Consider the following 56,255-nt stretch of genomic DNA (forward strand, 5'->3'; position numbering starts at 1 on the left):
GGGTCGGACAGCGCGTCGGCATGGCGCTTGAGGCCGGATTCAATGGCGATGACCTTGCGCTTCAGCCCGGCATCGTCGACGCCGGTGCCGCGCCCGGTCCATTTTTCAGCGCCGCCGCCGAACAGGGCGGTCGAGATGGCGGCCGCCGGCGTGGTGTTGCCGATGCCCATCTCGCCGAAACAGACGAGGTCCAGGTCTTTCGTCACCGCGTCATAGCCAGCCGAGACGGCGGCGAGGAAGTTTTTTTCGTCCATTGCCGGCACGTCAGTGAAGTCGCCGGTCGGATGATCGAGATCGAGCGGGATGACGTCGAGTTCCGCGCCGGCGATGCGGGCAAGCTGGTTGATGGCGGCGCCGCCGCCGGCGAAATTCGCCACCATCTGCACCGTCACTTCCGAGGGAAAGGCTGAAACGCCTTGCGCCGTCACACCGTGGTTGCCGGCGAACACGAAGACTTTGACGCGGTCGAGTTTCGGCATGTCGCGACCCTGCCAGCGCCCCAGCCAGGCGGCGAGAGTTTCCAGCCGGCCCAGGCTGCCTTGAGGCTTGGTCAGCGTGTCCTGGCGGCGGGCGACGGCGTTGGCGGCGGTATCGCTGCCGGCAGGCAGATCGAGACAGGCGGCGCGCAGTTCGTCGAATGATTTGAATGGCATGGGGAAGGAATCTCCGGGGAAGAATCAGGACAGGGAAACGGAAGCGACGAGCAGGACAGTGATCTCGCCCAGCTGCTGCAGGGCGCCGATCGTGTCACCGGTGTGGCCGCCAATCTGGTTGAGGCAGAGCGCGCGCAAGGCGCTGAACACGAGAGCGAGCAGGATCAGTGCGGCAAAGGCGCCGCCGAGCCCCAGAGTCAGAAGCGGGATGGCCCCGAGCACGGCGCCGAGAACAGCTGTCTGGGTCGAGACGGTCCCGGCGCCGGCAGACAGGCCGTCACTGCGCGCCGCCGGCGCCAGATGCATGAACGCGCCGAGCAGGCCTCGCGAGGCGGCATGGGCGGCGATCAGCGCGAAGAGAACGCTTGTCGGATCGGCCAGTTGCGACAGCGCGCTCCAGCGAATGAGCATCGACAGGCCAAGCGCCGAAGCGCCATAGGCGCCGATACGGCTGTCGCGCATGATCTCGAGTTTTTTATCGCGCGTCTTGCCGCCGCCAAAGCCATCTGCGACATCCGACAGCCCATCCTCATGCAGGCAGCCGGTGGCGAGCAGGGTTGCTGCAAGCGCAAGTGCGGCCGCCGGCCCAGCGGCGAGACCGAGCTTTACCCCGATGGCGTAGACGACGGCGCCGACCAAAGCGACCGCGAGGCCGGCGGCAGGCGCCGCCCAGATCGCATCGGCCAGGCTGCGGCCACGAAAGTCGAAGACCGGCAGCGGCAGCCGGGTGAAGAAGACGAGGCAAAGCGCGACGTCGTCGAGCGCTTGCCGGGGTGAGGGCACGGCGGTCATGCACTCCTCGCAATGGCGTGGAAGAAGGTGCCGCTGACAAGGCCGCGGCGATAGCCGGAGGCGCCGAGCGGATTGCCCTGGCCATCGGCTAGGTCGGCCAGCGGCTCGTCATTGCCGGTGGCGATCATCTGCGCATAGTGGAATTCATGGCCACGGATCAGCGCGCCTTGCGGCCCCAGCGGACAGGCGGCGCGCAGGCGTGCCTCGCGGTAGCCGAGGTTCATCTTGCGCTTGGCAAAGCTGGTGGAATGGCCGAGCAGGCCAAGCATGGCGTGCGTCTCGCCGGCCGCGTCCTCCAGCGCTTCGCCCAGCACCATGAAGCCGCCGCACTCGCCATGGATGGGTTTGGTCTCGGCAAACCTTGCCATGCCAGCTCGGAAATTGGTCGCCGCCGCGAGGCGGCCGGCGTGAAGCTCGGGATAGCCGCCGGGCAGCCAGCAGACATCGCAATCCTGCGCCGGTGCTTCGTCGGCGAGCGGCGAGAACGGCACGATCTCGGCGCCGGCCTGACGCCAGTGGGCGGCAACGTGCGGATAGAGGAAGGTGAAAGCGGCATCTTCGGCGAGTGCGATGCGCTGGCCGGGCGGCTGCAAGGCATTTTCGAAACTGCCCGGTGACGGCGAAAACGGCGCGGCCAGCGCCATGATGGCGTCAAGGTCGAGGGATTTCTCGACCATGTCGGCGAGGCGGTCGAGATGCGTCATCAGGTCGGCATATTCGCCGGCTTGGACGAGGCCGAGATGGCGCTCCGGCAAATTGAGCGTGGGATCGCGCAGGATGGCGCCGACGACCGGCAGGCCGAGCGCTTCGATCGCCTCGCTGCACAGCTTGCGGTGGCGCTCGCTGCCGAGGCGGTTGAGCACGATTCCGGCCATGCGCACATCGGGATCATAGGTGGCAAAGCCCTTGGCGACGGCGGCCGCCGTCGTCGACTGTCCCGAGACGTCGAGCACCAAAAGCACCGGCAGGTGGTAGAGCCGCGCCAGATCGGCGGCCGAGCCGGTGCGGCCTTGTCCGGCCGGGATGCCGTCGAACAGGCCCATGGCGCTTTCGAGGAAGATAAAATCGGCGTCCTCGGTGGCATTGCCGGCCAACGCGTTGAGCAGGTCAGGCGACATCGCCCAGCTGTCCAGGTTGACGCCGGACAGGCCGGTGGCGGCGGTATGAAAACCCGGATCGATATAGTCGGGGCCGGACTTGGCGCCGCGCACCTTGATGCCGCGCCGGGCGAGTGCGCGCAAAATGCCGATGGTGACGCTGGTCTTGCCGGAGCCGGAACGCGGCGCGCCGATGATGATGGCGCGGGTCATGCGTTACCCGCCAGTGCCGCGCGCATGGCGACGATGCCGCCGACGACAATGAGGGCCGGCGAGGCCAATTCCGCCGCGGCGGCCGCTTCGGAAATGGTGGCGAGTGTCGCGACGACGGTCCGCTCCTGCGGTGTCGTCGCCGAAACGACGACAGCCGCCGGCGTCGACGGCGCCAGCCCGCCTTCGAGCAGCGACGCGGCGATAACAGGCAGATTGGCCATGCCCATATAGATGACCACCGGCTGGCCGGTGCGGGCGATCGCGCCCCAGTCGAGATCGTCATCTGTGCCGGCGGCATGACCTGTCGCCAGGATGATCGCCTTGTTGATGCCGCGCATGGTTGCGGGAATGCCGGTGGCGGCCAGCGCGCTCAGCCCCGATGTCAGGCCGGGCATGACGCGGAAAGGGATTTTTTCGCGCGCCAGCGCCAGCGCCTCTTCGCCGCCGCGGCCGAAAATATAGGGATCGCCGCCCTTCAGCCGGACGACGCGGCGGCCCTCGCGTGCCAGCCGCACCAGCAAAGCGGTGATATCGTCCTGCCTCATGGACGGTTTGCCGCCGCGTTTTCCTGCAAAGAACAGCTGGGCATTGTCCGCAACGGCGACAACGTCAGAGGAGACCAGCGCGTCATAGACCACAGCGTCGGCCTCGGCCAATGCCGCCAGCACTTCCAGCGTCAGGCAGCCGGGATCGCCGGGGCCGGCGCCGGCCAGCCAGACATGGCCCGGCTCAAGCCGGCGCGGCTTGAAGTTCAGCCGGGCAAGGGCCTGTTCGAGCGTGGTGTTTTCGCTTTTGGTCTTGCCGCTCACAATCCGTCCCGTCCCCGGAAACGCCGCTGGTAGTGGGCGTCGTACAATGAACTCTCGCCAAAACCTTCCGCTGCCAGCGAGCGGCCGACGAAGATGATCGCCGTGCGCTCCATCGGGTCGGCGGCGAGCAGTGCCTCGATCGTGGCGAGCGTGCCGGTCAGCACGTGCTCGTCCGGCCATGAAGCGCGAAAGACGATCGCCACCGGGCAATCGCCGCCATAATGCGGCGACAATTCGGCGACGACTCGGTCGATGGCGTGGATGGCGAGATGAATGGCCAGTGTGGCGCCGGTGCGGCCGAAGCCGGCCAGCGTTTCGCCCGGCGGCATTTTCGAGGCGCGGCCGGAGACGCGGGTCAGCACCAGGCTTTGCGCCACCTCGGGAATGGTCAGTTCGCGGCGAAGGGCTGCGGCTGCGGCGGCGAAAGAGGGAACGCCCGGCGTCAGCGTGTAAGGAATGCCGTGTTTTTCCAGCCGGCGGATCTGCTCGGCCACGGCGCTCCACACCGAGAGGTCGCCGGAATGCAGGCGGGCGACATCGTGGCCGGCCTGGTGGGCTGTCACATATTCGACCTCGATTTCGTCGAGTGACATCGGCGCCGTATCGATCAGTTTGGTCCCCGGTGCGCAGTGTTGCAGCAATTCCGGCGCGACGATCGAGCCGGCATGCAGACAGACCGGGCAGCTTGCCAGCAGCTTGGCGCCGCGCAGTGTGATGAGGTCGGCGGCGCCGGGACCGGCGCCGATGAAATGCACGGTCATGGCGCGTCTCCGCTGATGGCGATGGCGCAGGTGACCGGGCCGAGCACGGTGCGTGGACCAAGCAGCTTTGCACCGGGGCCGGCAACGGTAAGGGCGGAGGCTTCTGAGACGGAGGGTGTGCCGGCGAGATCCTGCGAGAGATCGGATTTGCTGAGTGCCTCCGACGAGACGGCCTGAAGTGCTGCGTCATCAACGATGATGACGGGAAGGTTGAGCGTGCGGCCAGCGGCAGAGATCGCTTCTTCGTCTTTCTTGAGCGCGGCGGTCGCCAAGGCCGACAGCGCCGTTATCGCCAGCCCGTGCGCTTCGAGGGCGGTTTCGATCGCCGCGAGCACGTCTTCGACGCTCACGCCCTTCCGGCTGCCGATGCCCGCCACCATCATGGCTTCACCCAGCTCCACTGGGTGACCGGCATGGCCGGGCGCCAGGCCTGCATCGAACCGACAGGAGAAGCGCGGGAAATGGTGATGCGGGTAAGGTCGCCGCCGCGCTTGATGTGCTCCGCGAGAAGCAGCGCCTCCATCTCCAGCGTCACCGCATTGGCAACGAGACGGCCACGGGATGGCAGCGCCTTGATGGCGGCGTTCAGTACGCCGGCGTCGCTGCCACCTCCGCCGATGAAGATCGCATCCGGCGTGTCCAGCCCGGCCAGTGCCTTGGGCGCCGACCCTTCCACCACGACAAGACCGGGCACGCCGCAATGCGCGGCGTTGCGGACGATGCGGGCGGCGCGGTCGCTGTTGGCCTCGATGGCGATGGCGCGCATCGAGGGGTGAGCGAGCATCCATTCGATGCCGATGGAGCCGGAACCGGCGCCGATGTCCCACAGCAATTCGCCACGCCTCGGCGCCAGCGCCGCAAGCGTGATGGCGCGGATGTCGTGCTTGGTGATCTGGCCGTCGTGCTCGAACAGATGGTCGGCGCGGCCAACGGTCAGCGGCAGGATGCGGGCCTCTTGTGTCGATTCAAGCTCAAGCGCCAGCACGTTGAGCGGATTGATGTCTCTGAGATCGAAAGCGTCGGCACGTGCCGAGCGAAGCTTCTCGTTCGGTCCGCCCAGCGCTTCCAGAACGGTCAGCCGCGAACCGCCGAAGTCGAGCTCTACAAGCAGGCGCGCTATTGTCGCTGGTGCGTCGCCGTCCGATGTCAGCGCCAGGATGCGCGCCCTGGGATGCAGCAGCGGCCGGATCAGGTCGAGCGGCCTTCCATGCAGCGAGATCGTCTCGATGTCCTGCAACGCCCAGCCGAGCCGGGCGGCAGCCAGCGAAATCGCCGATGGCGCGGGGATGACATGCATCTCTTCAGGCTTGACCTTGCGGGCAAGGGTGGCGCCGACCCCGTGGAAGAATGGATCACCGGAGGCGAGCACGCAGACGCGCCGGCCGGCCAGCGCCAGCACGTCTGCCATGCCGGCATCGAATGGCACCGGCCATGGGCGCTGCTCACCCTTGATGAGCGAAGCCACCAGCGCCAGATGCCGCTTGCCGCCGAAGACGGTCTCGGCGTCAGCGATCTGCCGCTTGGCCTCGTCGCCGAGACTCGCTAAACCGTCCTCGCCGATGCCGACGATTGTAAGCCATTTTGGCGTGGGCTGTTTTTTTGACATGTCGCGGCGCCCCTCATCCGCCTGCCGGCACCTTCTCCCCGTGTAGTGACGGGGAGAAGGGAGACGCTCCGGCGCTGACGCCTCCCTCTCCCCGTTCTTCAGGGGGAGAGGGTAGGGGTGAGGGGCAGCGCAGACGCTGTTCAACATGGTGCTCATGAAGAAGATTCTGATCCTTGGCGGCACGACAGAAGCGCGCCAATTGGCCGGAAAACTGGTGGAAGATTTCCTCGTCACTCTGTCGCTGGCCGGCCGTACCGAAAGCCCGGTCGCGCAAGGCGTGCCGGTGCGCAGCGGCGGCTTTGGCGGCGCCGACGGGCTGGCGGCCTATCTCAAGGAGACGCGAACCGATCTGCTGATCGACGCGACGCATCCCTATGCCGCGCGAATTTCCGCCAATGCGGCGCAAGCCGCGCGCACTTCGGTTGTGCCGATCCTTGCTTTGCGCCGCCCTGGCTGGGAGCCAATAGATGGCGACCGCTGGACGCAGATCGATACGACAGGCGATGCGGTGCACGCGCTTGGGTCGCCGCCGCGCCGTGCCTTCCTGGCGCTCGGCCGGCAGGAGGTCGCGGCTTTCGAGGCGGCGCCGCAGCATCATTACCTTGTCCGCAGCGTCGATCCGGTCGAGCCGAAACTGGCGGTGCCTGATGCGACCTACCTGCTGGCGCGTGGGCCGTTTCGCGAGGCGGATGAACGCGCGCTGCTCGAGGAGCACCGCATCGATGTCGTCGTATCCAAGAACAGCGGCGGCGAGGCCACCTACGGCAAGATCGCGGCGGCGCGGGCGCTCGGTATCGAGGTGGTGATGGTGCGCAGGCCCATCCTGCCGGAGGTGCCGTCGGCCGAAACTGTCGAAGCATTGGCCGCGATGATCGATCATGGTCTCGACCCCGTCGCGGAACGCGGTGTGTAGACCAGCGCCGGTTTGTCACCGCGCTTGATGATCCTTGTCTCCGGCGAGCCGATGATGATGCAGGTCGCCATGTCGGCCCTTTCCGCCTCGACATCGGCCAACAGAAAAACCTCGATGCGCTCGTCCGGGCGGCCGGCGGCGCGGCCGAAGATGACCGGCGTGGTGCCGGGCAGGATGGCGCGCAGGCATTCGAAGGCACGGCCGAGCTGCCAAGGGCGCGCCTTGCTGATCGGATTGTAGAGCGCGATGACGAAGCCGGCGCCGGCGGCAGCGAGCAGGCGCAGTTCGATCAGCTCCCACGGTTTGAGATTGTCGGATAGCGAGATGGCGCAGAAATCATGGCCGAGCGGGGCGCCGATGCGGGCGGCGACAGCCAGCATCGCAGTGATGCCCGGCACGACGGCGACATCGACCGCGCGCCACTCGGCCGGACCGGCCTCGATCGCCTCACAGACCGCGGCGGCCATGGCAAAGACGCCGGGATCGCCGCCGGAAACGACGGCGACGTCATGGCCCTCGGCGGCCTTGACCAGCGCGTCCTTGGAGCGGGCGAGTTCCTCGCGATTATCCGAGGCGACGCGGGTCTGGTCCGGGCGCAGCTCCAGCCGGTCGAGATAAGGCTTGTAGCCATAGAAGAACTTTGCCTCGGCGACGGCGCGGCTGGCTTGCGGCGTCACCTGATCGGCATTGCCGGGCCCAAGGCCGATGACGGTGAGGCGGCCGCTCATGGCTTGGCTCCCATAACGCCAGGCCGGCCGGACCAGCCGGCGACCAGCACGATGGCGAAATAGGGGGCCTTGTCGTCCGGCTTGTCGGCAAGCTTCATCGAGATGCTGCCGGCCATGGTGCCGCGCTCGACATAAACGGCGCGGGCGAGCTTGCCGGTGGCCTCCAGCGCCCGCCTGATCTTGGGCAGATTGCGGCCGACCTTCATGATGACGGCGGCATCCGTGTCGGCGAGACGGCGCGTCAGCTCGAACTCGCTCATCGTGCCGGGCAAAACCGTCAGGACATCGTCGCCCTGGACGATCGGCACGCCGGTCTGCGACCAGCAGCCGGACATGGCGGTGACGCCGGGGATGACCTCGGTCTGGAAGCGATGGGCGAGGCGGACATGCAGGTGCATGTAGGAGCCGTAGAACAGCGGGTCGCCTTCGGAGAGCACGGCGACCATGCGGCCGGCTTCGAGGTGTTCTGCGACCTTCTCGGCCGACTCCTCGTAGAAATCGGTGATCTGCGAACGGTAGTCGTCGTGATCCTTGTCGATCTCGGTGGTGACGGGGTAGAGCAGGGGCAGTTCCAGCATATCCGGCCGGAAACGCGCCTCGACGATGGCGCGCGCATTGCTGTTGTTGCCGCGCTTGGCGAAATAGGCGACGACATCGGCCTCGGCCAGAACGCGCGCGGCCTTCAGCGTCAGCAGCTCGGGGTCGCCAGGCCCCGTGCCGACGCCGACAAGACGGCCTTTTGCCAGATCTTCTTTGACGGCTGCGTTCACAGGCCGGGCCTCGCCAGCGAATTGAGGGCGGCTGCAGTCATGGCGCTGCCGCCAAGCCTGCCGCGCACGATGGCGTAGGGTACGCCATAGGAATTCTCGGCCAGCGCATCCTTGGATTCGGCGGCACCGACGAAGCCGACCGGCATGCCGATGATGGCTGCCGGCTTCGGCGCGCCGTCGCGCAGCTTTTCCAGGAGATAGAACAGTGCCGTCGGCGCATTGCCTATGGCGACCACCGAACCGGCCATGCGCTCGCCCCAGAGGTCGATCGCGGCGGCCGAGCGGGTGTTGCCGATCTCCTTGGCGATGTCGTGCGTGCGCGGGTCGCGCAAGGTGCAGATCACCTCATTGCCGGCCGGCAGCCTGGCGCGGGTGACGCCATGCGAGACCATTTCGGCATCGCAGAAGATCGGCGCGCCGGCCGCCAAGGCGCTGCGGGCGGCGGCGACGAAATCGCTGGAGAAAACAAAATGACTTGATGCTTCGACCTGGCCGCAGGCATGGATCATGCGGATGGCGACATCGGCCTCGGCTTCCGAAAAGCGCGACAGATCGGCCTCGGCGCGGATGATGGCGAAGGAGCGCTCATAGATGGCGTTGCCGTCATGGATGTAGTCGTAGGCGGCCATGCTTATTCCTGTCGGTAGCTTTCGGCGATTGCCGCCGGCCCGAGCCTTGTCAGGCAAGCGGCGGCGGTTTCGCCCTGAAATCGTGCGCTGCGGACCATCGCCGCGACGCGACTGACGCCGCGTGCGGCGTCATAGCCCGGCCTGTAGCCCGCAGGAAGGGCCTTTGCCGTCGCGTTCACGACAAGTCCGGCTCCGTTTTCGCCGCCGACCAATGTCAGCGCCGCCGGACCGGGGTGCGCGCAGCCCTTGGCGCAGCCGGAAATGTGCAGTGTGAAGTCGAGACTATCGGTCATTTCGGCGGCGATTGTCTCGGCGATGTCGCGCGTGGCGATGCGGCCGGAGGCACACGCAGGGGTGCCGGGGCAGGCGGCGATGCGGGTGCGCGGGTCGGCGGCGGTGGTGACGAAGCCGAGCGCGGTGGCGGTGGCTTGCAGGAGGTGGTTTGCGGACGATGGTTGGCCGAGGAAAAGCAAGGCGCGGCCGGGGGCGAGGCGGATTTCGGCGGTGCCGAGGTTCGACGCTCGGCTGGCAAGGTCGATAAGGTTTTGCGCTGGCATGCTGCCGAAGGGCAGGCCGATGCCGAGGGTGTGGCCGGTGTTCAAGTCGAAGATGCCAATCGGCGAGCGAGAGCGCTCTACGGCGCCCCCCTCTGTCCTGCCGGACATCTCCCCCTCAAGGGGGGAGATCAGCAGGGTCGCCGCCGGCTCTCCACCGTCGACGCTGAAAATCGGCGAAATCGCCCGTGACGGCGCAATCTCCCCCCTTGAGGGGGAGATGTCCGGCAGGACAGAGGGGGGCGCGAAGGAATGCCAGCTTGCGAGAGAGGCCAATTGCCTCTCCGACAAATCCCGAGAATGTGCGTCACGCCCCTTCTCGGCAACCATCCTCAGCACAGCAACCGCAATATCGCGCGCTGCATCCTCATCGGCCGTCGCAAGCGGCCTCGCGCTTTGACCGTCGCCGGCAACAGACAAAGCCCACATAACGTTACCGCCCACCCGCACCGCCTTCAGCCTGACATCGGCCGTCACCGCATCCATCGTCAACTGCCCGCCGCCGTCGACAACCACCGAAACCTTCGGTCCCAGCCTTGCCGTCAGCCCAGCCTCCTCAACCGCCATCCTGATCCGCTCAGCCAAAGCTCGCGGATCGGCAATCTCCCGCGGATCGATGCCGGCCAGCGGCCCGGTCTCGACCGGCACGCCGGTACGCACTGCAATCCCCAGTGCATCGACCTCCGCCGCCAACAGCACCGCACTTTCCGCTGTCAGCCCGCGTATCTGCAGGCTGCCTCGTGCGGTCACTTCCATGATGCCGTTGCCGTGCTTCAAGGCGGATTCGCAGAGTCCGATCAGCGACCTGGGGGAAAGCCCTCCCGCAACCGGGTTGAGCCGCACCAGCAGGCCATCGCCGGTCTGCATCGGCGCCGAGAGAGCCGGACAGGCGCCGCGGCGCGAGAAGGCGTTCATGCCGCGACCCCGAGCCACTCGGCCTCGGCGATGAGGGCCGCGAGATCATCGTCTATCGAGTTGCGCAGGGGATGCCAGAGACCGCGCCGCCGTGCCGACAGGAAGCGTTCTGCGATGACTTTGGCTGCGGCCGGGTTTTCGCGCAGGATGAAAGCGCGAACGTTGGCGTCGCCGACATAGGCGTCATGTACAGCCTCGATCAGCGCGCCTGAAATGGCGTGGGTGGTTTCGGCGAAACCGATGAGACGGTCGACGGTCTCGGCGAATTCCGAGGCGCCGCGCGGGCCGTGCCGCATCTGGCCGGCGATGAAACGCGCATTGACGGCTCGCGCCCGCACAACCCGCGACACAGCCTCGCCGACCGAGCGCGGCTTCGGCTTTTGCGGGTCGGTGGTGTCGAGCACGATCACGTCGGCATTGCGGCCCAGTGCCGCCAGCGCCGCCGAAAAGCCGCCGATGAAGGCGACGTCGGCGGAGCCCTCGAGAATGTCGCGGCCGGGATCGTCGCCGGTGTGGACGAGCAGATCGGCCTCGGCGATGCGGGTCTCGAAAGCGCCGGGGGAGGCAATGCCTTCGCCCTCGGCGCCGCCATAGGCATGCGATGTCGCATCGAGATAGGCGCGGCCGATTTCTTCGCGCGCGGCCCAGTCGCCACTCGACAACAGGTCCTCGACGCCGGCTCCATAGGTGCCGGGCGAGGTGCCGAAGATGCGCGGGCCGATCTTGCCATCGGCACGGGTTCTGGCGGCGAGCGGGTTTTCCGAATCGTCCTCGTCGCGCGCGGCAACGGCGTTGGCAGCGGCGTCGATCAGCGCGATCTGGGTCGGGAACATGTCGCGGAACAGACCCGAAATCCGCCAGGTGACATCGACGCGCGGGCGACCGAGCGTGGCCGGCGGCAGCACTTCGATGCCGGTGATGCGGCCGGTGGCCGAATCCCATTGCGGCCGGCAGCCCATCAGCGCCAGGCCTTGCGCGATCTCCTCGCCGCCGGTGCGCAGCGAGGCCGAGCCCCAGAGGTCGATGACCAGCGAGCGCGGCCAGTCGCCATGCGACTGCATATAGCCGCGCACGACTTCTTCTGCCGCCGCCTTTCCCAGATCGTAGGCGGTCGGCGTCGGCATGGTGCGCGGGTCGGAGGTGAACAGGTTGCGGCCGGTAGGCAGCACGTCGGAGCGGCCACGCGCCGGTGCGCCCGCCGGACCCGCCTTGATGTGACGGCCGTCGAGCGCGGCAAGAAGTGCTGCTTTCTCGGCCTCCGCGCTTTGCACGCGCATGGCGTCGGGCTCGTCGTCGGGAGCGCGGCCATAGATGTGCAGGCCGTCCTTGATGGCGAAATCCTTGAGGTCGCAGAGCCAGGCGTCGATGCGGCGCAGCGCCTCGTCGGGCGCATCGGTTCCGGCGACGCCGGCTTCGGAGGCGAAGCCGGTCTTTTGCGCCGTGTCGACGATCAGTTTTGCCAGGCGGTCGCGGCGACGGCGGTCGAGGCCGTCGGCCTGGGCATATTCGTCGACGAGGCGTTCGAGCTTGTGCTGCCCTTCGTCGAGGCCGGCACCGGTCAGCGGCGGCGGCAGATGGCCAAGCGTGACGGCGGCGATACGCCGCTTCGCCTGCGCCGCTTCGCCGGGATTGGAGACGATGAAGGGGTAGATGACGGGCAACGAGCCGGTGACGATCTCGGGGAAGCAGTTTTGTGAGAGCGCTACCGTCTTGCCGGGCAGCCATTCCAGCGTGCCATGAGCGCCGACATGGATGAGAGCATGGATGCGGAGCGCTTTGCGCAGCCACAGGCCGAAGGCCAGCAGATCGTGGCGCGGCGGCAGCGTCGGGTCGTGGTAATCGGCGCGCCGGTCGGCCGAGCGGCCACGGTCGGGGGCGAGAGCGACAGTGATGTTGCCGAAGGTGGCGGCGCGGAAGGGGAAGCCGCTCTTACCCTCCCCCTTGTGGGGAGGGTGGCCCGCAGGGCCGGGTGGGGGTGGTGCACCGCTACCCCCACCCCGTTTCGCGCCATCCGCTTCGCGAATGTCGCGAACCGACCCTCCCCACAAGCGGGAGGGTGAAGGGGCGCCCCATGCCGCCTCGACTGCAGCCAGTGCGTCAGCCGGCAAATCCTTTGAGAAGTCCAGATACTCCTCCAACCCCAGCCCATCGCCTCTCCGCTCCAACGCGTCCAGCAACTCACGCGGCGTTTGCGGAATCCCTTCAACCCGATAGCCCTGCTCCTTCAGGTCATGCAGCATGGCCAGCACGCTGGACGGCACATCCAGGCCCACTGCATAGCCAGTGCGGCCGGGCGCGCTCGGATAGTCCGGAATGAGGATCGCCAACTTACGCGTCGCGCGGGGCGTCTGCTGCAACCGTGTGAACGCCGCTAGCCTGTCCGCCACTTGCGCCACGCGATCCGGTTCCGGGCGGTTGGCGAAGGCGCGGTGGCCGAGCGCCGGGTCGGTCTCGCTCTCGCCCTTGAAGGAAATCGCGCCGGCAAGGATACGGCCGTCGAGTTCGGGCAGCACGACATGCATGGCGAGGTCGGCGGGCGCCAGGCCGCGCTGGTTGTTGTCCCAGACGTCGCGGCGGGTGGTGGCGACGATGACCTGGAAGACCGGCACGCCGGCGCGGTCGAACAGGGTTTGGACGCCGGGTTCGGCGCCGGATGCGAAGGCGGTTGCGGTGATGATGGCGGCGGGGTTGAGCGAGGCGAGCGCGGTCTCGACGAAGGCCAGCGACGTCGGGTCCTTCAGGCTGGAGACGAAGATCGGGACCGGTCTCATGCCGCGCTGGCGGAGTGCATCAAAAAGCGCGTCGATGGGGGCGACGTCGGCAGCCAGCAGCATCGAGCGGTAGAAGAGGATGGGGACGATGGGGTTATCAGCGTGGAGTTCTGTCACACCCCCCTCTGTCCTGCCGGACATCTCCCCCTCAAGGGGGGAGATTGAGCTGTCGTCGACGGTTTCGCCAATCTTAGATGACCCAGACAGCTTCCTGTTCAACGGGGCCGAAGAGGAGCCGGCTTTGGTGACGGCTGATCTCCCCCCTTGAGGGGGAGATGTCCGGTAGGACAGAGGGGGGTGTGACGGAACGCCGACATCGGCAAATTCGACCACGCCGCAGCAAGGCTCATAAAACCCGGCTTTCGGCACGCTGACCGGCTCAGCCGCCGCCACATCGGACCCAGCCAACCCCGCTAGCCGCTGCATCAGCGCTGTCATATTCTCCGGCCCGCCCTCGCGGAAATAACCAAGCAGGACGTCCAGATCCTCGCGCGGCAGCGTCGAGGCTTCGATCAGCCTGAGATCCTCGTCGTGGCTTTCACCAGGCAGCAGCGCCAGCTTGATGCCGTTCGCACGGGCAGTCGCGGCAAGCTGGTCGCAGCCATAGCGCCACCAGTCGTAGCCGCCGAGGATGCGCACCAAAATCACCTTGGCGTAGCGAGCGACGCTGTCGATCCAGAGGTCCACGGACATGGGATGGCGCAGGTCGCGCAGCGCCGCTAGCCGCATTGACGGCAGGCGGGCAGCATCGGCCTTCCAGCCCGCCGCGAGGCCGGCGAGGTCGCTGTCGGTGAAGGACAGCGCCACGATATCCGCCGGCGTCTGCCGGAGATCAACTGGCTCGGCGAGATCGTCGAGCGACGCGGATGTGGTGGTGAGTATGTGCATCGCGGCTTAGCGCGTTTCACCGTTTCACGGAAACGGCGAGCCGCTCTATCTCCTTGTTTTTACGCAATTCCTCTGGGAAAACCGTTTCACACTTTTCCTGGAATTGCTCCTGAGATCAGCCGGCGAGTATACGCTCGATCGCCGGGCGGTTCAGCCCCTTCAGGCCAATGACGACGAGACGCGAGCGGCGATCGTCTTCGGCCGTCCAGGCGCGGTCATAATAATGGTTGACGCGTGGGCCGACGGCCTGCAGCAAAAGCCGCATCGGCTTGCCGCCGACATCGACGAAGCCTTTCACACGCAGCACATTCTCTTCCTCGGCCACCATGGCGACGCGCCTGGCCAGTTCGTCCGGATTGGCGATCGAGGGGATGTCGACGATGAAGGTGTCGAAATCGTCATGCTCGTGGTCGAAAGCGCCGTCATGGTGGGAATTGCGGTTCTCGATGTCGTCCTCGACGGCGAGACCGAGGCCAAGCAGCACCGAGGGATCGACCTTGCCATGCGCGGTCGGCACGATTTTTACCGCGCGAGCGGAATGCTCATTGATGATGGCGTTGGCGCGGGCCGAACCGGGGGCGTCCATCAAATCGCTCTTCGACAGGATGATCAGGTCGGCGCAGGCAATCTGGTCCTCGAAGACTTCTTCGACCGGATCGTCATGGTCGAGCGTTTCGTCCTGAGCGCGCTGAGCCTGCAGGGCGTCCATATCGTTGGCAACGCGTCCCTCCGCCAGCGCCGGGCCGTCGACCACGGCGATGACGCCGTCGACGGTTACCCGGCTTTTCACACTCGGCCACTGGAATGCCTGGACCAGCGGCTTGGGCAGAGCCAGGCCCGAGGTCTCGATCAGGATGTGGTCGACCTTCGGCGTCAGTGCGAGGATCTTGTCGAGCGCGGGCACGAAATCGTCGGCGACTGTACAGCAGATGCAGCCATTGGCCAGTTCGACGATGTTTTCCTCGGGGCAAGTGTCGATGCCGCAGCCTTTCAGGATTTCCCCGTCGATGCCGATGTCGCCGAACTCGTTGACGATGATGGCGATGCGCTTGCCGCCGGCATTTTCCAGGAGATGGCGGACCAGCGTCGTCTTGCCGGCGCCGAGGAAGCCTGTAACGACAGTGCAGGGAACACGGGAGAGGTTGGCGGCCGGGTTTGAAGCGTTCATCGTCAGTCCTTCAGCATGTCGAGGGGTGGGATGCGGGCAACGAGGCCGCGCTTGAGGCTATCGGGCCGGCCGCGCCACGGGATGAGGCCGTCGGCCGAAGTCGCGAAGAGCTTTGCGCCGGTAACGAGGTCGGCGCCGCTGGTTGCGGTCAGATCGCCGAAGACATAGCTCCAGCAGCCATCGCGCAGGATCGCGGCGCTGAGGCGGCGCTTGCAATTGCCGAGACATTCGGCGGTGCGGACCCGGATATCGCCAGCAGCGGCGCGGCGTGTGTCCTCAGCCAGCAATTCGCCGGCGCGCGGATGGGCGTCGGAACCGGTCTCATCGCGGCAGGAGGCGCAGACGATGACGGTCACGCCGGTCAGGGCGTCGTTGTCCCTGGACGCAATGTCCGCTGTGCCAGCCGAAAAACTGCTGTTCTGGTCCAAAAACCGTGCTCCTTGCCCGGAAACCCGCCAGGCGATCGGATACTTTGTCTCAGACGGCAGGTCTCCTGGCTCGCGGGTCATCGCCTTGGTTAGCCGCCTTCCCGGTGTTACCCAGTGGCTTTCGGCCTTGGCTCTTCGCTTACAGTTGCGGGGACAGCCGCGGATTTGGGATTTTCGTCCCGCACCGCATTCCCTCTTGGCCCTTGCCGTTGCGGGCAGGGGACCGTCTGGAGCGGATTTAGGCTGTTGCGGGGAGTTGTGTCAACGCGCTGCTACGACATGGCGATGTCGGCCAGGGGTTTCCCCAGATTGCCGGTCGGCGCCACTTCGATGCGCTCAAGGCCAAGCCAGCCCTGCATCTGCTTTAATTCCTCGAACAGCTCTGCGGCAGTTTCCGGCGGCGCGCCGGGTTCGGCGTAGGCGGCGTGGACGCGCAGCACGCTGGCCGGGCGGTCGGCCTTGAGATCGACGCGGGCGACGATCCGGTCGCCGAGCAGGAAGGGCAGCACGTAGTAGCCATATTGGCGCTTGTCAGCCGGGGTGTAGATCTCGATGCGGTAGTGGAAATCGAACAGGCGCTCGGTGCGCGAGCGCTCGAAGACCACCGGATCGAAGGGCGCCAGTAGCGCGCGGGCCTCGATCTTTCGCGGCAGACGGGCGTCCTTATAGAGGTAAGCCGGCTTGTCCCAGCCTTCGACGTTTACCGGCAGCAACTCGCCCATCTCAACCAGTTCCTCCAACCGGCCCTTCATGTCGGCCGGCGACAAGCGGAAATAATCGCGCAGGTCACCCGACGTCGCGATGCCGTGGGCGCGGGCGGAAATGCGCAGCAATTCGCGGTGCGCGTCCTCGGCCGCCGGCACCGGCAGATCGAGGATCGCCTGCGGCAGCACGCGCTCGGGCAGGTCGTAGAAACGCTCGAAGCCACGGCGGTGCGCCGTGGTGATGCGTCCGGCCCAGAACAGCCATTCGAAGGCGTGCTTGGCGTGGCTCCAGCCCCACCAGCCGCCCGAACCTTTCTGGCCTTCCAGTGCCGAAGCGGCAATCGGGCCGCGCTCGGCGACCGCGCGGTAGATCTCTTCGATATAGGCGGCGTGCTCGCGGCCCCATTTGGCGAGGCCGAGATACATTTCGTCGCCCTGCTCGGCGCGCTGCATGCGCCAGCGCATCAACGGGTAGGTCTCGACCGGCAGGAACGAGGCCTCATGCGCCCAGTACTCGAACACGGTGCGCTTGCGGGTGATTGCGGCATTGTCGAGCAGGGTGAGCGGGTAGGGGCCAAGGCGCGAATAGAGCGGCATATAGTGGGCGCGCACCACCGCGCTGACGGAATCGATCTGCAGCAAGCCGGTGCGCGACAGCACGCGGGCGAGGTGGCGGCGATCGGGCGTGCCGCCCGGGCGCGGATCGAGAAATCCTTGCGCGGCGAGCGCGATGCGCCTGGCCGTCGGGAGTGAGATTTTGTCCTTCGTCAAAGTGTCTTGCCTCGAACCATTTTCCCGACTTTAGCCGGCGATTCCGGTGATGCTAGCAGGCAAATGGCGGGAGATGTGTCAGGAGACAAAAGTGGAGTGAAAGATGAAGGAAATCAAACAGGAGGAGATCGGACCAGTTTTTCCCGGCCTGCCGTCCAGCACTGTCTTTTGAACAAGGTTTGACTTGCTTCGCTGAAAGCCGTGCGCTAACCCTCGCCGCGTTGCAGCAAAGGCACCTAAAACGGTTCAGCGGTTAAACTGTCGCGCTTCCGCATTAGGGTTGGTTGCTGTAATCAAAGTGGATTGGCCGCCAACGGAAAGCCGAGCATGAACGTACTCCTCAGTTCATACCTGCCCATCGTCCTCTTCATCGCCGTGGCCGCAGTTGTAGGCCTGGCGCTTATCATCGCGCCGTTTCTGGTGGCTTATCGCAATCCCGATCCGGAGAAGCTTTCCGCCTACGAGTGCGGGTTCAACTCGTTCGACGATGCCCGGATGAAATTCGACATCCGCTTCTACCTGGTGTCGATCCTGTTCATCATCTTCGATCTGGAAGTGGCCTTCCTGTTTCCGTGGGCGGTGTCGTTCTCGAAGATCGGCATGCTCGGTTTCTGGTCGATGATGGTGTTTTTGGCGGTGCTGACCATCGGCTTTGCCTATGAGTGGAAAAAAGGAGCGCTGGAATGGGATTGAACGACAGTTCCGGAACGCTCGTCGCGCCGAAGCCCAAAGGCCTGATCGACCCCAATACCGGACGTCCGGTCGGTTCCGACGATCCGTTCTTCCTCGAGATCAACAATGAACTGGCCGACAAGGGTTTTCTGGTCACCTCGACCGAGGCGCTGATCACCTGGGCACGCAGCGGCTCGCTGATGTTCATGACCTTCGGTCTCGCCTGCTGTGCCGTCGAGATGATCCACACCTCGATGCCGCGCTATGATTCGGAGCGGTTTGGCGTGGCTCCTCGCGCGTCGCCGCGCCAGTCCGACATCATGATCGTGGCGGGAACGCTGACCAACAAGATGGCCCCGGCTTTGCGCAAGGTCTACGACCAGATGCCGGAGCCGCGCTACGTCATCTCGATGGGCTCCTGCGCCAATGGCGGCGGCTATTATCACTATTCCTATTCGGTGGTGCGCGGCTGCGACCGCATCGTGCCGGTCGACATCTATGTGCCCGGCTGCCCGCCAAGCGCCGAAGCGCTGCTCTACGGCATTCTTCTCCTGCAGAAGAAGATCCGCCGCACCGGCACGATCGAACGGTAGACCCATGGCCGCATCCCTGAGCGAACTGTCGACCTATCTCGGCGAAAAGCTGCCGGGCCGCGTCACCGATGCAGTGCTTGCCTATGGCGAACTGACGATCTCGGTTGCTACAGACAATCTGATCGAGGTGACAAGCTTCCTGCGTGACGATTCGGGCTGCCAGTTCATTTCGATCATCGATATCTGCGGCGCCGACTACCCGTCGCGCGTCAAGCGTTTCGATGTCGTCTATCATCTGCTGTCGCCGAAGCAGAATTTGCGCATCCGCATCAAGTTGCAGGCCGACGAAGAGACGCTGGTGCCGTCGCTCACCGCTGTCTATCCCGGCGCCGACTGGTATGAGCGCGAAGCCTACGATCTCTATGGCGTGCTGTTCTCCGGCCATCCGGACCTGCGCCGCATCCTCACGGATTACGGTTTCGAGGGCCATCCCCTGCGCAAGGACTTCCCGCTGACAGGTTTCGTCGAGGTGCGCTACGACGACGAAGCCAAGCGCGTGATCTACGAGCCGGTGGAATTGAAGCAGGAATTCAGGAACTTCGATTTTCTCTCGCCATGGGAAGGGACGGACTACGTCCTGCCGGGCGATGAGAAGGCGAAACAGTAGGGGCGGCGGCGTGGCGATGATCCGCGTAGCGCTACTAAGCCTGTTTTGCTGTGCCGGCTTGCAGAATGCTTTTGCGAACGACTGCAAAGTAGCTGGAGTGGATTGCTATTCGGCGGCGCGAGCTGTCGTGGCGAACGACACGGTGAAGAACTGCCCGACGATATTTCGTATCAAGCCTGCGATGCAGATTGAATTGGACCAGATTTTGAACGCCTTGCGCGATGCTGGAGAGCTGGCCGATCTCCAGCCTTCCAACGAGACCATTGAGCAATGCGAGCAGAGAGCAAAAGAATATGTGGCCGGGCCGCAGACGGTCCGCTTCATGGAACTGACGCCGTCAGCCAAGGAAAGGCTTGGAATCTAGCATGACCGAGCACTCCGTCCGCAACTTTAACATCAACTTCGGACCGCAGCACCCTGCGGCACACGGTGTTTTGCGTCTTGTGCTGGAGCTTGACGGCGAGGTGGTCGACCGCGTCGATCCGCATATCGGCTTGCTGCATCGCGGCACCGAAAAGCTGATCGAGCACAAGACCTATCTGCAGGCAGTGCCCTATCTCGACCGGCTCGACTATTGCGCACCGATGAACCAGGAGCATGCCTTCGCGCTCGCCACCGAGCGGTTGCTCGGCATCGAAGTGCCGAAGCGCGGCCAGTTGATCCGCGTGCTCTATTCCGAGCTCAGCCGCATCATGTCGCACATCCTCAATGTGACGACGCAGGCGCTGGATATCGGCGCGCTGACGCCGCCGCTGTGGGGTTTTGTCGAACGCGAAAAGCTGATGGTGTTTTATGAGCGCGCTTCCGGTTCGCGCATGCACGCGGCCTATTTCCGTCCGGGCGGTGTGCACCAGGATCTGCCGGCGAAGCTGGTCGAGGACATCGGCAAGTGGATCGACCCGTTCCTGAAGTCCCTTGACGACCTCGACAAGCTGCTTACCGGCAACCGCATCTTCAAGCAACGCAATGTCGATATCGGTATCGTGTCGCTTGCCGACGCCTGGGCCTGGGGTTTTTCCGGCGTCATGGTGCGCGGCTCGGGTGCTGCCTGGGATTTGCGCAAGTCGCAGCCCTATGAATGCTATTCCGAGATGGATTTCGACATCCCGATCGGCAAGAACGGCGACTGCTACGACCGTTATCTCGTGCGCATGGAAGAAATGCGCCAGTCGGCCAAGATCATGCGTCAGTGCGTCGACCTTCTGCTAGGCAAGGAGAGCACCGGGCCGGTGTCGAACCTCGACGGCAAGGTGGTGCCGCCCAAGCGCCAGGCGATGAAGCGCTCGATGGAAGCGCTGATCCATCATTTCAAGCTCTATACTGAGGGTTACCGCGTGCCGGCCGGCGAGGTCTATGCCGCGGTCGAGGCGCCGAAGGGCGAGTTCGGCGTCTATCTCGTCTCCGACGGCACCAACAAGCCCTACCGCTGCAAGCTGCGCGCGCCCGGCTTCGCGCATCTGCAAGCCATGGATTTCCTCTGCCGTGGCCACATGCTGGCCGACGTCACTGCCGTCCTGGGTTCCCTCGACATCGTGTTTGGTGAGGTCGATCGCTAAATGTCAGTCCGCCGTCTCGCAGAAGCAAGCGTCCAGCCAGCCACCTTCGCCTTCAACCGGGCGAATGCCGCGGTTGCGAAGCAATGGATCAAGAAATATCCGAAGGGCCGGGAGCAGTCGGCGATCATTCCCTTGCTGATGATTGCGCAGGAGCAGGAAGGCTGGGTCACCAAGGCGGCGATCGAGACGATTTCGGACATGCTCGGCATGCCGCGCATTCGCGGCCTCGAAGTCGCGACCTTCTACACGCAGTACCAGCTCAATCCGGTCGGCACGCGCGCGCACATCCAGGTCTGCGGCACCACGCCCTGCATGCTGCGCGGCTCGGAAGCGCTGATGGATGTGTGCCGCTCGAAAATCCATCACGACCAGTTCCACACCAACGACAAGGGCACGCTGTCGTGGGAGGAAGTCGAATGCCTCGGCGCCTGCGTCAACGCGCCGATGGTGATGGTCTTCAAGGATACGTTCGAGGATCTGACGCCCGAGCGGCTGGCCGAAATCATCGATCTTTACGATGCGGGCAAGGGCGCCTCGGTTCCCGCGGGACCGCAAAACGGCAGAACCGGCTCGGAGCCGGCGCCTGGCCTGACGACGCTGAAGAGCGAAAAGGCGATCCTCAAAGCAACGCGCGACAAGGAAGCCAGGGCGGCGAGCAAGGCTGCCCACGCGGCGCCCGACGCGATCATTGCGGCGCCTGTTCCGGCTCCTGCCGCTCCTGCAGCGGCCGCCCCGGTCGCGCCATCCAACGCCGGCAAGCCGAAGACCGATGCGCCGGAAACCAGCTCGGCGTTGAAGTCGCCCTCCAGGGCCAAGGTTGCACCGGCGGCGGAAAAAGCGGCGAGCGTCCCGGCGCCCCTGCATTCGGCCGCCAACGCCAACACCGCGGCGCCTGAAGTCGAGAAGGTCGCCAAGCAGCGTAATGGCCCGAAGACCACCTCCACGCCGGCAGCTGCCTTCATCGCTCCGGAATTCAAGGCGCCAGCGGCCAAGGCCGCGGTGGCCCCGGCCGTCAAGGCGCCGGCAGCCAGGCCCGCAAAGCCGTCGCTCGAGGACAAGAACCGTCCAGCCGGAATCGACAGGCCGGCCGCGGTCGACGATCTCAAGCTGATCTCGGGCATCGGCCCGAAGATCGAGGGCATCCTTCATTCGCTTGGCATCTTCACCTTCACACAGGTCGCATCCTGGAATAAGGCCGAGCGCGACTGGGTGGATGGATATCTCGCTTTCCAGGGCCGCATCGAGCGCGACGACTGGGGCAAGCAGGCCAAGGCGCTCGCCAAGGGCGGCGTCGCCGAATACATCCGCGTCTTCGGCAAGGAGCCACGTTGATGGCTGAAGCGCAAAGCACCGGATCTTTGCTGACGCTGCGCAGCATTGTCATCGGCGTTGTCTGCATCGCTGCTGCCAACATCCTTCTGGAGGGGCTTCGGCGCCTCGTCGAATTGCCGTTTTCGGATACCCTGGAATCGATGGCCGCGACCGGCATGGGCGTGCTGGTGTGGTTCTCGATCGTCTTGCGGGGAAAGAGGTAAGTCATGCTGGCTGACAAAGACCGCATCTTCAACAACATCTACGGCCTGTTCGATAAGTCGCTGGCCGGCGCCATGGCGCGCGGCGCCTGGGACAACACGCCCGGCATCATCGCCAAGGGGCGCGAGTGGATCGTCAACGAGATGAAGGCGTCAGGCCTGCGCGGCCGTGGCGGCGCCGGTTTCCCGACCGGGCTGAAATGGTCGTTCATGCCCAAGCAAAGCGACGGAAGGCCGAGCTATCTCGTTGTCAACGCCGACGAATCCGAGCCCGGCACGTGCAAGGACCGCGATATCCTGCGCAACGATCCGCACACGCTGGTCGAGGGCTCGTTCATCGCCGGCTTCGCCATGGGCGCGGTCGCCGCCTACATCTATGTGCGCGGCGAGTTCATCCGCGAGCGCGAAGCGCTGCAGCGCGCCATCGACGAGGCCTATGAGGCCAGGCTGATCGGCAAGAACAACACGTCCGGATACGATTTCGACATCTACATGCACCACGGCGCCGGCGCCTACATCTGCGGCGAGGAAACAGCGCTGCTCGAAAGCCTCGAAGGCAAGAAGGGCCAGCCCCGGCTGAAGCCGCCATTCCCAGCCAATGTCGGCTTGTACGGTTGTCCGACAACCGTGAACAATGTCGAGTCCATCGCGGTCGCGCCGACCATTTTGCGCCGCGGCGCGGCCTGGTTCTCGTCCTTCGGCCGGCCCAACAATGTCGGCACCAAGCTGTTTTGCATCTCGGGCCACGTCAACAATCCGTGCACCGTCGAAGAGGCGATGTCGATCCCGTTCCGCGAGCTGATCGAAACCCATTGCGGCGGCATTCGCGGCGGCTGGGACAATCTCCTGGCGGTCATTCCGGGCGGCGCTTCGGTGCCGCTGGTGCCGGCCGAGCAGATCATCGATGCGCCGATGGATTTCGATGCGCTGCGCGACCTGAAATCGGGTCTCGGCACGGCGGCTGTCATCGTCATGGACAAGTCGACCGATATCGTGAAGGCGATCGCCAGGCTGTCCTATTTTTACAAGCATGAGAGCTGCGGCCAGTGCACACCGTGCCGCGAAGGCACCGGCTGGATGTGGCGGGTGATGGAGCGGCTGGTGCGCGGCGAGGCGCAGAAGCGCGAGATCGACATGCTGCTCGACGTCACCAAACAGGTGGAGGGTCATACGATCTGCGCGCTGGGCGATGCCGCGGCATGGCCGATCCAGGGCCTGATGCGGCATTTCCGCGGCGAGGTGGAGCGGCGCATCGACGAGTTTTCGCGCAACGCGCACCGGGCCGAACCGGTGATGGTGGCTGCTGAGTAGATTGAAATCGGGCGCAAGCCCCGGACGGAAATATAGGGGCGGGGCTGACGAAGAAACGACCAGGAGATGTCTATGGCCCCCTATTCGAACCCTTTGATGCCCAATTTGGACCAGCTTGAGAAGATGAACCAGGATTTGACAAGGATGATGCCGAAGGAGATGGCCAGCGCCGTCAACCTTCTCGCGCATCCTGTCGCTGGTGCCGCCGCCATGTCGGCGCTGGGCTTCGGCCTTGCCAACCATGCCTTTGGCGTGTGGCTAGGCGCCTTGTCGGGTGCTGCCGAGGCATCGCAGCGGATTTTCCAGCCGATCATCGACGATTTCGAACAGCGCAGCCAAGGGTTCGCCGAGACCGCCCCCGCCACCAAGGCGCGCGCGGCGACCAGAACCCTGATCGCCGAGGCGCAGACTTTTGCCCAGGATCTGACCGATATTGCCGCTCTCACCGTCGATGCCGAGTCGGAGAAGACCGAGGCCGTCGCCGAAGGCGCGACGATCGGATTGATGCCGGAGGATTTCAGACAGCCCAAGGCCGTGGCTCGTCCGGCCAAGCCGTCGGATCTCAAGGCGATCACCGGCGTTGGGCCGAAGCTGGAAAAGGTGCTGAACGGCCTCGGCATCTGGACCTTTGCCCAGATCGCCGCCTGGGCGCCAGAAGAGATCGCCTGGGTCGAGGACTACCTGTCGCTCACCGGCCGAATCGGCCGCGACGAGTGGACCCGCCAGGCCGCGGCGCTGACGCTGGCCGCCAAGGCGAAGAAGTAGGGGTGGCAGGCATGGAGATCCACGACAGGAGCGATGTTCTCGATGTGCGCAATGCCATCGTCAGCAACTCCAGATTTGACGATGTGAACTTGTCGAACACGCAGTTTCACAAATTCGACCTGTCGGCGGCCGTGGTGGACGACGCGAACCTCTCGAACGCGGCGTTTTTCAGCAATGTGAATATGAGCAATTTGAAGATAGAAAACGCTGAAGTCGCCGGCATGATGGTCAATGGCATCAGGCTGAGCGATCTGTTTCAGGCATATGAGACGGCGCAGACCGCCAGGGGCAATTGATGGCAAAGCTCAAGGTCGACGGGAAAGAGATCACTGTACCCGACCACTACACGCTGCTGCAGGCGGCCGAGGACGCCGGCGCGGAAGTGCCGCGCTTCTGCTTCCATGAGCGGCTGTCGATCGCCGGCAATTGCCGCATGTGCCTGATCGAGGTGAAGGGCGGGCCGCCGAAGCCGCAGGCCTCCTGCGCCATGAATGTGCGCGACCTCCGTCCGGGACCCAATGGCGAGGCGCCTGAAATCTTCACCAACACGCCGATGGTCAAGAAGGCCCGCGAAGGCGTGATGGAATTCCTGCTGATCAACCATCCGCTGGATTGCCCGATCTGCGACCAGGGCGGCGAATGCGACCTGCAGGACCAGGCGATGGCCTTCGGCGTCGATTCCTCGCGCTATCACGAGAACAAGCGGGCGGTCGAAGACAAGTATATCGGCCCACTGGTCAAGACGGTGATGAACCGCTGCATCCACTGCACGCGCTGCGTTCGCTTCACCACGGAAGTTGCCGGCATTTCCGAGCTTGGCCTGATCGGCCGCGGCGAGGATGCCGAGATCACCACCTATCTCGAAAGCGCCATGACCTCGGAGCTGCAGGGCAATGTCATCGACCTCTGCCCGGTCGGCGCGCTGACCTCCAAGCCTTTCGCCTTCCAGGCGCGGCCGTGGGAGCTGACCAAGACCGAATCCATCGACGTCATGGACGCCGTCGGCTCGGCAATCCGCGTCGACTCAAGAGGCCGCGAGGTGATGCGCATCCTGCCGCGCGTCAATGAAGCGGTGAACGAGGAGTGGATTTCCGACAAGACCCGCTTCATCTGGGACGGATTGCGCACGCAGCGCCTCGACCGCCCCTATGTCCGCAAGGACGGAAAGCTGGCGCCGGCCAGCTGGGCCGAAGCGTTCGTTGCGATCAGGGATGCGGTGTCGAATGCCGCGCCCGAGGAAATCGGCGCGATTGCGGGCGATCTTGCCGCCGTCGAGGAAATCTACGCACTGAAGCAGCTTATGGCTGCGTTGGGCTCAAGGAACACCGATTGCCGCCAGGACGGCGCCGCACTCGATCCCGCGCTCGGCCGCGCCAGCTACATCTTCAACCCGACCATCGAGGGCATCGAGCAGGCCGACGCGGTGCTGATCATCGGCGCCAATCCGCGCTTCGAGGCCTCGGTGCTCAATGCCCGCATCCGCAAACGCTGGCGGATCGGCAATCTGCCGGTCGGCGTCATCGGCGAGGTCGGCGACACGCGTTACGACTACGAACAGCTCGGCGCCGGTCCGGAGTCCTTGAAAGATCTGGCCGACGGCAATGGCAAGTTCTTCCAGGCGCTGAAGAAGGCGACGCATCCTCTGATCATCGTCGGCCAGGGCGCGCTGTCGCGTGCCGACGGCGCGGCGGTGCTCGGCCAAGCGGCGAAACTCGCCACGGCCGTCAACGCTGCGCGCGCCGACTGGAACGGCTTTGCCGTGCTGCACACTGCGGCCGCGCGCGTCGGCGGTCTCGATGTCGGCTTCGTGCCTGGCAAGGGCGGCAAGAACGTTGCCGGCATGCTGGGTGAGAGCGAGGTTCTGTTCCTGCTCGGCGCCGACGAGATCGACATGTCCAAGACCGGCGGCGCCTTCGTCGTCTATGTCGGAACGCATGGCGACGCCGGTGCGCACCGCGCCAATGTCATCCTGCCGGGAGCCGCCTACACCGAAAAGTCCGGCACCTATGTCAACACCGAGGGACGCGTGCAGCAGACCAACCGCGCCGGCTTCGCGCCGGGCGATGCGCGCGAAGACTGGGCGATCCTGAGGGCATTGTCCGATGTGCTGGGCAAGAAACTACCCTTCGATTCGCTGCAGCAGTTGCGCGCCAAACTCTATGGCGAATACCCGCATCTCGCCCGCATCGATCATGTCGAAGCCGGCAATGCCTATGACGTCGCTAGGGTGGCGAAGCTCGGCGGGCGGCTGAACAAGGGCACTTTCACCTCGCCGGTCACGGATTTCTATCTGACCAACCCGATTGCGCGGGCCTCCGCCGTCATGGCGGAATGCTCGGCGCTGGCGAAAAACGGCTTCAGGCAGGCGGCAGAGTAGACATGGACACCTTCTTCTCCTTCTACGTGCTGCCGACGCTGATCATCCTTTTAAAGTCGGTCGTGCTGATCGTCGTTTTGCTGATCGGGGTTGCCTACCTGCTTTACGCCGACCGCAAGATCTGGGCGGCGGTGCAATTGCGCCGCGGCCCGAACGTCGTCGGCCCGTGGGGCACGCTGCAGGCTTTCGCCGATCTGCTGAAATTCGTCTTCAAGGAACCGGTCATTCCGTCCGGCGCCAACAAGGGCGTGTTCCTGCTGGCGCCGCTGGTGTCGGCCGTGCTGGCAATCTCGGCCTGGGCGGTCATTCCCGTCAATGCCGGCTGGGGGATCGCCAACGTCAATGTCGGCATCCTCTACGTCTTCGCCATCTCCTCGCTCGAGGTCTATGGCGTGATCATGGGCGGCTGGGCGTCCAACTCGAAATACCCGTTCCTCGGCGCGCTGCGCTCGGCGGCGCAGATGGTGTCCTACGAAGTCTCGATCGGCTTCGTCATCGTCACCGTGCTGCTCTGCGTCGGCTCGCTCAACCTGTCGGACATCGTGCTGTCGCAGCAGGATGGGCTGGGCACCAAGCTTGGCCTGCCCAACAGCTTCCTCGACTGGCACTGGCTGGCGCTGTTCCCGATGTTCGTCATTTTCTTCATCTCGGCGCTGGCCGAGACCAACCGCCCGCCCTTCGACCTGGTGGAAGCCGAGTCCGAATTGGTCGCCGGCCACATGGTCGAATACTCCTCGACGCCGTTCCTGTTGTTCTTCCTCGGCGAATATGTCGCCGTGGTGATGATGTGCGCGCTGGCCACCATCCTGTTCCTCGGCGGCTGGCTGCCGCCCTTCGACTTCGCCCCCTTCACCTGGGTGCCCGGCGTGATCTGGTTCGTGCTCAAGATCTGCCTGATGTTCTTCATGTTCTCCATGGTGAAGGCCTTCGTGCCGCGCTACCGATACGACCAGCTGATGCGGCTCGGCTGGAAAGTGTTTTTGCCGATCTCGCTGTTCATGGTCGTTGCCACCGCGGCCTTCCTCAAGATCACGGGGTTTGCGTGATGTCCGCTCTTGGCCAGGCCGCCAAATCGCTGCTGCTGCAGGATTTCGTCAGCGCCTTCTTCCTGTCGATGCGCCAGTTCTTCGCGCCGAAGGAGACGATCAACTATCCGCACGAAAAGGGGCCGACCAGCCCGCGCTTCCGTGGCGAGCACGCGCTGCGCCGCTATCCCAATGGCGAGGAACGCTGCATCGCCTGCAAATTGTGCGAAGCGATCTGTCCGGCGCAGGCGATCACCATCGAGGCCGGCCCGCGCCGCAATGACGGCACGCGCCGCACCGTGCGCTACGACATCGACATGGTGAAGTGCATCTATTGCGGCTTCTGCCAGGAAGCCTGCCCGGTCGACGCCATCGTCGAGGGGCCGAATTTCGAGTTCGCGACGGAGACGCGCGAAGAGCTTTACTACGACAAGGACAGGCTGCTGGCGAATGGCGACCGCTGGGAGCGCGAACTGGCGCGCAACATCTCGCTGGACTCGCCCTACCGCTGACATTTGACGCATGGACGGGGCGAGGGGCCTCGTCTAAGGACAACGCAACTTGCCGGCCGGAGGCGGTCGCAGAAATCAAACAGGACGGATGTCCTGTTTGGACAGGAACCCCGGGGGATCCCCAATGCTGAGTGGACTAGAGGCGGCCTTTTTCTACCTCTTCGCCTTTGTCGCGGTGGCGTCGGCCTTCATGGTCATTTCGTCGCGCAACCCCGTGCATTCCGTGCTGTTCCTGATCCTGACCTTCTTCAACGCCGCCGGCCTGTTCATGCTGACCGGCGCCGAGTTCCTGGCGATGATCCTGCTCGTCGTCTATGTCGGCGCGGTCATGGTGCTGTTCCTGTTCGTCGTCATGATGCTCGATGTCGACTTCGCCGAGATGAAGGAAGGCGCCCTGCAATATGCGCCGATCGGCGCGCTGGTCGGGCTGATCCTGGCGGCCGAGCTGATCGTGGTGCTCGGCGGCTACACCTTCGCGCCGCAACTGGCCTCGACGGTCTCCAAACCCATCCCGGATCTTGCCGCGCGGACAAACACCGCAGCACTCGGCGACATCCTCTATACCGACTACCTCTACTACTTCCAGATTTCGGGCCTCATCCTGCTGGTCGCCATGATCGGCGCCATCGTCCTGACGCTGCGCCACAAGGAAGGGATCAAGCGGCAGTCGATCGCAGCCCAGGTCGGCCGCACGCCGGCGACAGGCATGGAAATCCGCAAGGTCAAGTCGGGCGAGGGGCTCTGACGATGTTCGGTCGTTTGAAGAAAAAATATTGGGGAGAGCAGGTTGCCTCTTGGCGGGTTGATTCGACTGAAAAGGCCTGGGTATTCGTCTGGAATCGCGACGGGAATCTTACGCTGAACATCAAGAGCGAAGATTTCACGTACGTTCAGGGGGCAGGCCGGAATGATGCAACAGTTATCTTCGAGCCTTCTGCCATAGACAGCCTTTTGGACGCCATCGTATCCGCGCGTTCAATGATTCAACAAATGCCGGGAAAGGTTTGATCTGGCCATGGTCGTCGGCATCGCACATTACCTGACCGTATCGGCGATCCTGTTCACGCTCGGCGTGTTCGGCATCTTCCTGAACCGCAGGAACATCATCGTCATCCTGATGTCGATCGAGCTGATCCTTTTGGCGGTCAACATCAATTTCGTTGCCTTCTCGGCGGCATTGGGCGATCTCGTCGGCCAGGTGTTTGCCCTGTTCGTGCTGACGGTCGCGGCCGCCGAAGCGGCCATCGGTCTTGCCATTCTCGTCGTCTTCTTCCGCAACCGCGGCTCGATCGCGGTCGAAGACGTGAACCAGATGAAGGGTTGACGGGGCTAACATGTATCAAGCGATCGTCTTCCTTCCGCTGCTCGGCTTCCTGATCGTCGGTCTGTTCGGCAATTCGCTGGGCGCCAAGGCATCGGAATACATCACCTCGGGCTTCCTGGTGATCTCGGCCGTGCTGTCCTGGGTCGCCTTCTTCTCCGTCGGCTTCGGCGAAGGCGAGGTGTTCACCGTGCCGGTACTGCGCTGGATCCAATCCGGCGGCTTGGACGCGTCCTGGGCGCTCAGGATCGATACGCTGACGGTGGTCATGCTGGTGGTGGTCAACACGGTGTCGGCGCTGGTCCACATCTATTCGATCGGCTACATGCACCACGATCCGAACCGGCCGCGCTTCTTCGCCTATCTGTCGCTGTTCACCTTCGCCATGCTGATGCTGGTGACGGCGGACAATCTGGTGCAGATGTTCTTCGGCTGGGAAGGGGTGGGTCTCGCGTCCTATTTGCTGATCGGCTTCTGGTACAAGAAGCCGTCGGCCAATGCCGCTGCCATCAAGGCCTTCGTCGTCAACCGCGTCGGCGATTTCGGCTTCGCGCTCGGCATTTTCGGCGTCTTCGTTTTGTTCGGCTCGGTCAATCTCGGCACCATCTTCGCCAATGCCGCGACGTTCATTCCGGCTGAAGGCGCGCCGCAAGGGGCCGCCGTGCTGACCTTCCTCGGCTATGCGCTGGACAAGCAGGCGGCCATGACCATCGTCTGCCTGCTGCTGTTCATGGGCGCCATGGGCAAGTCGGCGCAGGTGCCGCTGCACACCTGGCTGCCGGACGCGATGGAAGGCCCGACGCCGGTTTCCGCGCTGATCCATGCCGCCACCATGGTGACGGCCGGCGTGTTCATGCTGGCGCGGCTGTCGCCGCTCTTCGAACTGTCGCATTCGGCGCTCACGGTGGTGACCTTCATCGGCGCCTTCACCGCCTTCTTCGCGGCGACCGTCGGCCTGGTTCAGAACGACATCAAGCGCGTCATCGCCTATTCGACCTGCTCGCAGCTCGGCTACATGTTCGTCGCGCTCGGCGTCGGCGCCTATGGCGCGGCGATCTTCCATTTGTTCACGCATGCCTTCTTCAAGGCGCTGCTGTTCCTGGGCTCCGGCTCGGTCATCCATGCCGTCTCCGACGAGCAGGACATGCGCAAGATGGGTGGCCTGCGGAAGCTCATTCCGAAGACCTACTGGATGATGGTGATCGGCACGCTGGCGCTGACCGGCGTCGGCATTCCGGTGACCGTCATCGGCACCGCCGGCTTCTTCTCCAAGGATGCCATCATCGAGGCTGCCTTTGCCGGCCACAATTCGGTCGCCGGCCTCGCTTTTGTCCTGCTGGTCATCGCCGCCTGCTTCACCTCCTTCTACTCCTGGCGGCTGATCTTCATGACCTTCCACGGCGAGCCGCGGGCGAGCCACGACGTCATGCACCATGTCCATGAATCGCCGCCGGTGATGCTGGTGCCGCTGTTCATCCTGGCCGCGGGCGCGCTGTTTGCCGGCGTTATCTTCCATGGTGCCTTCATCGGCGAAGGCTATACCGAATTCTGGAAGGCCTCGCTGTTCACGCTGCCGGACAACCACATCCTGCACGATATCCACGAATTGCCGCTGTGGGTCGAGCTGGCACCGTTCGTCGCCATGATCATCGGCTTTGCCGTCGCCTGGAAGTTCTACATCCGCTCGCCGGAACTGCCCCGGAGCGTCGCCGCCAACCATCGGCTGCTCTATGCCTTCCTGCTCAACAAATGGTACTTCGACGAGCTCTACGACGTCCTGTTCGTGCGGCCGGCAAAGGCGCTGGGCAGGTTCTTGTGGAAGACCGGCGACGGCACCATCATCGACGGGCTCGGCCCTGACGGCATTTCGGCGCGTGTCGTCGATGTCACCGACCGCGTCGTCAAGCTACAGACCGGCTATCTCTATCACTATGCCTTCGCCATGCTGATCGGCGTGGCCGCACTCGTCACCTGGATGATGCTCTGATGACCGCCTGGCCAATCCTCTCGCTGGTCACCTTCCTGCCGCTTGTAGGTGTGCTGCTGATCCTGTTCATCAGGGATGACAGCCCGAATGCGCGTCGCAACATCCGCGCCATCGCGTTCACGACGACGGCAGCCACCTTCATCATCTCGCTGTTCATCTGGACCGGCTTCGACAATTCGCAGGCCGGCTTCCAGTTCGTCGAGAAATTTGCCTGGCTGGATTCCGGCATCTCCTACCATATGGGGGTCGACGGCATTTCGATGCTGTTCGTCATCCTGACGACGTTCCTGATGCCGCTCTGCATCCTGGCGTCGTGGGAAGCGATCGACAAGCGCGTCAAGGCCTACATGATTGCCTTCCTGCTCTTGGAAACGCTGATGATCGGCGTGTTCTGCGCGCTCGACATCGTGCTGTTCTACGTCTTCTTCGAGGCCGGCCTGATCCCGATGTTCATCATCATCGGCGTCTGGGGCGGCAAGCGCCGCGTCTATGCCTCGTTCAAGTTCTTCCTCTATACGCTCGCCGGCTCGGTGCTGATGCTGCTCGCCATCATGGCGATGTTCTTCCAGGCGGGCACCACCGACATCCCGACGCTGCTGACGCACAACTTCCCGGCCCACATGCAGACATGGCTATTTCTAGCCTTCTTCGCCTCCTTCGCGGTGAAGATGCCGATGTGGCCGGTGCACACCTGGCTGCCCGATGCGCACGTCGAAGCGCCGACGGCGGGTTCGGTGATCCTGGCGGGCATACTGTTGAAAATGGGCGGGTACGGCTTCCTGCGCTTTTCCCTGCCGATGTTCCCGCTGGCCTCGGAAATGTTCGCGCCGCTGGTGTTCACGCTGTCGGTCGTCGCCATCATCTACACCTCGCTGGTGGCGCTGATGCAGGAGGACATGAAGAAGCTGATCGCCTATTCCTCCGTCGCCCATATGGGCTTCGTCACCATGGGCATCTTCGCCATGAACCAGGAAGGCGTGCAGGGCGCGATCTTCCAGATGCTGAGCCACGGCCTCGTCTCGGGCGCGCTGTTCCTGTGCGTCGGCGTCATTTACGACCGCATGCACACACGCGAGATCGACGCCTATGGCGGCTTGGTCAACAACATGCCGAAATACGCCACGGTGTTCCTGATCTTCACCATGGCCAATGTCGGCTTGCCCGGCACATCAGGCTTCGTCGGCGAGTTCCTGACCATGCTCGGCGTGTTCCGGGTCAACACCTGGGTGGCGTTCTTCGCCGCCACCGGCGTCATCCTGTCGGCGGCCTACGCGCTCTGGCTCTACCGCCGGGTGATCTTCGGCGCGCTGACCAAGGAAAGCCTGAAGGGCCTGCTCGATCTGTCGACGCGCGAGAAGGCGATCATCTACCCGCTGGTCGTGCTGGTCATCTTCTTCGGCGTTTATCCCGCTCCCGTCTTCGATGCCACGGCCCAGTCGGTCAAGGCGCTCGTCACCAATGTCACCGCATCCATCGGCGCCGCGCAGACCGCGGCGGCGAACTGACCAGAGGTTTTGCGAACCATGACGCCGGACCTTTACTCCAGCCTTTCGCTCTCGACGCCGGAGCTGATCCTCGCCATCGGCGCGCTGGCGCTGTTGATGGTCGGCGCCTATTCGCGCGCCAACACTGCCATTCTGGTGACCGGCCTTGCCGTCGCCGTGCTGGTGATCGCAGGCTTATGGCTGATCTTTCCCACGGGGCAGGGGAGCGCCTACGGCAACGCCTTCATCCAGGATCCGTTCTCCCGCTTCATGAAGGTGCTGTCGCTGATCGGTTCGGCGGTGACGCTGGTGATGTCGATGCGCTTCGCCAGGCAGGAGCATTTCGACAAGTTCGAATACCCGGTGCTGATCCTGCTCTGCACGCTCGGTATGATGCTGATGATCTCGGCCAACGGCATGATCGGGCTCTATCTCGGCCTCGAGCTGCAGTCGCTGGCGATTTACGTGCTGGCGGCGATCAATCGCGACAATCTGCGTTCGACCGAGGCCGGTTTGAAGTATTTTGTGCTCGGCGCGCTGTCGTCGGGCATGCTGCTTTACGGAATCAGCCTCATTTACGGCTACACCGGCAATGTAGGCTTCCAGGAAATTTCCTCCGCGCTTGGCAGCGGCGAGCGCCAGTTGGGTCTCGTCGTCGGCCTGGTCTTCGTTTTGGCCGGCCTTGCCTTCAAGATTTCGGCGGTGCCGTTCCACATGTGGACGCCCGATGTTTACGAGGGCGCGCCGACGCCGGTCACCGCCTTCCTGGCGGCCGCCCCCAAAATGGCGGCAATGGCGCTGATCGTGCGCGTCACCATGGGCGCCTTCAAGCCGATCGCTTCCGACTGGCAGCAGATCATCGTCTTCATCTCGATCGCCTCGATGGCGCTCGGCTCCTTTGCCGCGATCGGCCAGACCAACATCAAGCGGCTGATGGCGTACTCCTCGATCGGCCATATGGGGTATGCGCTGGTCGGCCTTGCCGCCAACAGCCAGGCCGGCGTGCGCGGCGTCGCCATCTACATGCTGATCTATCTCGTCATGACGCTCGGCACCTTCGCCTTCATCCTCGCCATGCGGCGCAAGGAAGGCAATGTCGAGCAGATCAGCGATCTCGCCGGTCTGTCGTCGACCAATCCGATCATGGCGACGATCCTGACCATCTTGATGTTCTCGCTGGCCGGCATCCCGCCGCTCGCCGGCTTCTGGGGGAAATGGTACGTGTTCCTCGCCGCCATCAACGCCAACCTCTATGCGCTGGCGATCATCGGCGTGCTGGCCTCCGTCGTGGGCGCTTTCTACTATCTGCGTATCATCAAGATCATGTGGTTCGACGAACCGGCCGGTGGCTTCGTGCCGATGGCGGTTGAGCTGCGCCTCGTGCTTGGTGTCTCCGGCGCTTTCGTGCTGTTCTATGTGCTGATCGGCGGTCCGATCGCGACCTACGCCGAAGCCGCCGCCAAGACATTTTTCTGACCGGATGGCATTTCGGCTGGCTCCAACCTCTGAGACGGAAGGGTTCCGGCTCGAGGCGCATGACAGCGTGGGTTCCACCAACACGCTGGCGCTGGACCATGCAAGGGCAGGCGATCCCGGCAAATTGTGGGTCGTTTCCAAGAAGCAGGAAAGCGGCCGTGGCCGCCGCGGCAGGGCCTGGGTATCGCCCGAGGGCAATCTGGCGGCGACATTGCTGGTCATCACCGGCGGTGAGTTGCGTCTGGCGGCGACGCTGGGCTTCGTCGCCGGCCTGTCGCTGGCCGATGCGCTTGACGCCGTGGTGCCGAAGGGCAGGATCGCCATCGGCCTCGACGGCGCCAGCCAGGGGCAGAACCGCTTCGAGCTGAAATGGCCGAACGATGTGCTTGCCTCCGGCGCCAAGCTGGCCGGCATCCTGCTGGAATCGGCCATTCTCGATGGCGGCCGTTTCGCGGTGGCGGTGGGCATCGGCGTCAATGTGGTGGCGCATCCGCCGGATTTGCCGTATCCGGCGACATCGCTTCAGGCGCTGGGCGCGACATGCGACGCCGAAACGCTGTTCTTGGCGCTGTCCGATGCCTGGACCGACAATGCCCGGCTGTGGGATGACGGACGCGGGCTCGACGCCATCCGGCGTCGCTGGCTGGCGCGCGCGGCGGGGCTTGGCGGCGAGGTTGCTGTCAGGATTGACGGGAATGTGGTGCGCGGTACCTTCGAGACCATTGACGCGGACTGCCGTTTCGTGATCCGCGATGATGAGGGGTCGGTCGTGACGGTAGCCGCCGGCGACGTGCATTTCGGCGCCGTCGCGTCGGCAAAGATTTAGAGCTGGTCGCAAGGGCCGGGAAGGGAAAATTGATGGCGAAAGCGCAAAACGCCGAACTCGTCTTCGTGCCGCTCGGCGGCGTCGGCGAGATCGGCATGAACTTCGCCCTTTACGGCTATGGGCCGCCTAGCGCGCGCGAGTGGATCGTCGTCGATGTCGGCGTGACTTTTCCCGATGCGGCGCATCCTGGCGTCGACCTGATCCTGCCCGATACGCGCTTCATCGAGGAGAACCTCGCCGGCCTGCGCGGCATCATCATCACCCACGCGCATGAAGACCATTACGGGGCGCTGCTCGACATCTGGCCGAAGCTGAAGGCGCCGGTGTGGATGACACCGTTCAGCGCCGGACTGCTGGACGCCAAGCGGCAGGGCGAGCAGGGCGCGCCGAAGAAAATTCCGGTGACGATCTACCGGGCAGGCGAAACATTCACTGTCGGCCCGTTCTCGATCGAGGCCATTCCGGTGGCGCACTCGATCCCCGAGCCGATGTCGCTGGCGATCACCTCGCCGGCCGGCACCGTCATCCATACCGGCGACTGGAAGATCGATCCGGAACCGACGATCGGTCCGAAAACCGACGAGGCGCGGTTTCGCGCCTATGGCGACAAGGGTGTGCTGGCGCTGATCTGCGATTCCACCAATGCGCTGCGCGAAGGCGAATCGCCGTCGGAAGTGGCGGTGGGCGAAGGCCTCAGGGGCGTCATCCAGAGCGCTGTCGGCCGTGTCGCCGTCACCACCTTCTCCTCCAATGTCGGACGCATCGTCTCCATCGCCAAGGCGGCGCGCGATGCCGGCCGCCAGTGCCTGGTGCTCGGCCGCTCGCTGAAGCGGGTCATCGATGTCGCCGGCGAACTCGGCTACATGGACGGGCTGCCGGAGTTCATCGCCGAGGAGGATTTCGGCTTCATCCCGCGCGAGAACCTGGTCATCATCTGCACCGGCAGCCAGGGCGAGGCGCTGGCAGCGCTGGCAAAACTGTCGCGCGACGAGATGAAGTCGGTGTCGCTGACGGCCGGCGACACGGTGGTGTTTTCCTCACGCACCATTCCCGGCAACGAGAAGGCGATCCTCGAGATCAAGAACCGCCTCATCGACCTCGGCATCAAGATCATCGAGGATGGCGACGCGCTTGTGCATGTCTCCGGCCATCCCCGCCGCAGCGAATTGCGCAGGATGTATGAATGGGTGCGGCCGCAGATCGGCGTTCCCGTGCACGGCGAAGCCGCGCATCTGGTGGCGCAGGGGTCGCTGATGTCGACGTCGGGCATCGGCCAGGTGGCGCAAGTGCGCGACGGCGACATGCTGCGGCTGGCGCCGGGTCCGGCCACGATCATCGACCAGGTGCCGTTCGGCCGCATCTACAAGGACGGCAGGCTGATCGGCACCGACCAGGCGATGGGCATACGCGACCGGCGCAAGCTATCCTTTGCCGGCCATGTCGCGGTCAATGTCGTGCTCGACGACAAATATGAGCTCGCCGGCGATCCCGATCTGGTCGCCATCGGCGTCGCCGAGGCCGATGCCCGTGGCGAAAACATGGAAGATCTGATGCTCGACGCGGCCGTCGGCGCGGTTGACTCGATCCCTCGCCAGCGCCGCAAGGACCTCGATCTGGTGCAGGAAGCGGTGCGCCGCGCCGTGCGCGGCCCCGCCAACGAAGCCTGGGGCAAGAAGCCGCTGGTGACGGTGTTTGTGACGAGGTGAGGGAATAGGCAGTAGGCGGTAGGCAGTGGAGAAAAATGCGGATGTATCACTACTGCCTGCTGCCTATTCCCTACTCCCTTAACTTGTGGAGCACTTCATGCTGGGACGCCTGAACCATGTAGCACTTGCCGTACCGGACCTGGCCGCGGCGATTGCGGCCTATCGCGATACACTTGGCGCGCGGGTGACTGCGCCGCAGGCTTTGCCCGAGCATGGCGTGACGGTGGTGTTCGTCGATGTCGGCAACACCAAGATCGAACTCCTGGAGCCGCTGGGCGAGGGGTCGCCGATCGCGGCCTTTCTGGACAAGAACCCCTCGGGTGGCATGCATCATGTCTGCTACGAGGTCGACGACATCCTTGTCGCGCGCGATCACCTCAAAGCGAGCGGCGCCCGCGTGCTGGGCGACGGCAATCCCAAAACCGGCGCCCACGGCAAGCCGGTGCTGTTCCTGCATCCCAAGGATTTCTTCGGCACGCTGGTCGAACTGGAGCAGGCATGAGCTGGATTTCGTTTGCCGCGCTGTTCTTCATCACCTGGTGGCTGATGCTGTTCATCGTGCTGCCGTTCAGCGTCAAGACGCAGGATGACGACCAGGACGTGACGCTGGGCACGGTTGCGAGTGCGCCGCGCGGGCCGCATATGCTGCGCGCCGTGATCCGCACCACCATCGTCACGGCTGTCGTCATGGGGGTTTTCTATAGCCTGACGCACGGGCTGGGCTACAGCCTCGACGAAGTCCCGCACATCATCCCCGAAGCCAGCCAGGCACCGGCTAACTAACCACTTTCCCGCCGGCAGATCGGCTGGCATGTTTGTGTCTGTTTCGGAGCGCCAAACTCAGATTTTGTCTCGCCAGCCTGCGATGCGCAATAGGCGGCCAGGCATGGCCCACCCGCATTAGAATCACGCCTTGGTGTCAGGCTGACGCAAGCTCACGTGATTTGGGAACAGGTTGATCTAACCAGATGATCGGGCAAAAAAAATGCAAGGCACAAGGCCTTGCAATTTAAACGCGTTCCGATCTGTTTTCCGGTTTCCGGCGGCAGCGGGTAACCGCGCCTAGATCGCATCCTCCCAAGACTTTGACCGCGTAGGAGAGCAGATTTTTCTCCACCCTCTCGGTTATCGGGGCACACTAGCCTAACCCTGATGAAATTGTCACGCAGAATTTTGCCCGCAATCGGGCAATCTGTGCTGCAGTGCACAATAGTGCGGCAGGCTTTGCTTGCGAAACGAACAACACCCGGGCTGCCGCCTTAATCTGGTCAGGTGTGCCGCGTCGCCCGGACGCGCAAAGCGTGTGTGAGCACTTCGGAGTCAGGGTCATCATTTTGCATCAAAAGCATTATCGTTTTCGGTGCGAAGGTCTTTGGAAGAAGAATCGATTTTTGCGATTTCGGACCGATGCGGCCGGTCGGGTTTCCATTCCGTCACGAAATAGCTATGAAGCCGGGGCAAGCAAGCCAGCCGCGCCGATTCCGGCGCAGCCTCCTCTCTCACGGACCTGTCCATGCGTTTGTCGCAGTTTTTCCTGCCCATCCTGAAAGAAAATCCGCGCGAGGCCGAGATCGTCTCGCACCGGCTGATGCTGCGTGCCGGCATGATCCGCCAGCAGGGGCAGGGCAGCTTTTCCTGGCTGCCGCTAGGCAAGCTGGTGCTCGACAAGGTCTGCCGCATCATCCGCGAGGAGCAGAACCGCGCCGGCGCTCTGGAAATCCTGATGCCGACCATCCAGTCGGCCGATCTGTGGCGCGAAAGCGGCCGCTATGACGACTATGGCAAGGAGATGCTGCGCATCAAGGACCGGCAGGACCGCGACATGCTCTACGGTCCGACCAATGAGGAAGTGGTCACCGAGATCGTGCGCGCCTACGTCAAGTCGTACAAGGATTTGCCGCTCAACCTCTACCACATCCAGTGGAAGTTCCGCGACGAGGTGCGGCCGCGCTTCGGCGTCATGCGCTCGCGCGAGTTCCTGATGAAGGATGCCTATTCCTTCGACCTCGATTTCGAGGGCGCGAAGGCCGCCTATAACCGCATGTTCGTATCCTATCTCCGAACGTTCACGCGCATGGGGCTGCAGGCCATTCCGATGCGGGCCGACACCGGGCCGATCGGCGGCGATCTCAGCCATGAATTCATCATCCTGGCCGACACCGGCGAGAGCCAGGTCTATTGCGACCGCGAATATCTGTCGCTCCAGGTGCCCGGCGAGAAAACCGACTTCGGCAATGACGGCGAGATCGCCGACATCGTCAAAACGTGGACGACGCCTTACGCCGCCACCGACGAGATGCATGACGAGGCGGCCTGGGACAAGCTTAGCGAGGCCGACCGGGTCTCGGCACGCGGCATCGAGGTCGGCCACATCTTCCATTTCGGCGACAAATATTCCAAGCCCATGGGCGCCAAGGTGACCGGGCCCGACGGCAAGGATCATTTCGTTTCCGGCGGCTCCTACGGTATCGGTCCGTCGCGGCTGGTGGCGGCGATCATCGAGGCCAGCCATGACGGCAACGGCATCATCTGGCCGGAAGCGGTGACGCCGTTCGACATCGGCCTGATCAACATGAAGGCCGGCGACGCCGAGTGCGACCGCGTTTGCGGCGAGCTCTACGCCGCCTTCACCGGCGCCGGCAAGGATGTGCTTTACGACGACACCGACCAGCGGCCGGGCGGCAAGTTCGCCACCGCCGACCTGATCGGCCTGCCCTGGCAGGTGATCGTCGGGCCGCGCGGCGTGGCCGCCGGCGAGATCGAGATCAAGAACCGTCGGACCGGCGAGCGCGAGACGCTGCCGGTCGCGGAGGCCAGGAAACGCTTCGGTGCAACCGCATGAGCGAAGCCGCGGCAGCGAAGTCTTCGGTAGCCCAGTCTCCGGTTGGCAAGTCTCCGGTCGCCAAGTCTCCGGTCACCAAGTCTCCGGTCGCCGGCCCGTTCTCCATGTTCGAACGCATGGTCGCCTGGCGTTATTTGCGGTCGCGCCGCAAGGAGACGGTGATCTCGGTCATCGCCTCGATCTCCTTCCTCGGCATCATGCTAGGCGTCGCCACGCTGATCGTCGTCATGGCTGTCATGAACGGGTTTCGAGCCGAACTTCTGACCCGCATCCTCGGCGTCAACGGCCATTTGATCGTGCAGCCGCTGGATTCGCCGCTTGAGGACTATGCGAAGGTCGCAGCCCGCATCAACGGCGTGGCCGGCGTCAAATACGCGATACCGCTGATCGACGGCCAGGTCCTGGCGCAAGGCAATGTCGGCGGCGGCATGGGCGCGCTGGTGCGCGGTATCAGGGCCGAAGACCTCGGCAAGATCGCCATCGTCGCCCAAAACGTCAAGCAAGGCACGCTTGACGGCTTCGACTCCGGCGATGGCGTCGCCATCGGCAAGCGCATGGCCGAGAATCTCGGCCTTGTGCTCGGCGACACCATCACGCTGATCTCGCCGGACGGCGATGTGACGCCGATGGGCACGACGCCGCGGCTGAAGGGCTACAAGGTGGCGGCGATCTTCGAGGTCGGCATGTCGGAATATGACAGCTCCATCGTCTACATGCCGTTTTCCGAAGCGCAGCTCTATTTCAACATGGACGGCAGGGCGCAGACGATCGAGATCTATGTCGACAACCCCGATAATGTCGACGCGCTGAAACCGCTGGTGGATGCGGCGGCGCAACGGCCGATCGACATGGTCGACTGGCGCCAGCGCAACGAGACGTTCTTTTCAGCACTGCAGGTCGAGCGCAACGTCATGTTCATGATCCTGACGCTGATCGTGCTGGTGGCGGCGCTCAACATCATCTCCGGCCTGATCATGCTGGTGAAGGACAAGGGCCACGATATCGCCATCCTGCGCACAATGGGCGCCTCGCGCGGCGCCATCCTGCGCATCTTCCTGATGACGGGTGCTGCGATCGGCGTCACCGGCACGCTGGCCGGCGTGCTGCTCGGGGTGCTCATCTGCACCAACATCGAATCCATCCGCCAGTTCTTCTCCTGGATGACCGGCAAGGTGCTGTTCAACCCGGAGCTCTATTTCCTCAGCCAGCTGCCGGCAAAGATGGACCCGCGCGAGACCACCTATGTCATCCTGATGGCGCTCGGCCTGTCCTTCCTAGCAACGGTGTTTCCGGCATGGCGCGCCGCACGGCTCGATCCGGTCGAGGCCTTGAGATACGAATGAAGTCCGAGATCATTATCGAGCTGAAGAGCGTCGAGCGGCACTATGTCCAGGGGCCGCGCAAGCTCACCATTTTGAACGGCGCCGACTTTTCGCTGAAGCGCGGCGAGATGGTGGCGCTGGTGGCGCCGTCGGGCACCGGCAAGTCGACGCTGCTGCACACGGCGGGCCTGCTCGAGCGCCCCGATGCCGGTGACGTCATTCTGGCCGGCCGCGCCTGCGGACGGCTCTCCGACGACGAACGCACGGCAATCCGCCGCAACGATGTCGGCTTCGTCTATCAGTTCCATCATCTGCTGCCGGAGTTTTCGGCACTGGAAAACATCATGATGCCGCAGCTGATCAAGGGGCTTTCGCGCAAGGAGGCGTCGGAGCGCGCAGCACAGCTGCTCGACTATATGCAGATTGGCAAGCGCGCGTCGCACCGTCCGTCGGAGCTGTCCGGCGGCGAACAGCAGCGCGTCGCCATTGCTCGCGCGGTCGCCAACGCGCCATTGCTGCTGCTCGCCGACGAGCCGACCGGCAATCTCGACCCGGTCACCGCGTCCTATGTGTTCGAGGCGCTTGGCGCGCTGGTCAAGCAGTCCGGCCTTGCCGCGCTGATCGCGACCCACAATCACGAACTCGCCTCGCGCATGGACCGCCGGGTGACGTTGGCGGATGGCAAGGTCGTTCCGTTGTAGGCCCCAACTTCCTCATCCTAGGGTCTGCGCCGCGTCGCTGCGCTCCTTGCTCCGCCCTAGGATCACGAAGTGATTGGTGCGTGTCCCGATCGCAAAGGCATGCGATGCGCCCTGCGTCAGCACTGCCGTCACCCCGTCAACCTTTCCTTAACCCTGCCCAAACCGGCTGTCAGGATTCGTCGGCATGCCGCTTTCCGCTCATTGACTTTCGAACAAAGTTAGAACAAAATACGAACATATCAACAACAGGAGAGAGTTATGAGCGATCTTGTTCAGGACGTCGTTTCGTTGGTGTGCATGAGTGCGTTTCTGGTTTCCATGGCTGTCTGGATCGGCGCCATGTGATGCAACTGCGGTTCGCCGGACTGTTTTAGGCGGGCAGGAAGGCGCTGTGCCGTTAAGCCTTTCTTGCCGCCATGACGCTAGGCTGCCCCGCCAAGACAGGGAGCAAAAACCTCAGGTGTCGCCGATCGTGACGGCCCTTCTCGTGGCCGGTAATCTCGGACTGATTTTCCTTCTGATGACTGCGCCGCTCGGTTTGCGCACGGTGAGGCTCAGCCGCGTGGTCGCAATGGACCGGCAGCGCCTCTGGCAGGCGCTGTGGCCGCTCGGCAGCGATGCCGGCTGGTCCGGCGAGATACTCTCGGCCCAGCCGCTGGACGGGCAGGGCACGGCCCGCATCCTGCTGTCCTGGGAGGGCCGGGACGGCCAGCCGATCGAGCGAAGGTCGCGCTTCGAGGACGTCGTCGAAGGCAGTCGTTTTTCGATGCGGGTCATCGAGGATACCGCGCTCGACGCGTCGTTCTGGAAGGATTTTTATGAGACCACTGAACTCACCTCGGAAGGTGCCGGCACGCGGGTGACGCTCAGCCAGACCGATCGCTATCGCGGCGTCGCCTTCTTGGTGTTCCGCTACTTCGCCATGCGCCGCGAGCTCGGCAAGCTGGAGGTCTGGGCGAGGACCGGACAATATCGCAAGGGCGGTTGGTTCGAGCATCCGCTGAGCCAGGTCGGTTTCGCCGTTCTTTCGGCTTTCATCCTGTGGCCGTTCTTCGGGCTCAATCTCGGCGGCCTGGCGCTGGCCGCGATCCTGACCTCGGTGGTCGCCCTGCATGAGCTCGGCCACATGGCGGCCTTTCGGCTGACCGGTCATCGCAAGGCGCGGATGATCTTTATCCCGCTGCTCGGCGGCCTCGCCATTGGTGGCCGGCCTTATGACAGCCGCTTCGAGGTCGCCTTCGTGGCGCTGATGGGCGCCGGCTTTTCCGCGTTCCTGGTTCCGCTGCTGATCGTCGCCAGCGGGCTCGCATCCGGCGAGGGACATCGGCTTGCCGCGGCCCTTCTGGCGACGCTTGCCGGCTTTGCCGCATTGTTCAACATCGCCAATCTGGTGCCGGTTTGGAAATTCGACGGCGGCCAGGTACTGCGCCAGATCTGCCCGGGGCCGGTCGCCCTGGCGCTCGCCTCGTTTTCCCTGCTCTCGGCCTTGCTGTGGCTTGGCTGGCTGGCCGGCTTTTCCCAAACCTTTCTGCTGGTGGCGGGCGCCGTCTTTGCCATCCTCAGCCTGATGACAGTGGGTAGCGGGGTAAAACCGCGCCACGAATTGAAGCCGATCCGCATCTTCGACCGTTTCGCCATGGCCGGCGCGCTGCTGGCCGTCTTCGCCATTCACGGTTTCGGGCTGTTGTGGGCCTCGGCGCGGTTGCTTTGAGCGTTGGTCGAGGCGAGACTCAGCCGGCCTTGCGAGCCGGTTCTGCAGAAGTTGACTCCGCTGCCCCGAAAACATCCTCGAAGGCGGATTTCAGCGCCAGGTCGAAATCGGCCATGGTCACGGGCAGGCCGAGGTCGACGAGGCTGGTGACGCCGTGATCCGGCACGCCGCATGGCACGATGCCGCTGAAATGGCTGAGATCCGGCTCGACATTGACGGCAATGCCATGAAAGCTCACCCAGCGCCGCAGCCGGATGCCGATGGCCGCGATCTTGTCTTCAGCCGGCGAGCCGTCGGGCAGGGACGGGCGCTCGGGCCGCACCACCCAGACTCCGACGCGGTCCTCGCGGCGTTCGCCGCGTACATTGAAGGCGGCAAGCGTGCCGATGATCCACTGCTCGAGCGCGGCGACGAAGGCGCGCACATCCTCACGCCGGCGCTTCAGGTCAAGCATGACATAGGCAACCCGCTGCCCCGGCCCGTGATAGGTGTATTCGCCGCCGCGCCCCGCGGCAAAGACCGGGAAACGGTCGGGGTCGATCAGGTCCTCGATGCGGGCGCTGGTGCCGGCGGTGTAAAGCGGCGGATGCTCGACCAGCCAGACCATCTCGGCGGCCGCACCCGTGCGGATCGCCTCGGCGCGCGCTTCCATCAGGGCCAGCGCATCGGTGTAGCCGGTCAAGCCAGGCTCGATGCGCCATTCGACCGGCGCTGACCCGGGCAAGGGCAGGAACGACGTGGCGATCTGGCTGCGTTCGGTCATGGCTTTTTCGTTTTTCGCGTGATGCATGCCGGCTTCCGAATCGCCTTGCGCCTTGGGGCGGAATGCATTTGCCCTTCATATGGCGGTATCCGGCTGAAACGTCCAGTTCGCCACGCATTTCGGCCTTCGCGCACGACCCCGAAGATAGGAACGATCTTCGGAAAGGATCATGCGCCAAATCAAAGTGCTGCAGCGTCCTTTGCGCGTCGCACAGGACGCGAGGCGCTGTAGAGGCCGATATGCCAATTCGCGGCGATTATTGCGCGCCGCGCCCTTGTTTCGCCGGAAACGATTTGCTACACGCCGCGAGCCGGTTCGTTCCGGCTCCTACCACGGGCGGTCGTGGCGGAATTGGTAGACGCGCAGCGTTGAGGTCGCTGTGGGGCAACCCGTGGAAGTTCGAGTCTTCTCGACCGCACCATAATTTTTCGGCCATTGAAATCATTGCGACTTCTCAGGCCGTCGGCGCCAAATCATCGCCTTTGGCGCTTGAACCGGCCGCAACAGAGTTGCAACAAGAGGTCGCAGAGCCGCACGCGAACGCCGCTTGGCTCGCACCGGCCAGCCTCCTGCACCCGAGTCCCGGCTTTGGCGGTGGCGGGCAGGGGATGTGGGTGACCTAAGCGGCGCGTCGTTGCGTGAAATGGAGACCCGGACGGGCTCGACGAGGGTCAACGGCCGTCACGACGGTGTGGTGGTGATCGCAGTAGACGCGATCCGGCGACGTCGGCCCGGCACAAAAACGGTAGCCACCGGGTACCGAGCGGTCTTCGCTCACCGGGAAGCGGCACTGGTTGAGGCCTAGCTGAATGAGGGGGACGTCTCTAGACGCTGGTCTGATATTTTCACGCATGATGGTTTCAGTTTCCTGGTTCATAGCCATTGCCGGCTGACGGCCGCGGTGCGACCCGCCGGAGCGAGCTTCTCTCGTTTTGGAGGGCTGTGGACCACATATGGCGCTGATCGCACCGTCAAAGAAGCCCGGCGCCCCGCTTCTGCAGCCAAATCGTTTGCGACTTAAGGCCACACCCGCGAGCGCCCGAAGCACCTGTCCGGCCGGGATTTGCCGGCGCGCCGTCGCATAGCCTCAGTCCGTCGCCGCCGATCGCTTGAAGACGATGGTGACCCTGGTTCCCTCGCCGGCACTCGACTTGACGTCGAATTGCGCCTTGGCATTTTCGGTCAGCGACCGCGCGATCAGGGAGCCGAGCTTGCCTGGCCTGGGCCAGGTCTCACCCGTCGGCAGACCGATCCCATCATCGGCGACAGTCACCCGGCAACCATCGCCGCTGACGACGCTGTGCAGCGTGATCGTGCCGCCATCGCGCCCGACGAATGCATGTTTGAGAGCGTTGGTCAGCAACTCATTGACGACCAGGCCTGTCGGCATGGCAACGTTGATGGATACCGGATAGGTATCCACCTTAAGGTCGAGGCGGATACCTTCGACTGCGTGCGACGCCATGACGGCGGACGCGATCTGGCTAAGATACACGCCAAGATCCACCTCATCCTTCTGCTGGTCAGCCGACAATGTCTGGTAGAGGATTGCCAATGCGTCTACCCGGCCGGCAAGCCTTTCGAAACGCTTCTGGTCCGGTTCGGTGGCGTTGCGGGTTTCCATCCGGATCAAAGCGGTGATCATCTGCAGATTGTTTTTCACCCGGTGCTGCAGTTCGCGCAACAGGGTGTCCTTCTCCCGGATGAGCTCCTCCGCGGGTCGCGCGTCCTCGGTCTCACCGTGTGCCGTGACGTCGACAAGCGCCACCAGCCGGAAGCAGAGCTTGCCGTTGTCGTCCTCGATAACGTTGGAATAAACGTCGACGATTGCCGGCTTGTCCTCGCCGCGCTCGAGGCGAAATGTGCCGACGAAATCGGTGTCTTCAACGACAGCCTCGGCGAGCGACCTGTCCTTCTGCCGATGAAGCCCCCTGCCGGAAAGGGCCGCCCAGTTTTCCCGCGCAAGCTTCGGCGCCTTGAGGTCCGAGAGCTTCTCGAATTCGGGATTGGCGTAGACGACACGCTCCTTCGCGATCAATTCCGAGACGGCGATCGCGATCGGCATCTGGTCGAGAAATTTCTTGAACTGGTCGCTTTCCAGCGCGGTGGCGAGGTCAGGCGTATCGAGCAATTGCTCGACAGCGTCAGCCTTATCGGAGTCTGTCATCTCGGGGCCTGCGTGATGCGTGGAAGCCATCAATATCAGGCATGCAATTCACCCGCTATCTCCAATATCGAAGGGGATACGACAGCGTCACTACTGGTGCGGGCCGCGTCGCGCAGCGCTCCACCGCCTGCCGCTCACGAACGAATTGGGCAGAAGGCATTTTTCTCAGAGCCGCCGAACTTTGAAAAGAAATGTCTATGGAATTTGTAGAATTACGCTTTGAATGGGATCTCGGTACTGCTCGCAAGCCTTGGCGGCCTTCGCCTCCTGAGTTGAGATCAGTGCTCTCGTTGCCAAGCAAGTCGGCTCCCGATGAGGGAGTTGCTCCGCCGATCGCTATGCGGCCGGCAGACGGCGGAGCATTGCCAGCAGCCCCGCGGCTTTAGAGGAAGAGGTTCCCATGACCAGACTTACCCCCGTAGAGCAGATCATCCCGGATGCCGATATTGTCCCGCTTACCGGACGCGTCGGCGCAGAGATCAGGAACATTCGGCTCTCCGGCGACCTGCCGCAGCAGACGGTCGCGGCGATCAACCAGATCCTGTTGCGGCACAAGGTGGTGTTCTTCCGCGACCAGGCGCATCTCGACGATGCCGGGCAGGAGCGCTTTGCCCAGCGTCTCGGTGACCTCGTCCCGCATCCGACCCAAGGTCCCGTCAAGGGAACGGCGTCCATTCTCGAACTCGATTCCAGCCGTGGCGGCGGTCGCGCCGACCAATGGCATACCGATGTCACCTTCGTCGACGCCTATCCGAAATTCTCCGTTCTTCGCGGCGTCGTCATACCGCCGGCCGGCGGCGACACCATCTGGTCGAACACCGCGGCCGCCTACCAGGACCTACCCGAGCCGTTGAAGCTGCTGGCCGACAATCTCTGGGCGGTGCACAGCAACGCCTACGATTACGCCGCGGTGCGGCCGCGTGCGAGTGCTGCGGAAAAGAAGCACTTCGAGGAAATCTTCACCTCGACGATCTACGAGACCGAGCATCCCGTCGTCCGCGTCCATCCCGAAACAGGCGAGCGCACGCTGCTGCTCGGCAATTTCGTGCAACGGCTGATCGGCCTTTCCAAAAGCGATTCGGCGAAGCTTTACGAGGTTTTCCAGTCCTATGTCACCGCGCCGGAGAACACCGTGCGCTGGCGCTGGAAGGCCGGCGATGTGGCGATCTGGGACAACCGCGCGACGCAGCACTACGCCGTCAACGACTATGGCGACCAGCACCGGGTGGTGCGTCGCGCCACGGTCGACGGCGACGTTCCGGTCAGCGTCGACGGCCGCCGCAGCGCCACCCGCACCAAGGTCGCGAAGCCGGCAGCCGACAAGGCGGCATGAGGCGCGGTCGAACGCGAAGGCCGCTGTTCAGGCGGCCTTCTTCCTACGTGACAGCGTCTCTGCAACCACCTCACCAAACGACGATGGCGTCGGCACGATGATCACCCCGGCGTCCTTTAGAATCTCGACCTTTTCCTGCGCCGATTCGCCGAAGGCCGAGATGATGGCGCCGGCGTGGCCCATGCGGCGGCCTTTGGGGGCGGAAAGGCCGGCGATGTAGGCGATCAGCGGCTTCCTCATATTGTCGCGCGCCCAGATCGCCGCTTCGGCTTCCTGCGGTCCGCCGATCTCGCCGATCATCACCACGGCGTCGGTGTCGTCATCCTGTTCGAACAGTTTCAGCATGTCCTTGAAGGACGAGCCGTTGATCGGGTCGCCGCCGATGCCGACGCTGGTCGAGACACCGATGCCGAGCGACTTCATCTGCGACGCCGCCTCGTAGCCCAGGGTTCCCGAGCGGCCGACAATGCCGACGCGGCCGGGGAGGTAGATGCTGCCGGGCATGATGCCCATCAGCGCCTGTCCGGGCGTGATGACGCCGGCGCAGTTCGGGCCGATCAGCCGCATGCGGTCCTCGTAGCGGTAGCGCAGCATGTAGCGCTTGACCTGCATCATGTCCTGCGACGGGATGCCGTCGGTGATGCAGACGCAGAGTTTTATGCCGGCGTCGGCCGCTTCCATGATGGAATCGGCGGCAAAGGGCGGCGGCACGAAGACGATGCTGGCCTCGGCGCGGGTCTCGCGCACCGCGCCCTTGACCGTGTTGAAGACAGGCAGGCCGAGATGCTTCTGGCCGCCTTTGCCGGGGGTGACGCCGCCGACCAGCTTGGTGCCATAGCGTTTCATGTCGTCGGCATGGAAGCTGCCGATCTTGCCGGTGAACCCCTGGACGATGACGCGGGTGCTGCGGTTGAGCAGGATTGCCATTTTCTCGACCTCCCTCAGGCTGCTTTTTTCTTGGTGGCCGCGCGCCAGGCAGCGACGGCTTTTTCGGCGGCTTCGGCCAGCGTGTCGGCAACGATTACCGCCTCGCCGGAATCGGCCAGGATGCGGCGGCCTTCCTCGGCCTTGGTGCCGGAGAGACGGACCACCAGCGGCACGTTGACGCCGACCTCGCGTATCGCCTTGATGATGCCTTCGGCGACCCAGTCGCAGCGGTTGATGCCGGCGAAGATGTTGACCAGGATGGTCTCGACATTCTTGTCGCCGAGCACGGCGCGGAAGGATTTCGCCACCCGCTCCGGCGAGGCGCCGCCACCGATGTCGAGGAAGTTGGCCGGTTCGCCGCCGGCGATCTTGATCATGTCCATGGTCGCCATGGCGAGCCCTGCGCCATTGATGATGCAGCCGATGTTGCCGTCGAGGCCGACATAGGAGAGGCCACGGTCGCTGGCAAAAGTTTCGCGCGGATCTTCCTGGCTTTTGTCGCGCAGCTCGGAGATTTCCGGCCGGCGGAACAACGCGTTCTCGTCGAACGACATCTTGGCGTCGAGCGCGATCAGATTGCCGTCGCGGGTCACCACCAGCGGATTGATCTCCAGCATCGAGGCGTCGTAGTCGCGGAACACCTGATAGCAGGCGAAGATGGTTTCGGTCGCCTTGCCGATCAGATTGTGGTCGAGGCCGAGCCCGAAGGCGATCTCGCGCGCCTGGAAACGCTGCATGCCGACGCCGGGATCGACCGATGTGCGCAGGATGGAGTTCGGTGCCTTCTCGACGATGTCCTCGATCTCCATGCCGCCGGCAGCGGACGCCACGATCATGACGCGCTCTTCCTTGCGGTCGAGCACGAAGCCGACATAGAGCTCCTGCGCGATATCGACGGCTTCCTCGAGATACAGGCGCGAAATCAGCTTGCCGCGCGGGTCGGTCTGCTGTGTCACCAGCTTGCGGCCGAGCATGCCCTCGGCCGCGCTGGAAATCTCCTCGTCATTGGCGCACAGTTTGATGCCGCCGGCCTTGCCGCGGGCGCCGGAATGCACCTGCGCCTTCAGCACCCATTTGGCGCCGCCGATCTCGCGGGCCCTGTAGGTCGCCTGCTCGGGGCTGTAGGCCAGCCCGCCGCGCGGCACATGCACGCCGTGGCGTGCCAGCAGTTCCTTGGCCTGATATTCGTGGATGTCCATTTTGTCCTCCCTGAACAGTCAATGCGTGGCGACGCGCGGCTCGCTAGAGAATTGGCTGGCCCGTTCGATTGCCTCGTTGACCACCAGAACATTGCGCGCCATGCGTTCCGACGCTGCGTCGATCATCTTGCCGTCGAGTGCGGCCGCTCCCTTGCCCTGCGCCTCCGCCTCCTTCAGCACTTCGAGGATGCGCCGGGCGCGGGTGACCTCTTTTTCCGGTGGAGAGAAGACGTCGTTGGCAAGCGCGATCTGCGAGGGGTGGATCGCCCACTTGCCTTCGATGCCCAGCGCCGCCGCGCGCCTGGCGCCAGCGATGTAGCCCTCCGGATCGGAGAAGTCGCCGAACGGCCCGTCAATGGCGCGCAAGCCATAGGCGCGGCAGGCGACGGTCATGCGCGACAGAGCGAAATGCCACTGATCGCCGGGATAGTCGGGGTTGAGGCCGCCAATGTTGACCGTGCGCGCCTTGCAGCTTGCCGCATAGTCGGCGACGCCGAAATGCATGGCTTCCAGCCGGCCGGGTGTCGCGGCAATCGCCTCGACATTGGCCATGCCGAGCGCGGTCTCGATCAGCGCTTCGAGGCCGACGCGGGTCCTGAAACCCTTTGCCATCTCGATCTGGTTGACCATGGCCTCGACCATGTAGAGGTCGGCCGGCACGCCGACCTTCGGCACCAAAATGGTGTCCAGCCGGTCACCGGCCTGCTCCATGACGTCAACCACGTCGCGGTACATGTAGTGCGTGTCGAGGCCGTTGATGCGCACCGAGACGGTCTTGCCCTTGGCGCGCCAGTCGATGTCGTTGAGCGCCTGGATGATGTTCTTGCGGGCGCGTTCCTTGTCGGGCGGGGCGACCGCATCCTCGATGTCGAGGAAGATGAAGTCGGCGGCGCTGTTGGCCGCCTTGTCGATCATTTCCGGGCTGGAGCCTGGAACCGCCAGCTCGCTGCGCTGCAGCCGTAATTTCTTGAGGTGGTTGATGGTGTGGCTCATTGTCGGCTCCTCAGGCGGCTTCGGCGACCGGCACGGCGGCCGAGGCGCGGAAGTGCTGGATGGCGGCGCCGACGCCGGAGCCGGGCGCCAGCCGTACGCCGCAGTCGAGCAGCGCCATTTCGGCGGCCGAGAGCGAGGCCAGCACCATCACCTCGTTCAGCCAGCCGAGATGGCCGATGCGGAAGACCTTGCCGATCACCTTGTTGAGGCCGCCGCCGAGCGCGGTCTGGTATTTCTGGTAGGCGCGCTTGACCACATCGCCGCTGTCGACGCCGTCCGGCACCAGGATGGCGCTGACGGTGTCGGAGTGCCATTTAGGCGTCTTGGCGCAGAGCTTCAGGCCCCAGGCGTCGACCGCCTTGCGCACGCCTTCGGCGAGGCGATGGTGACGGGCGAAGATGTTTTCCAGCCCTTCCTCGGCGATCAGGTCGAGCGAGGCGCGCAGGCCGCGCAGCAGCTGAGTAGCCGGCGTATAAGGGAAATAGCCGGCGTCGTTGGCGCGGATCATATCTTCGAAGGAGAAGAAACAGCGGCGGTGGGTGGCGCTCCGCGAGGCCACCAGCGCCTTCTTGCTGACGGAGAGGAAACCGAGGCCGGCGGGCAGCATGAAACCCTTCTGCGAGCCGCTGACCGCGCAATCGACGCCCCATTCCTCCTGGCGAAAGTCGATCGAGCCGATCGACGAGACGCCGTCGACGAAGAGCAAAGCAGGGTGGTTGGCGTCATCGAGCGCGGCGCGGCAGCCGGCGACGTCGCTGGTCACGCCGGTCGCGGTCTCGTTTTGGGTGCAGAAGACTGCCTTGATGCGGTGCGCCTTGTCGGCCCTGAGCCGCTCGGCATAGAGCTCGAGCGGCACGCCGGTTCCCCATTCGCAGTCGATGACATCGACCTCGAAGCCGAGCCGTTCGGCCATGTCGACCCACAGATGCGAGAACTGGCCGAAGCGCGACATCAGCACGCGGTCACCGGGGCTGAGCACATTGGTCATCGCCGCTTCCCAGGCGCCGGTGCCGGAGGAGGGATAGATGAAGACGCGGCCGGTCTCGTTCTTGAACACCGTCTTGATGTCTTCGAACAGCGGTAGCGTGAGATCGGGGAAGGATGCTGCACGCATGTCCTCCATCGGCAGGTTCATCGCCTGGCGGACCTGTTCGGGAATGTTGGTCGGTCCGGGAATGAAAAGATGGGTGAAACCGGCCATGTCGCGAACTCCTCCTGATCCAGCAAAGCGGTGATGGGGAGTTTCGTTTCGACGGCTAATGGCAACAACACCTCAAGAGGTAACATCTTGCCGCGCGCGGGTGGGGGTTGCCTACCCGGGTGACCTACCCGCGGCTCATCGCTTTCCTACCCGAACGGCTGCTTCTGGGTACGCCGCTCGCGCGCATAGAGCGCGACGGCCATCGCCCGGTTGCGGACGTCGAGCTTGTCGTAGAGATTCTTGAGGTGATACTTCACCGTGTTCTCGGAAATCCCCGTACGCGTCGCGATCTGCAAATTGGTCCAGCCGTCGGACAGCACGGCCAGCAGTTCGCGCTCGCGCACGGTGAGCAGCGACAAGGGCGTGTCGTTGACCTTATTGATGTCGATGTAGGGGATGCAGATGCGTCCATGCGCGACGGCCAGGATGGTCTCGAAGATGATCGCTGGATCGTCGAACTGGAAGCAGTAGCCCTGGGCGCCGAGGCGCACGCACTGCTTCAGGATGCCGATGTCGTGGTCGTTGGAAAACACCGCGATGCGCACGCCGAGCTTGCGGCTGTGAACCTCGGCCAGCACATCGGCGCCGTCCATGTCGGCAAGCTTCCACCCGATGATTGCGACGTCGAATTCGCCTTCCGCTGCCAACTCAAGAAAATGCCTGCCGCTTTGCACGCAGGCCAGGAGCTCGAAGCGCCCGTCGCAGTCCAGCATGTCGCGCAGCGCCGATATCACGAGCGGATTGCGTTCGGCCACGACCACGCGCACGCGCCGTTCCTCGATTGCTTTCTGCGTCTGCGACCTGATCTTCAAGGGCTTCCGGCTGTTCTGGTTGTCGCCTGGGCGGGTCCGGCCTTTGCCTGAACCTGCATCATGACAATTCTGCCCCAACCGTGCTGGGGTGCTCTTTCCCCAGCGACATGCGCTGTCGCGCCGCCTGAATCCTGGGCGGCGTCATATCCTGATGAAATCGCTCTCGCCCATATGCAGGGCGGGGCGCATTTCGTTTGATATTACCGTGCGTTGCGCGCTAGACCTGACAGGCACCTTTTCCGAAATTCCCATGGCGGGAGCCGCTGGTGGAACGCCAGGACGACCACACGACCGGCGCCAAAGCCGCTGACGATGCCCACGCCGACATCTATGGCGAGGACGGCGCCGTTCTGTCATCATTCCTCGCCCAGATCGGGGCGGCGATCGCCGATCGCGATACGCTGACGCTGAAGCGCGAAGTCGACGACCTGCACCAGTCGGAACTTGGCGATCTGCTCGAGGCCCTGCACCCCGAACAGCGTCGCGCCCTTGTCGAACTGCTCGGCGCCGACTTCGACTTCTCGTCGCTGACCGAGGTCGACGAGGCGATCCGCCGCGATATCGTCGACAATATGCCCAATGAGCAAATTGCCCAGGGCATGCAGGACCTCGATTCCGACGACGCGGTCTACATTCTCGAAGATCTTGAAAAGGAAGACCAGGACGAGATCCTGTCGCAGCTGCCGTTCACCGAGCGGATCAGGCTGCGCCGCTCGCTCGACTACCCGGAAGAGACCGCCGGCCGCCGCATGCAGACCGAGTTCGTCGCCGTGCCGCCGTTCTGGACCATAGGCCAGACCATCGACTACATGCGCGAAGACAAGAACCTGCCCGAGCGGTTCAGCCAGATCTTCGTCATCGATCCAAGCTTCAAGTTGCTCGGCGCCATCGACCTCGACCAGATCCTGCGCACCAAGCGCACGACCAAGGTCGGAGACGTGATGCACGAGACGAGGCACGCCATTCCGGCCACCATGGACCAGGAAGAGGCGGCGCGGGACTTCGAGCAATACGATCTTCTGTCCGCCGCCGTCGTCGACGAGAACGAGCGGCTGGTCGGCGTGCTGACCATCGACGACGTCGTCGACGTCATCCAGCAGGAGGCCGAGGAAGATCTGCTGCGCATGGGCGGCGTCGGCGACGAAGAGTTGTCCGACAGCATTCTTTCGACCTCGCGCTCGCGCGTTCCCTGGCTGCTGGTCAACCTGTTGACGGCGTTCCTGGCGGCGTCGGTGATCGGCCTGTTCGACCGCACCATCGAGCACATCGTGGCACTGGCCGTGCTGATGCCGATCGTGGCCGGCATGGGCGGCAATGCCGGTTCGCAGACCATGACCGTCACGGTACGCGCGCTGGCGACCAGGGATCTCGACATCTACAATGCCGGCCGCATCATCCGCCGCGAAATGGGCGTGGGTTCCATCAACGGCATCATCTTCGCCGTGCTGATCGGCATCGTCGCGGCCGTCTGGTTCCGCGATGCCAATCTGGGCGGCATCATAGCGGCGGCGATGATCATCAACATGTTCGTGGCAGCCCTTGCCGGTATCCTGATCCCGCTATTGCTCGACCGGTTCAAGATCGATCCGGCGGTGGCGTCGGCGGTTTTCGTCACCACCGTCACCGACGTCGTTGGCTTCTTTGCCTTCCTGGGGCTGGCCACCTGGTGGTTCGCTATCCCTTGAGAAAGAGGCGTTGCGGGCTCAATTGACTTTTACGTAAATGTGGTGCGAGGCTTGCGCGGGGTTTCATGCCGAGTCCGGCTTGGAACGGGGTTGATCGGAATGCGTTGGAAATCCCGGGCGACCGGGCGTTTTCCGATGTTCCGACATTTGGAGCAAAGATGCGGGAATATTATTCGATCACCGAACTGACCCGCGAATTCGACGTGTCGACGCGGACGCTGCGCTTCTACGAGGATGAGGGGCTGGTGCAACCCGTGCGGCGGGGCCGCACAAGGCTGTTTCGTCCGTCGGACCGGCATCTGATCCGTCAGATCATGCGCGGGAAACGGCTCGGCTTCTCGATCAACGAGATCCGCGAAATCATCCAGATGTACAAGGAACCGCCCGGCGAGGTCGGTCAACTCAAGCTGATGATCAAGCGCATCGAGGAGAAGCGCGAGGATTTGCGCCAGAAGCGCCGCGATCTCGAGGAGACGCTGGCGGAGCTCGACCAGGCTGAGGAGTCATGCGTCGAGCGGCTGGTGGAGCTGGGGGTTAATACCTGAGCGGACCCCCGAGCGTTTGCGCGCCCGTCGCAAACGTTCGCGATTAGCCGGAGCCCTTCCCACTTCGGCATTCTAGGGCGAAGCAGGAGCGAAGCTCCGTCGCGGAGACCCTAGAATCCATTCCGTGACATCGGTCGTGGAGTGCAGCGGTAGCGAATTCTGGACCATAGCAACGCTCTGGAGTCGCGGCATGGATCCTCGGGTCTGTGCTGCGTCGCTACGCTCCTTGCTCCGCCCGTGGATGACGAAGAGACGGATGCGCCAGCTAATCGCCAAGGTATACACCCCTGCCACGTCGCCTCAGATCCAGCGCCCGACCCGCTTCGCATAGTCGCGGTACTTCTTGCCGAATTTGGCGAACAGCACCTTCTCCTCGCTCTCGATGGCGACCTTCTGCGTTGCAAAAGCCGCGATCAGGGCCAGCGGCAGGAACCATACGATCCCCGAGACGAAGGCGACGCCGATCAAAAGCAGCGTGTTGGCCAGATACATCGGGTTGCGCGTGACGCCGAACGGGCCAGACGTCACCAGATGCTCCGGCACGCCATTGGGGTTCATCGTCGTTTTGGCCCGGATCATGGCGCGGATAGCGGTGAACCAGAGGGCTGCGACGGCAAACAGCACCACAAAGCCGGCGGCAAACAAAAGGTCGCCCAAGAGGTCGCCGATCCAGGGCAGGGGATAGAACAGGCCGAGCACGATGCTGATGGCGATGGCGGCGATGTAGATCAGCGGCGGCCACGGGATCAGCCGTGGTCTCGATAGATCGGGTTTTGCCAGCCCGGGTCTTGTGAGCTTGTCGGTCATTGTTGCCCTCCCTGCGTCATCGGACTCTCCTCCGTCCTGGCGGTGCAGATGCCGGCGAGTTCACCGAGGTGCGCTTTGAACTCCGGGGTCTGGTCACCATTGTAGAGCCGGTCGAATGCCGCTTCGCTTTGCAGCGTGTCCAGCATGCACACACAATAGCTGGTGCAGAACTCCGTGTCGCGCTGCTGTTCGCAAGATACCTGGCATTCCTTGAGGAAGATCACTTCCCTTGTTTCGACGGGCGCCGGCGCGATCTGCGAGAACAGCCAGACGCAGCCGAACAGCAGCGGCTGGTGGATCAGGTAGAAAGCCAGGCTGTGGCGGCCG

General features: G+C 64.1%; 56 protein-coding genes, 1 tRNA gene and 1 riboswitch (2 of these 58 running past the window's edge). Of the genes, 32 read left to right on the forward strand and 25 right to left on the reverse strand.

The features are described 5' to 3' along the window. The 7 genes in view from cobT to NKJ78_RS14845 are tightly spaced (at most 24 nt apart) and all read right to left on the reverse strand, a layout consistent with a single transcriptional unit that may run on beyond the window. Positions 1-653, reverse strand: the 5' portion of a protein-coding gene (cobT, locus tag NKJ78_RS14815) for a nicotinate-nucleotide--dimethylbenzimidazole phosphoribosyltransferase (protein ID WP_023685178.1). It extends 358 nt beyond the left edge of the window; 653 of the gene's 1,011 nt are visible here — the first part of the coding sequence; the start codon lies at positions 651-653; the stop codon falls past the left edge of the window. Between the two features lie 24 nt (positions 654-677). Further along, positions 678-1,445, reverse strand: a complete 768-nt coding sequence (cobS, locus tag NKJ78_RS14820) for an adenosylcobinamide-GDP ribazoletransferase (RefSeq protein ID WP_031194701.1) — start codon at positions 1,443-1,445, stop codon at positions 678-680. Then, positions 1,442-2,755 carry a cobyrinic acid a,c-diamide synthase CobB gene (locus NKJ78_RS14825; RefSeq protein ID WP_023739152.1) on the reverse strand — a complete coding sequence of 438 codons (1,314 nt, stop codon included), beginning with the start codon at positions 2,753-2,755 and terminating at the stop codon, positions 1,442-1,444. The genes cobS and NKJ78_RS14825 overlap by 4 nt, the downstream gene beginning before the upstream one ends. Beyond that, complete coding sequence (cobA, locus tag NKJ78_RS14830) at positions 2,752-3,564, reverse strand: uroporphyrinogen-III C-methyltransferase (RefSeq protein WP_023685181.1); 813 nt, start codon at positions 3,562-3,564, stop codon at positions 2,752-2,754. The genes NKJ78_RS14825 and cobA overlap by 4 nt, the downstream gene beginning before the upstream one ends. Further along, positions 3,561-4,325 (reverse strand): precorrin-4 C(11)-methyltransferase, encoded by a 765-nt coding sequence (gene cobM, locus NKJ78_RS14835; protein ID WP_023685182.1) that lies wholly within the window; start codon positions 4,323-4,325, stop codon positions 3,561-3,563. The genes cobA and cobM overlap by 4 nt, the downstream gene beginning before the upstream one ends. Continuing rightward, the gene (locus NKJ78_RS14840; protein WP_023685183.1) at positions 4,322-4,708 is read right to left on the reverse strand and encodes a cobalamin biosynthesis protein; all 387 of its coding nucleotides are present in this window, start codon (positions 4,706-4,708) and stop codon (positions 4,322-4,324) included. Before NKJ78_RS14840 ends, cobM begins: the two co-directional genes overlap by 4 nt. Continuing rightward, entirely contained in the window at positions 4,705-5,931 is a 1,227-nt protein-coding gene (locus tag NKJ78_RS14845; protein WP_023685184.1) for a bifunctional cobalt-precorrin-7 (C(5))-methyltransferase/cobalt-precorrin-6B (C(15))-methyltransferase, read from the reverse strand. Before NKJ78_RS14845 ends, NKJ78_RS14840 begins: the two co-directional genes overlap by 4 nt. A gap of 154 nt (positions 5,932-6,085) precedes the next feature. Here NKJ78_RS14845 and NKJ78_RS14850 point away from each other — a divergent pair, with 154 nt between their 5' ends. Beyond that, positions 6,086-6,844 carry a cobalt-precorrin-6A reductase gene (locus NKJ78_RS14850; protein ID WP_031247073.1) on the forward strand — a complete coding sequence of 253 codons (759 nt, stop codon included), beginning with the start codon at positions 6,086-6,088 and terminating at the stop codon, positions 6,842-6,844. On the opposite strand, the gene NKJ78_RS14855 is transcribed toward NKJ78_RS14850, so the two are convergent. The 8 genes from NKJ78_RS14855 to NKJ78_RS14890 all read right to left on the reverse strand — a co-directional run bounded on the left by NKJ78_RS14855 (position 6,808) and on the right by NKJ78_RS14890 (position 17,170). Beyond that, positions 6,808-7,572, reverse strand: coding sequence for a precorrin-3B C(17)-methyltransferase (locus NKJ78_RS14855; protein ID WP_023685186.1), 765 nt, complete (start codon positions 7,570-7,572; stop codon positions 6,808-6,810). The two genes, NKJ78_RS14850 and NKJ78_RS14855, sit on opposite strands and share 37 nt — an antisense overlap. Next, entirely contained in the window at positions 7,569-8,342 is a 774-nt protein-coding gene (locus NKJ78_RS14860) for a precorrin-2 C(20)-methyltransferase (RefSeq protein ID WP_031204327.1), read from the reverse strand. The genes NKJ78_RS14855 and NKJ78_RS14860 overlap by 4 nt, the downstream gene beginning before the upstream one ends. Continuing rightward, positions 8,339-8,971 carry a precorrin-8X methylmutase gene (locus NKJ78_RS14865; RefSeq protein ID WP_023685188.1) on the reverse strand — a complete coding sequence of 211 codons (633 nt, stop codon included), beginning with the start codon at positions 8,969-8,971 and terminating at the stop codon, positions 8,339-8,341. The genes NKJ78_RS14860 and NKJ78_RS14865 overlap by 4 nt, the downstream gene beginning before the upstream one ends. A 2-nt stretch (positions 8,972-8,973) precedes the next feature. Then, positions 8,974-10,440: a precorrin-3B synthase gene (cobG, locus tag NKJ78_RS14870; protein ID WP_352460275.1), complete on the reverse strand. Its 1,467-nt coding sequence runs from the start codon at positions 10,438-10,440 to the stop codon at positions 8,974-8,976. Beyond that, entirely contained in the window at positions 10,437-14,099 is a 3,663-nt protein-coding gene (gene cobN / locus NKJ78_RS14875; RefSeq protein WP_352460276.1) for a cobaltochelatase subunit CobN, read from the reverse strand. The genes cobG and cobN overlap by 4 nt, the downstream gene beginning before the upstream one ends. A gap of 115 nt (positions 14,100-14,214) precedes the next feature. Continuing rightward, positions 14,215-15,267 carry a cobalamin biosynthesis protein CobW gene (gene cobW, locus NKJ78_RS14880; protein WP_352460277.1) on the reverse strand — a complete coding sequence of 351 codons (1,053 nt, stop codon included), beginning with the start codon at positions 15,265-15,267 and terminating at the stop codon, positions 14,215-14,217. 2 nt (positions 15,268-15,269) lie between these two features. Further along, positions 15,270-15,695, reverse strand: a complete 426-nt coding sequence (locus NKJ78_RS14885; RefSeq protein WP_352460278.1) for a DUF1636 family protein — start codon at positions 15,693-15,695, stop codon at positions 15,270-15,272. Positions 15,696-15,733: 38 nt separating this feature from the next. Then, positions 15,734-15,938: riboswitch (cobalamin riboswitch) on the reverse strand. A gap of 29 nt (positions 15,939-15,967) precedes the next feature. After that, entirely contained in the window at positions 15,968-17,170 is a 1,203-nt protein-coding gene (locus NKJ78_RS14890; RefSeq protein ID WP_352460280.1) for a winged helix-turn-helix domain-containing protein, read from the reverse strand. 327 nt (positions 17,171-17,497) lie between these two features. Here NKJ78_RS14890 and NKJ78_RS14895 point away from each other — a divergent pair, with 327 nt between their 5' ends. The 27 genes from NKJ78_RS14895 (at position 17,498) to NKJ78_RS15025 (ending at position 43,496) form a co-directional block, all read left to right on the forward strand. Further along, on the forward strand, positions 17,498-17,863 hold the full coding sequence (locus tag NKJ78_RS14895) for an NADH-quinone oxidoreductase subunit A (protein ID WP_023670825.1): 366 nt from the start codon (positions 17,498-17,500) through the stop codon (positions 17,861-17,863). Next, positions 17,854-18,435 (forward strand): NuoB/complex I 20 kDa subunit family protein, encoded by a 582-nt coding sequence (locus NKJ78_RS14900; protein ID WP_023670824.1) that lies wholly within the window; start codon positions 17,854-17,856, stop codon positions 18,433-18,435. The genes NKJ78_RS14895 and NKJ78_RS14900 overlap by 10 nt, the downstream gene beginning before the upstream one ends. A gap of 4 nt (positions 18,436-18,439) precedes the next feature. Continuing rightward, positions 18,440-19,042: an NADH-quinone oxidoreductase subunit C gene (locus NKJ78_RS14905; protein WP_352460282.1), complete on the forward strand. Its 603-nt coding sequence runs from the start codon at positions 18,440-18,442 to the stop codon at positions 19,040-19,042. A 10-nt stretch (positions 19,043-19,052) separates the two neighbouring features. After that, on the forward strand, positions 19,053-19,406 hold the full coding sequence (locus NKJ78_RS14910; RefSeq protein WP_155921649.1) for a hypothetical protein: 354 nt from the start codon (positions 19,053-19,055) through the stop codon (positions 19,404-19,406). Position 19,407: 1 nt separating this feature from the next. Beyond that, positions 19,408-20,598, forward strand: a complete 1,191-nt coding sequence (locus NKJ78_RS14915) for an NADH-quinone oxidoreductase subunit D (protein ID WP_023712705.1) — start codon at positions 19,408-19,410, stop codon at positions 20,596-20,598. Then, on the forward strand, positions 20,599-21,930 hold the full coding sequence (locus NKJ78_RS14920; RefSeq protein ID WP_352460284.1) for an NADH-quinone oxidoreductase subunit E: 1,332 nt from the start codon (positions 20,599-20,601) through the stop codon (positions 21,928-21,930). Next, positions 21,930-22,133 carry a hypothetical protein gene (locus tag NKJ78_RS14925; RefSeq protein WP_023690953.1) on the forward strand — a complete coding sequence of 68 codons (204 nt, stop codon included), beginning with the start codon at positions 21,930-21,932 and terminating at the stop codon, positions 22,131-22,133. Before NKJ78_RS14920 ends, NKJ78_RS14925 begins: the two co-directional genes overlap by 1 nt. A gap of 3 nt (positions 22,134-22,136) precedes the next feature. Then, a complete protein-coding gene (nuoF, locus tag NKJ78_RS14930) occupies positions 22,137-23,441 on the forward strand; it encodes an NADH-quinone oxidoreductase subunit NuoF (protein WP_023670819.1) in 1,305 nt (434 codons plus the stop codon). A gap of 72 nt (positions 23,442-23,513) precedes the next feature. Next, on the forward strand, positions 23,514-24,206 hold the full coding sequence (locus NKJ78_RS14935; protein ID WP_352460285.1) for a helix-hairpin-helix domain-containing protein: 693 nt from the start codon (positions 23,514-23,516) through the stop codon (positions 24,204-24,206). Between the two features lie 11 nt (positions 24,207-24,217). After that, complete coding sequence (locus NKJ78_RS14940) at positions 24,218-24,502, forward strand: pentapeptide repeat-containing protein (RefSeq protein WP_352562493.1); 285 nt, start codon at positions 24,218-24,220, stop codon at positions 24,500-24,502. Continuing rightward, entirely contained in the window at positions 24,502-26,583 is a 2,082-nt protein-coding gene (gene nuoG / locus NKJ78_RS14945) for an NADH-quinone oxidoreductase subunit NuoG (protein ID WP_352562494.1), read from the forward strand. Before NKJ78_RS14940 ends, nuoG begins: the two co-directional genes overlap by 1 nt. 2 nt (positions 26,584-26,585) lie before the next feature. After that, a complete protein-coding gene (nuoH, locus tag NKJ78_RS14950) occupies positions 26,586-27,629 on the forward strand; it encodes an NADH-quinone oxidoreductase subunit NuoH (protein WP_023685202.1) in 1,044 nt (347 codons plus the stop codon). After that, a complete protein-coding gene (nuoI, locus tag NKJ78_RS14955) occupies positions 27,629-28,120 on the forward strand; it encodes an NADH-quinone oxidoreductase subunit NuoI (RefSeq protein WP_023690956.1) in 492 nt (163 codons plus the stop codon). The genes nuoH and nuoI overlap by 1 nt, the downstream gene beginning before the upstream one ends. Before the next feature lie 124 nt (positions 28,121-28,244). Then, positions 28,245-28,865, forward strand: coding sequence for an NADH-quinone oxidoreductase subunit J (locus NKJ78_RS14960; RefSeq protein WP_023670812.1), 621 nt, complete (start codon positions 28,245-28,247; stop codon positions 28,863-28,865). Positions 28,866-28,867: 2 nt separating this feature from the next. Beyond that, the gene (locus tag NKJ78_RS14965; RefSeq protein WP_023670811.1) at positions 28,868-29,128 is read left to right on the forward strand and encodes a hypothetical protein; all 261 of its coding nucleotides are present in this window, start codon (positions 28,868-28,870) and stop codon (positions 29,126-29,128) included. A 7-nt stretch (positions 29,129-29,135) separates the two neighbouring features. Beyond that, positions 29,136-29,444, forward strand: a complete 309-nt coding sequence (nuoK, locus tag NKJ78_RS14970; RefSeq protein ID WP_023670810.1) for an NADH-quinone oxidoreductase subunit NuoK — start codon at positions 29,136-29,138, stop codon at positions 29,442-29,444. A gap of 10 nt (positions 29,445-29,454) precedes the next feature. Beyond that, complete coding sequence (gene nuoL / locus NKJ78_RS14975; RefSeq protein ID WP_023746862.1) at positions 29,455-31,428, forward strand: NADH-quinone oxidoreductase subunit L; 1,974 nt, start codon at positions 29,455-29,457, stop codon at positions 31,426-31,428. Continuing rightward, a complete protein-coding gene (locus NKJ78_RS14980) occupies positions 31,428-32,933 on the forward strand; it encodes an NADH-quinone oxidoreductase subunit M (RefSeq protein WP_023670808.1) in 1,506 nt (501 codons plus the stop codon). Before nuoL ends, NKJ78_RS14980 begins: the two co-directional genes overlap by 1 nt. Positions 32,934-32,951: 18 nt before the next feature. Next, a complete protein-coding gene (nuoN, locus tag NKJ78_RS14985) occupies positions 32,952-34,388 on the forward strand; it encodes an NADH-quinone oxidoreductase subunit NuoN (protein ID WP_023830508.1) in 1,437 nt (478 codons plus the stop codon). Positions 34,389-34,392: 4 nt separating this feature from the next. Further along, complete coding sequence (locus NKJ78_RS14990; RefSeq protein WP_023670806.1) at positions 34,393-35,214, forward strand: biotin--[acetyl-CoA-carboxylase] ligase; 822 nt, start codon at positions 34,393-34,395, stop codon at positions 35,212-35,214. A 32-nt stretch (positions 35,215-35,246) separates the two neighbouring features. Beyond that, positions 35,247-36,920, forward strand: coding sequence for a ribonuclease J (locus NKJ78_RS14995; RefSeq protein ID WP_352562495.1), 1,674 nt, complete (start codon positions 35,247-35,249; stop codon positions 36,918-36,920). A gap of 97 nt (positions 36,921-37,017) precedes the next feature. Continuing rightward, the gene (gene mce, locus NKJ78_RS15000; RefSeq protein ID WP_352460288.1) at positions 37,018-37,422 is read left to right on the forward strand and encodes a methylmalonyl-CoA epimerase; all 405 of its coding nucleotides are present in this window, start codon (positions 37,018-37,020) and stop codon (positions 37,420-37,422) included. Further along, entirely contained in the window at positions 37,419-37,703 is a 285-nt protein-coding gene (locus tag NKJ78_RS15005; RefSeq protein WP_023670803.1) for a DUF1467 family protein, read from the forward strand. Before mce ends, NKJ78_RS15005 begins: the two co-directional genes overlap by 4 nt. 730 nt (positions 37,704-38,433) lie before the next feature. Then, the gene (gene proS / locus NKJ78_RS15010; protein WP_023751639.1) at positions 38,434-39,762 is read left to right on the forward strand and encodes a proline--tRNA ligase; all 1,329 of its coding nucleotides are present in this window, start codon (positions 38,434-38,436) and stop codon (positions 39,760-39,762) included. Positions 39,763-39,866: 104 nt separating this feature from the next. Then, on the forward strand, positions 39,867-41,105 hold the full coding sequence (locus NKJ78_RS15015; RefSeq protein ID WP_031244030.1) for a lipoprotein-releasing ABC transporter permease subunit: 1,239 nt from the start codon (positions 39,867-39,869) through the stop codon (positions 41,103-41,105). After that, positions 41,102-41,785: an ABC transporter ATP-binding protein gene (locus NKJ78_RS15020; protein ID WP_023685211.1), complete on the forward strand. Its 684-nt coding sequence runs from the start codon at positions 41,102-41,104 to the stop codon at positions 41,783-41,785. The genes NKJ78_RS15015 and NKJ78_RS15020 overlap by 4 nt, the downstream gene beginning before the upstream one ends. Before the next feature lie 460 nt (positions 41,786-42,245). Continuing rightward, a complete protein-coding gene (locus tag NKJ78_RS15025) occupies positions 42,246-43,496 on the forward strand; it encodes a site-2 protease family protein (RefSeq protein ID WP_352562496.1) in 1,251 nt (416 codons plus the stop codon). Positions 43,497-43,515: 19 nt separating this feature from the next. Here the strand turns inward: NKJ78_RS15025 and lipB are convergent, their stop codons facing one another. After that, positions 43,516-44,259 carry a lipoyl(octanoyl) transferase LipB gene (lipB, locus tag NKJ78_RS15030; protein ID WP_023751636.1) on the reverse strand — a complete coding sequence of 248 codons (744 nt, stop codon included), beginning with the start codon at positions 44,257-44,259 and terminating at the stop codon, positions 43,516-43,518. Between the two features lie 336 nt (positions 44,260-44,595). Here lipB and NKJ78_RS15035 point away from each other — a divergent pair. Continuing rightward, positions 44,596-44,680 (forward strand) — tRNA-Leu (locus tag NKJ78_RS15035). Between the two features lie 198 nt (positions 44,681-44,878). Here the strand turns inward: NKJ78_RS15035 and NKJ78_RS15040 are convergent. Then, complete coding sequence (locus tag NKJ78_RS15040) at positions 44,879-45,307, reverse strand: GcrA family cell cycle regulator (protein WP_352460290.1); 429 nt, start codon at positions 45,305-45,307, stop codon at positions 44,879-44,881. A gap of 39 nt (positions 45,308-45,346) precedes the next feature. After that, positions 45,347-46,426, reverse strand: coding sequence for a sensor histidine kinase (locus tag NKJ78_RS15045; protein ID WP_352460291.1), 1,080 nt, complete (start codon positions 46,424-46,426; stop codon positions 45,347-45,349). Between the two features lie 400 nt (positions 46,427-46,826). On the opposite strand from NKJ78_RS15045, the gene NKJ78_RS15050 reads away from it, so the two are divergent. Further along, a complete protein-coding gene (locus NKJ78_RS15050) occupies positions 46,827-47,759 on the forward strand; it encodes a TauD/TfdA dioxygenase family protein (RefSeq protein WP_352460292.1) in 933 nt (310 codons plus the stop codon). 27 nt (positions 47,760-47,786) lie between these two features. On the opposite strand, the gene sucD is transcribed toward NKJ78_RS15050, so the two are convergent. The 5 genes from sucD to NKJ78_RS15075 all read right to left on the reverse strand — a co-directional run bounded on the left by sucD (position 47,787) and on the right by NKJ78_RS15075 (position 52,891). Further along, positions 47,787-48,686, reverse strand: a complete 900-nt coding sequence (gene sucD / locus NKJ78_RS15055) for a succinate--CoA ligase subunit alpha (RefSeq protein WP_352460293.1) — start codon at positions 48,684-48,686, stop codon at positions 47,787-47,789. A gap of 14 nt (positions 48,687-48,700) precedes the next feature. After that, on the reverse strand, positions 48,701-49,885 hold the full coding sequence (locus NKJ78_RS15060; RefSeq protein WP_023712720.1) for a malate--CoA ligase subunit beta: 1,185 nt from the start codon (positions 49,883-49,885) through the stop codon (positions 48,701-48,703). An 18-nt stretch (positions 49,886-49,903) separates the two neighbouring features. Continuing rightward, the gene (locus NKJ78_RS15065; RefSeq protein WP_023670793.1) at positions 49,904-50,878 is read right to left on the reverse strand and encodes an HpcH/HpaI aldolase/citrate lyase family protein; all 975 of its coding nucleotides are present in this window, start codon (positions 50,876-50,878) and stop codon (positions 49,904-49,906) included. Between the two features lie 10 nt (positions 50,879-50,888). Continuing rightward, complete coding sequence (locus NKJ78_RS15070) at positions 50,889-52,079, reverse strand: aminotransferase class V-fold PLP-dependent enzyme (protein ID WP_023731220.1); 1,191 nt, start codon at positions 52,077-52,079, stop codon at positions 50,889-50,891. A gap of 146 nt (positions 52,080-52,225) precedes the next feature. Continuing rightward, entirely contained in the window at positions 52,226-52,891 is a 666-nt protein-coding gene (locus NKJ78_RS15075) for a response regulator transcription factor (protein WP_023670791.1), read from the reverse strand. Positions 52,892-53,157: 266 nt separating this feature from the next. On the opposite strand from NKJ78_RS15075, the gene mgtE reads away from it, so the two are divergent. After that, positions 53,158-54,576 (forward strand): magnesium transporter, encoded by a 1,419-nt coding sequence (gene mgtE / locus NKJ78_RS15080; protein WP_023670790.1) that lies wholly within the window; start codon positions 53,158-53,160, stop codon positions 54,574-54,576. A gap of 158 nt (positions 54,577-54,734) precedes the next feature. Next, the gene (locus NKJ78_RS15085; RefSeq protein WP_006203215.1) at positions 54,735-55,121 is read left to right on the forward strand and encodes a MerR family transcriptional regulator; all 387 of its coding nucleotides are present in this window, start codon (positions 54,735-54,737) and stop codon (positions 55,119-55,121) included. A gap of 300 nt (positions 55,122-55,421) precedes the next feature. Here NKJ78_RS15085 and NKJ78_RS15090 read toward each other — a convergent pair whose 3' ends face one another. Both NKJ78_RS15090 and NKJ78_RS15095 read right to left on the reverse strand, forming a co-directional pair. Beyond that, positions 55,422-55,928 (reverse strand): methyltransferase family protein, encoded by a 507-nt coding sequence (locus tag NKJ78_RS15090; RefSeq protein WP_023822177.1) that lies wholly within the window; start codon positions 55,926-55,928, stop codon positions 55,422-55,424. Then, positions 55,925-56,255, reverse strand: partial view of a heparan-alpha-glucosaminide N-acetyltransferase gene (locus tag NKJ78_RS15095; protein ID WP_023710816.1) — the final stretch only. Its footprint extends 680 nt past the window's final position; the window shows 331 of its 1,011 coding nt (coding positions 681-1,011); its start codon lies off the right edge, out of view — the gene reads right to left on this strand; it ends in the stop codon at positions 55,925-55,927. Before NKJ78_RS15095 ends, NKJ78_RS15090 begins: the two co-directional genes overlap by 4 nt.

This window comes from Mesorhizobium sp. M0037 (assembly GCF_040323635.1).
Lineage (GTDB): Bacteria > Pseudomonadota > Alphaproteobacteria > Rhizobiales > Rhizobiaceae > Mesorhizobium.

Bases quoted from the DNA above. Each gene is read 5' to 3' on its own strand.
- NKJ78_RS14905 (WP_352460282.1), top strand. From the start codon at position 18,440: ATGGCCGCATCCCTGAGCGAACTGTCGACCTATCTCGGCGAAAAGCTG.
- NKJ78_RS14960 (WP_023670812.1), top strand. From the start codon at position 28,245: ATGCTGAGTGGACTAGAGGCGGCCTTTTTCTACCTCTTCGCCTTTGTC.
- nuoN (WP_023830508.1), top strand. From the start codon at position 32,952: ATGACGCCGGACCTTTACTCCAGCCTTTCGCTCTCGACGCCGGAGCTG.
- NKJ78_RS14855 (WP_023685186.1), bottom strand. From the start codon at position 7,572: ATGAGCGGCCGCCTCACCGTCATCGGCCTTGGGCCCGGCAATGCCGAT.
- nuoL (WP_023746862.1), top strand. From the start codon at position 29,455: ATGTATCAAGCGATCGTCTTCCTTCCGCTGCTCGGCTTCCTGATCGTC.
- NKJ78_RS15065 (WP_023670793.1), bottom strand. From the start codon at position 50,878: ATGAGCCACACCATCAACCACCTCAAGAAATTACGGCTGCAGCGCAGC.
- cobM (WP_023685182.1), bottom strand. From the start codon at position 4,325: ATGACCGTGCATTTCATCGGCGCCGGTCCCGGCGCCGCCGACCTCATC.
- cobN (WP_352460276.1), bottom strand. From the start codon at position 14,099: ATGCACATACTCACCACCACATCCGCGTCGCTCGACGATCTCGCCGAG.
- sucD (WP_352460293.1), bottom strand. From the start codon at position 48,686: ATGGCAATCCTGCTCAACCGCAGCACCCGCGTCATCGTCCAGGGGTTC.
- cobG (WP_352460275.1), bottom strand. From the start codon at position 10,440: ATGAACGCCTTCTCGCGCCGCGGCGCCTGTCCGGCTCTCTCGGCGCCG.
- mce (WP_352460288.1), top strand. From the start codon at position 37,018: ATGCTGGGACGCCTGAACCATGTAGCACTTGCCGTACCGGACCTGGCC.
- NKJ78_RS14850 (WP_031247073.1), top strand. From the start codon at position 6,086: ATGAAGAAGATTCTGATCCTTGGCGGCACGACAGAAGCGCGCCAATTG.
- cobS (WP_031194701.1), bottom strand. From the start codon at position 1,445: ATGACCGCCGTGCCCTCACCCCGGCAAGCGCTCGACGACGTCGCGCTT.
- NKJ78_RS14915 (WP_023712705.1), top strand. From the start codon at position 19,408: ATGACCGAGCACTCCGTCCGCAACTTTAACATCAACTTCGGACCGCAG.
- NKJ78_RS14825 (WP_023739152.1), bottom strand. From the start codon at position 2,755: ATGACCCGCGCCATCATCATCGGCGCGCCGCGTTCCGGCTCCGGCAAG.
- lipB (WP_023751636.1), bottom strand. From the start codon at position 44,259: ATGACCGAACGCAGCCAGATCGCCACGTCGTTCCTGCCCTTGCCCGGG.
- NKJ78_RS15090 (WP_023822177.1), bottom strand. From the start codon at position 55,928: ATGACCGACAAGCTCACAAGACCCGGGCTGGCAAAACCCGATCTATCG.
- NKJ78_RS14840 (WP_023685183.1), bottom strand. From the start codon at position 4,708: ATGATGGTGGCGGGCATCGGCAGCCGGAAGGGCGTGAGCGTCGAAGAC.
- NKJ78_RS15085 (WP_006203215.1), top strand. From the start codon at position 54,735: ATGCGGGAATATTATTCGATCACCGAACTGACCCGCGAATTCGACGTG.
- nuoI (WP_023690956.1), top strand. From the start codon at position 27,629: ATGTCCGCTCTTGGCCAGGCCGCCAAATCGCTGCTGCTGCAGGATTTC.
- NKJ78_RS15005 (WP_023670803.1), top strand. From the start codon at position 37,419: ATGAGCTGGATTTCGTTTGCCGCGCTGTTCTTCATCACCTGGTGGCTG.
- NKJ78_RS15070 (WP_023731220.1), bottom strand. From the start codon at position 52,079: ATGGCCGGTTTCACCCATCTTTTCATTCCCGGACCGACCAACATTCCC.
- NKJ78_RS15060 (WP_023712720.1), bottom strand. From the start codon at position 49,885: ATGGACATCCACGAATATCAGGCCAAGGAACTGCTGGCACGCCACGGC.
- NKJ78_RS14865 (WP_023685188.1), bottom strand. From the start codon at position 8,971: ATGGCCGCCTACGACTACATCCATGACGGCAACGCCATCTATGAGCGC.
- NKJ78_RS14845 (WP_023685184.1), bottom strand. From the start codon at position 5,931: ATGTCAAAAAAACAGCCCACGCCAAAATGGCTTACAATCGTCGGCATC.
- NKJ78_RS15020 (WP_023685211.1), top strand. From the start codon at position 41,102: ATGAAGTCCGAGATCATTATCGAGCTGAAGAGCGTCGAGCGGCACTAT.
- NKJ78_RS14965 (WP_023670811.1), top strand. From the start codon at position 28,868: ATGTTCGGTCGTTTGAAGAAAAAATATTGGGGAGAGCAGGTTGCCTCT.
- NKJ78_RS15045 (WP_352460291.1), bottom strand. From the start codon at position 46,426: ATGACAGACTCCGATAAGGCTGACGCTGTCGAGCAATTGCTCGATACG.
- proS (WP_023751639.1), top strand. From the start codon at position 38,434: ATGCGTTTGTCGCAGTTTTTCCTGCCCATCCTGAAAGAAAATCCGCGC.
- NKJ78_RS14990 (WP_023670806.1), top strand. From the start codon at position 34,393: ATGGCATTTCGGCTGGCTCCAACCTCTGAGACGGAAGGGTTCCGGCTC.
- NKJ78_RS15050 (WP_352460292.1), top strand. From the start codon at position 46,827: ATGACCAGACTTACCCCCGTAGAGCAGATCATCCCGGATGCCGATATT.
- NKJ78_RS14895 (WP_023670825.1), top strand. From the start codon at position 17,498: ATGAACGTACTCCTCAGTTCATACCTGCCCATCGTCCTCTTCATCGCC.
- NKJ78_RS14920 (WP_352460284.1), top strand. From the start codon at position 20,599: ATGTCAGTCCGCCGTCTCGCAGAAGCAAGCGTCCAGCCAGCCACCTTC.
- nuoK (WP_023670810.1), top strand. From the start codon at position 29,136: ATGGTCGTCGGCATCGCACATTACCTGACCGTATCGGCGATCCTGTTC.
- nuoG (WP_352562494.1), top strand. From the start codon at position 24,502: ATGGCAAAGCTCAAGGTCGACGGGAAAGAGATCACTGTACCCGACCAC.
- NKJ78_RS15015 (WP_031244030.1), top strand. From the start codon at position 39,867: ATGTTCGAACGCATGGTCGCCTGGCGTTATTTGCGGTCGCGCCGCAAG.
- nuoH (WP_023685202.1), top strand. From the start codon at position 26,586: ATGGACACCTTCTTCTCCTTCTACGTGCTGCCGACGCTGATCATCCTT.
- NKJ78_RS14935 (WP_352460285.1), top strand. From the start codon at position 23,514: ATGGCCCCCTATTCGAACCCTTTGATGCCCAATTTGGACCAGCTTGAG.
- nuoF (WP_023670819.1), top strand. From the start codon at position 22,137: ATGCTGGCTGACAAAGACCGCATCTTCAACAACATCTACGGCCTGTTC.
- NKJ78_RS14980 (WP_023670808.1), top strand. From the start codon at position 31,428: ATGACCGCCTGGCCAATCCTCTCGCTGGTCACCTTCCTGCCGCTTGTA.
- cobW (WP_352460277.1), bottom strand. From the start codon at position 15,267: ATGAACGCTTCAAACCCGGCCGCCAACCTCTCCCGTGTTCCCTGCACT.
- NKJ78_RS14995 (WP_352562495.1), top strand. From the start codon at position 35,247: ATGGCGAAAGCGCAAAACGCCGAACTCGTCTTCGTGCCGCTCGGCGGC.
- NKJ78_RS14900 (WP_023670824.1), top strand. From the start codon at position 17,854: ATGGGATTGAACGACAGTTCCGGAACGCTCGTCGCGCCGAAGCCCAAA.
- NKJ78_RS14925 (WP_023690953.1), top strand. From the start codon at position 21,930: ATGGCTGAAGCGCAAAGCACCGGATCTTTGCTGACGCTGCGCAGCATT.
- NKJ78_RS14940 (WP_352562493.1), top strand. From the start codon at position 24,218: ATGGAGATCCACGACAGGAGCGATGTTCTCGATGTGCGCAATGCCATC.